This window comes from Streptomyces sp. NPDC050422 (assembly GCF_044458665.1).
GTDB lineage: Bacteria > Actinomycetota > Actinomycetes > Streptomycetales > Streptomycetaceae > Streptomyces.
On the sequence record NZ_JBITIE010000008.1, the window covers coordinates 221,998 to 277,674 of the forward strand.

A 55,677-nucleotide genomic window follows, 5' to 3' on the forward strand; every position below is an offset into this window, starting at 1 on the left:
GCGTACGTCCGGAAGCCCCGGACAGGACGGACGGTCCGGACAGGACGACCTGCCCCGGCAGCGCACGGGCCCCGTGGGCCAGGGACGACCCGTCCCAGGCGCGCTTCCCGTCGACCCGTACGACGCAGGCGGCCCCGTCGGGGACGGGTACCGCGATCTCGTCCACCACTGCGGCCGGTGCGCTGAGCGACAGGTCGAAGCCGCCGTGCGGCCGGGCCTTCCACGATGCGCGGATCACCCCGGCGGGCGTCGTCAACTGGCCCTCAGCGCGCCGCAGTCCGCCGGGTCGGGGGGCCACGGAGTAGCCCGCGCCGCCGTCCGACGCCGGTGCGATGCCGAGCAGGAAGTAGGTGAGCGCGGACGTCGGGCCGGTCGACCAGCCGTGCGCGGCGCTCATGTACGAGCCGCTGTAGTCGGAGCTGCCGTCGGTGCGGTACCCCTCCCAGAAGGTGCTCGCGGTTCCGTGCGGGGCGTTGAGCATGTAGCCCCATTCGCGCCGGATCAGTTCGAGCGCCGCGGCGTCGCGGCCCGCCGCGAAGTGGGCGTGCACCTCCATGCTGCCGGGAAAGGGATGGACGGAGTCGGGGCCCTTCTCCGGGGTGAGCGCTCCGACCGCCGTCCACCGCTTCGCCAGCGCCGCGCTCACGGTCCGGGCCCGCTCCGGGTCGGTCACCAGCCCGAACCACACGGCCAGCGCGTTGCCGTCCTGTGGGTACAGCGCGGCGCCCGCGCCGGTGGGCTTGTCCCGGTACAGGCCCGCCGCCGCGTCCCAGTAGCCCTGGGTGTCGACCGCCTGCCTGAGCTTCTGCGCGTGCTCCGCGCAGGCGGCGGCGGTCGCCGCGTCACCCATCGAGCGGGCGAGCGGGCCGGCCACGACCAGTGCCCGGTACATGATCGCGTTGGCTTCGAGGTTCTTGCCGTCGGCATCGGTGCGGGCCCAGTCGGCGGCGGCGGTCACGTTCAAAAGCCCGTCGGTGTCGAGCTTCGCGACCACGTGGGCGAGGGCCTTGAGATAGGCGTCGTAGACCGTACGGGTCCAGTCGAGATCGCCGCTGAGCTGGGCGTAGGAGGCGGTGCCGATGAGCGTCCACAGGTGGTACGCGTCGGAGTTGCCGATGAAGTTGACGGCCGGTCCCGCGTACGGGAGCGCGCCGCTCGCCGGGTCCTGGTGGTTGTACAGGGTCTGGAGGGCGCTGCGTACGGTGTCGAGGTCGCCCAGCGACACGTGGTCGGTCAGCACGGAGATGCCGAGGTCGCCGGGCCACACCGTGCGGTCGCGCTTGGCGCCGTCGACCAGGACGGTGCCGCCCAGCTCGCCGACCCGGGCGTCGTTGGCCCAGCCGACGTCCGGCGGGCCCCAGACGCGGCCCTCGTCGCTCGCGATGATGTTCGTCTGGACCGTGTAGGCACCGGCGTACCAGATCCGGTTCAGCAGATCGTCGTCGCAGTGGAAGTAGTTGGGGTACGCGCGCAGGTCGCGGGCGTTCGGCGCGAAGGTCACGCGCACCGTCGCACCGGTCAGCGCCACCGTCCCGGCGGTCTCGTTGACGACGGTCAGGTAACGGAAGCCGCCCCGTTGCTGGGACGCCGGAGTGGCCGTCTTCCCCGCACCGGCGACCGGTGTGTCCTTCGAGGTGTCCACCCGGCCCCCGGGCGGCGCCGCGTACTGCACGGCGGGCTCGTTGTTGCTGCCGCCGTTGGAACCGTCGCTCGCCGACGGGCCGGCGTAGGTGGACAGTTCGCTGTAGGTGAGCCCGACGATCTGGCTGTCGTCGCTGTCGCCGGCGAGGGTGAGCGAGACGAAGCCGCCTACCTCCCGGCCGAAGTCCAGTGTGACGGAGGAGCCCGCCCCGGTCAGGCGCGCTGTGCCGGAGCCGTGGCGGGACGTCAGGGACGCGGCGCCCTCGGCCGTTCCGGTGGTCGCGTACACGGCCACCGGACGCACCGTGCGGCTCGCGGGCGACAGGTTGTAAGCGTCCCACCGGCCGGCCGGTGCCTTGCGGTAGGCCGCCGGCGCGGTGGCAGGGCGGGCGGCGGCGGGGGCTCCGGCCGCACCGACGGGGGATGTGCCGGTCGCGCCGCCGGCGGGGGTGGCCGGTGCCGCGGCCGCCGCGGTGCCGGGCAGCGCACCTGCTGCCGCGGCCGCCGCGACCAGACCGCCGGCGAGGAAGGCGCGCCGACGCGGGCCGTCTCCCGATTCGTGGTTCATGACGATCCTTCTCTCGTGAGGGAAACGTTGTCATGGGGCGCGTGCGCGAGGCCGGGCGGCTGTGAGCGGGCATGGCGGAAGCGCTCGTCACGGCCGTGGTGGTGGCCGCAACGAGGTTGTGAATCGTTTCAATTCGTGGCCTCACGGCGAAGGTATACGGGCCTGCCCGGCCCGTACAGAGGTATGCCGCAGATCGTCCGAAGCCGCTCGGCGGGAATCGGCCACGCCGCCCGCCTCTTCCCCCGCTACACCGCGCCGCGCGCCGCTCGCGCCCGGCGGTGTCCCGCCGCTGCCGCGGCCAGCCGCCCCAGCGCCTCCTCCTTGCCGCAGGGGTGCGCCCCCAGTTGCGCCTGGCGCGCCACGATGCGGCGTTCGGCGCGCATCAGCCGCCAGCCCCGGCGCAGCAGGAACGGCACGGACTTGCGGCCTTCCCGCAGGTCCCGCAGCAGCCGGCGGCGGAACGTGGTCGACGGGCGGCCGCGCAGGCACAGGGCGTCCGCCAGGAGGCCCAGCGACCGGCACCGTTCGACGATGTCCGCGGCGAAGATCCCCTCGGCGACGAAGAGCGGCGTGCGCTCGATGTGGAACCCCTCGTGGCCCGTCCGGGAGCTGGTCGCGATGTCGTACACCGGTACGTCGGTGCGTCCGGTGCGGCACAGTTCGGCGATCGCGGCGACCGCCGCGTCGGCGTCCCAGGACAGCGCGGAGTCCCAGTCGATGTCCGTACTGCCGGTGACGAGCGGCAGCGTGGGGTCGCCTGCCTCCTTGTAGAAGTCGTCCAGCCGCAGCACCGGAAGACCGGTACGGGCGGCCAGGGAGGACTTGCCGGAGCCGGAGGGGCCCGCCAACAGGACGACGCGGGTCGAAATCGCTTGGGAACTCACAGAACACAAGTGTGAGGCATTGACCCGCACAGGGGATCCCCGGAGGTCCTGTTGGTATCCGGCATCACACCTCAACTACTCTGTGCACTCAACCGATTACTCGATTGATGGTTCGAATCGGCCCGATCAGGTGGGAACTTCATGGCACGTCACGCACTTTCCAAGTCCCGGCGCCGCACGCTGCTGCGGGCAGGTCTGACCGTCACCGCGGTGGGTGCCGCGCTCGGCGCGGGGGGTGCTGCGGCCCAGGCGGCCCCGCTGCCCCTCGTGCAGGCGTCGGGGACGGACACCAGCCTCGGCGAGGCGAGCGAGGCGGCCGGCGGCGCGGTCACCGGCGCGCTCGGCCACTCGCTCGACAACGGCATCGCGCCGGTGACGCACCTGCGCCTCGACCCGCTGGCCGGTACGGGCGTCGACCCGCTGGACAACGCGGTGGGGACGCAGGTCGCCGACTTCAAGCCGGTCTCCACCGCCGCCGTCACCGACCCGGTGACCAGCGGCGGCGCGCTCAAGGACCTGCCCGTGGTGGGGCAGGTCGCGGGCCTGCTGCACGGCTGACATGGACGCGGCCCGTGCCCCGGAAGAATTCCGGGGCACGGGCCGCTGCCCTGCCTGCGTCAGTACGAGGAGCCCGACACACCCAGCGCGCCCGTCGGGTGCCAGACCGTCTTGGTCTCCAGGAACGCCGTCAGCCGGCGGGTGCCCGGATCGGCCGACCAGCCGCTGCCGTTGCTGTCGCCGTCCACAGCCTGTGGGCGGGAGACCCGCTTCAGGTTGTCGGCCGCCGCGATCTCCAGCTCCTTCGCCAGATCCGCGTCGGCCCCCGTCAGGTCGATGCCGTTCACGTCCTGGTGGGAGGCGAGCGGCACGGCGATCTCCGCCGTCTTCCCCGACAGGATGTTGACCACGCCGCCCGGCAGGTCCGAGGTGGCCAGCACCTCGCCCAGCGACAGCGCGGGCAGCGGGGCCTCGGCCGAGGCGATGACGACCGCGGTGTTGCCGGCCGCGATCACCGGGGCGACCACCGAGATCAGGCCCAGGAACGAGGACTCCTGCGGGGCCAGGATCGTGACCACACCGGTCGGTTCGGGGGTCGAGAGGTTGAAGAACGGCCCCGCGACCGGGTTCGCCCCGCCCACGATCTGGGCAATCTTGTCCGTCCAGCCCGCGTACCAGACCCAGCGGTCGACCGCCGCGTCCACGACGGCGGCCGCCTTGGACTTCGACAGCCCCTCGGCCTCCGCCACCTCGCGGACGAACTGGTCCCGGCGGCCCTCCAGCATCTCCGCGATGCGGTAGAGGACCTGGCCACGGTTGTACGCGGTCGCGCCCGACCAGCCGCCGAACGCCTTGCGGGCGGCCACGACGGCGTCCCGGGCGTCCTTGCGGGAGGACTGGGGCGCGTTCGCCAGCCACTTGCCCTTGGAGTCGGTCACCTCGTACACCCGGCCGCTCTCGGAGCGGGGGAACTTGCCCCCGACGTACAGCTTGTAGGTCTTGAAGACGCTCAGTCGTCCGTCAGACATCGAGGTAGGCCTCCAGACCGTGACGGCCGCCTTCGCGGCCGAAGCCCGACTCCTTGTATCCGCCGAACGGCGAGGTCGGGTCGAACTTGTTGAACGTGTTGGCCCAGACGACGCCCGCCCGGAGCTTGTTCGCCACCGCGAGGATGCGGGAGCCCTTCTCCGTCCAGATGCCGGCCGAGAGGCCGTACTGGCTGTTGTTGGCCTTGGCGACCGCCTCGTCCGGCGTACGGAAGCTCAGCACGGACAGGACCGGGCCGAAGATCTCGTCCCGGGCGACGGTGTGCGCCTGGGTGACGCCGGTGAACAGCGTCGGCGCGAACCAGTAACCGGCCGACGGCAGCTCGCAGGGTGCCGACCAGCGGTCCGCGCCCTCGGCCTCGCCCGTCTCGACGAGTGCGGTGATCCGGGAGAGCTGCTCCGCGGAGTTGATCGCCCCGATGTCGGTGTTCTTGTCCAGCGGGTCGCCCAGGCGCAGCGTGGACAGCCGGCGCTTGAGCGCGTCCAGCAGCTCCTCCTCGATCGACTCCTGTACGAGGAGGCGTGAGCCGGCGCAGCAGACCTGGCCCTGGTTGAAGAAGATGCCGGTGACGATGCCCTCGACGGCCTGGTCGATGGGCGCGTCGTCGAAGACGATGTTGGCGCCCTTGCCGCCCAGTTCCAGCGTGGCCTTCTTGCCCGTGCCGGCGATCTGGCGGGCGATGGCCTTGCCGACCGCGGTCGACCCGGTGAAGGCGATCTTGTTGACGTCCTCGTGCTCGACGAGTGCCGAGCCCGCGTCCCCGTAGCCCGTCAGGATGTTGACGACGCCCTTGGGCAGCCCGGCCTGGCGGCAGATGTCCGCGAAGAAGAGCGCGGAGAGCGGGGTCGTCTCGGCGGGCTTGAGCACCACCGTGTTGCCGGTGGCGAGCGCCGGGGCGATCTTCCACGCGAGCATCAGGAGCGGGAAGTTCCACGGGATGATCTGGCCGGCGACGCCGAGCGGGCGCGGGTTCGCGCCGTAGCCCGCGTGGTCCAGCTTGTCGGCCCAGCCCGCGTAGTAGAAGAAGTGCGCGGCGACCAGCGGGAGGTCCGCGTCGCGGGTCTCCTTGATCGGCTTGCCGTTGTCCAGGGTCTCCAGGACGGCCAGCTCGCGCGAGCGCTCCTGGATGATGCGGGCGATCCGGAACAGGTACTTGGCGCGCTCGGAGCCGGGCAGCGCCGACCACTTCTCGAACGCCCGGCGGGCCGCCTTCACGGCCCGGTCCACGTCCGCGGCGCCTGCCCGCGCGACCTCGGCGAGCACCTCCTCGGACGACGGGCTGACCGTCTTGAAGACCTTGCCGTCGGCGGCGTCGGTGAACTCGCCGTCGATGAAGAGCCCGTACGAGGGGGCGATGTCGACGACGGAACGGGATTCCGGCGCCGGTGCGTACTCGAATGCAGATGCCATGGGAATCAGTCCACCGTCACGTAATCGGGGCCGGAGTAACGGCCGGTGCTGAGCTTCTGGCGCTGCATCAGCAGGTCGTTCAGCAGGCTGGACGCGCCGAAGCGGAACCAGTGGTTGTCCAGCCAGTCCTCGCCCGCCGTCTCGTTCACCAGGACGAGGAACTTGATGGCGTCCTTGGTCGTACGGATGCCGCCGGCCGGCTTCACGCCGATCTGGACGCCGGTCTGCGCACGGAAGTCGCGCACCGCCTCCAGCATCAGCAGGGTGTTGGCGGGGGTGGCGTTGACCCCGACCTTGCCGGTCGACGTCTTGATGAAGTCCGCGCCCGCCAGCATCCCGAGCCAGGAGGCCCGCCGGATGTTGTCGTACGTGGACAGCTCGCCGGTCTCGAAGATCACCTTCAGCCGTGCCCGGCCGCACTCGGCCTTCACGGCGAGGATCTCCTCGTACACCTTCAGGTAACGGCCGGAGAGGAAGGCGCCGCGGTCGATCACCATGTCGATCTCGTCGGCCCCGGCCGCGACGGCGTCGCGGACGTCCGCGAGCTTCACGTCGAGCGCGGCGCGCCCGGCGGGGAAGGCCGTCGCGACGGACGCCACCTTCACGCCGGAGCCGGCCAGCGCGGCGACCGCGGTCGCCGCCATGTCGGGGTAGACGCAGACGGCGGCGGTGTGCGGGGTCGTGCGGTCGGTGGGATCGGGATGGACGGCCTTGGTGGCGAGCGCGCGGACCTTGCCCGGGGTGTCCGAGCCTTCCAGCGTCGTCAGGTCGATCATCGAAATGGCGAGGTCGATGGCGTAAGCCTTGGCCGTCGTCTTGATCGAACGGGTTCCGAGCGAGGCGGCGCGCGCTTCGAGGCCGACGGCGTCGACGCCGGGCAGCCCGTGCAGGAAGCGGCGCAGCGCACTGTCGGACGCCGTCGCGTCGGCGAATGCGGGGGCAGTGGTGGGCATGGTCACCACATGAGCATATCTACGCGCGTAGCGGCCTGTACAGGGGCCCGTGCCGTTCGCGCATCGCGCGGCGCCGAGGCGTGAGGTGCGGGGCCGGGTGAACGCGCATCCGTACCCGCCCCGCCCGCCCCCGTACGCGTGTCCGGGCAGCCGCCCCCGCGTCCGGCGCGCACGTCAGGCAGAATCGGGCTCATGACGAGCCCCACGCCGCCCACCGAGCCCACCTACGCCGACCGGACGTTCCGGTCGCCCGCCGGGCTGGCCGGGGGAGTCCTGCTGCTCCTGCTCATCGGCTGGATCGGAGGGGACGCCGCCCTCCGGGGCGAGGACCGTGTGCCGTGGCTGGCGCTGGCCGGCCTGCTGACCGTCGTGCCGCTGGTGGTCGCCTTCACCCTGCGGCCGGTGGTCTTCGCCAACGACCGGCGCATCCGGATCCGCAACCCCTTCCGGACGATCACGCTGCCGTGGACCGACGTCGCGGACGTCCGGGCCGGGTACTCGAGCGAGATCTTCACCCGCGACGGCGAGAAGTACCAGCTCTGGGCGGTCCCGGTGTCGCTGCGGCAGCGCAAGAAGGCCGCCCGCCGTCAGTCCCAGCGGTCCATCGACGACCCGTACAGCCGGACGTCCGTCACCGCCGACGTGCGCGACACGAAGGCGCGGGCGGCGGACGCGGACCAGTCGGTCCGGGACCTGCAGGAGCTCGTTGAGCGAGCGAGCGACAAGCCCGCCGCCGAGGGCGTCACCAAGTCGGTCCGCTGGGCGTACGAGGTGATCGCACCGGCCGTCGTGGGCGCGGTGCTGCTGGTGGTGCTGGGCGCGATCGGCTAGGGCCTTTCGGTCAGTCCGGGGGTCGCGGCGAGGAACGGTTCCAGCAGACCGAGCAGCGCCTGCGGGCGGTGCAGCGGGATGATGTGGCCGCAGTCCTCGACGAGGTGGCCGACGAGGTCGTCGGCCACCGGCCGGAGCTGCTGTTCGAGGGCTCTGCCCACCGGATGGGAGCCGATGGCCATGACCGGGACGGTCAGCCGGCCCGCGAGGACGGCTTCCTGGATCTGCCGGGCGCTCGCCGGCAGCGACCGGTAGTACGAGAAGGCGCACCGCAGCGTCTCGGTTCCGGTGTACGCGCGGACGAAGGCGTCACGGACGTCGGGGGCCACGCCCTGCCCGAGCGTTCCCTCGGTGAGGAACCAGTCGATGTACCGGGCCTCGTTCCCGGTGAGCACCGATTCCGCGAGCCCGGGCTCGCGGTGGAAGCCGAACCACCAGGGCGCCCCGTGGGCGAGGAACTCCTCGGCGCCCGGCAGCCCGCCCAGGAGCGACTCCATGAGCACCAGCTGCCGGACCCGCCCGGGGCGGCGCATGGCGAGCAGGAACGCCGGTGGCGCGCCCGCGTCGATGCCGATCACGGCCGCGGAGCTCTCCCCGAGGGCGTCGAGCAGGGCCTCGGCATCGGCCGCGAGCGTACCGGCGTCGTATCCGCCGTCCGCCCGCGTGCTCAGCCCGGCTCCACGCAGGTCGGGTGCGATGACGCGGTAGTGCCCGGCCAGCTCGTCCATGACGGGGGTCCACAGCTGCCAGGTGTGGGGGAAGCCGTGCAGCAGCAGGACGGCGGGGCCGTCACCGGCGACCGCCACGTTGAGTTCGACGCCGTTGGCCGTGATCCGGCGGAGCTCGACGGGACGGTGACGGCTGTGTGGCGCGGGCATGCGGTTCTCCCAGACAGTTACCAATGGTGACAACACAACGGTAGGTAACTAGCCTGGGGGTGCCAAGACCGTACTTCTGCCACAGGTGGTGAGCTCCAGGTGACCTCCTCGACACCCCACTCCTCCGACTCGGCACCCCACTCCTCCGACTCGGCACCGCACTCCTCCGACGGGCGGCGCGGGGATCTCTTCGATCCGCAGTGTCCGACCCGCCGTCTGCTCGACCGGATCGGCACGAAGTGGATGTCGATGGCCGTCAAGGTGCTGGCGGAGGCATCTCCCGGGGAGGTGCGTTTCGGCGAGCTCCAGCGCGGGATGACGGGCATCTCGCAGAAGATGCTGTCGGTCACGCTCCGCGGGCTGACCCGCGACGGCCTGGTCGGCCGCCGGGTGGAACCGACGGTGCCGCCGCGCGTGTACTACCGGCTCACCCCGCTCGGCCTGACTCTGGTGGAACCACTGGCCGTGCTGCGCGCGTGGGCCGAGGCGCACATGGTCGAGGTCGACCTCGCGAACCGGCGCAGCGAGGAGGAGGCGGCGGTCGGCGCCTGACTCGTGGGCGCGGGGCCGGGTGTCCTGCACCGCGGTCCGCGACGGGCGCCACGGCCGGTTGAGATACCCGCCGGAACGTCCGCATGTATGCCCGGCGGCCTACGGGCAACTTCCTTGTGAAAGCCGGCCGGTTCGCCTGTTTCCGGGCCCGTCCGTCACGTCCGTCTCCTTACATTGCGTCTGCCGCCCCGGCGTCCGACCGGGCGGCAGGGGGTGGGCGTGATGACGGGTGGGACCGGATGACGGGCGACGGGTGCGGGGCCGGGCCCGCGGTCCGGGAGACGCCGGTGGCCGTACGGGAGCCGGTTCCGGCACCACCGGAGGGATCCGCGTACGCGAGCCCGCTCCCGGCCCGCGTGCCCCCGCCGTCCACGCCCGCGCGGACGACGGCTCCGGCGCCCCGCGCCTCCGCCGTACCGGGCCCCGGCCTCTCCCGCCGGAAGCCCGCCGCGACCCCGACCCCCACACCGTCACGACTCGCCGCGACCGACAGCACGCCCGCCCCCGAACAGGGGACCGTGCTGCGGATCGGCAGCTGGACGTCGTCGGTCGTGCGCGGCGGCCAGGAGGAGATCGACGCGTGCCAGGAGGCGGTCCAGTGGTCCGGTCCGGACTTCGGCAAGGAGGACGGGTACAAGATGCGTACGGCCGTGGTCGTCGGCCACGACTACTGCGGGTTCAGCCGGTTCGCGACGCTGCCCGTCGGAACACGCGTCACCGTCGGGACGCCGCGCGAGACCCTGACCTTCCGGGTGTACGCCCGCTACCTCACGCCCGGCCGCGGCACCCCCGCGCACGGGCTGTACTGGGGCGACCTGACGCTCCAGTCCTGCGTGGGACCGGACACCGGCTTCACGTACCTGATGCGTACGTGAGCCGGTGTCCGGCACCGGACCGTCAGATCCCGGCCGCGGCCGCCAGGTCCCGCTTGATGCCGGCCAGCAGCTCCGCACCCTTCGCGCGGGCCGCCGGCAGCTCGTCGGCCGAGGCGACCGGGACCACGACCTCCAGGTAGCACTTGAGCTTCGGCTCGGTGCCGCTCGGGCGGACGATCACCCGGGCGCCCTCCAGGTGGTAGCGCAGCCCGTCGGTGGGGGGCAGCAGCTCCGTGCCCCGGGACAGGTCCTCGGCCGAGGCGACGGCCAGGCCCGCGAGCGCGGTCGGCGGCTGCTCGCGCAGGCGGCGCATGGCGTCCGCGATGACGGACAGGTCCTCGACCCGGACCGACAACTGGTCGGTGGCGTGCAGCCCGTGCTCGACCGCGAGATCGTCCAGCAGGTCGAGCAGCGTGCGGCCCTGTTCCTTGAGTACGGAGGCGAGTTCGGCGACCAGGAGCGCGGCCGTGATGCCGTCCTTGTCGCGGACGCCGTCCGGGTCGACGCAGTACCCGAGCGCCTCCTCGTAGCCGTACCGCAGGCCGTCCACGCGGGCGATCCACTTGAAGCCGGTCAGCGTCTCCTCGTAGCCGAGGCCCGCCTTCTCGGCGATCCGGCCGAGGAGGGACGAGGACACGATCGACTCGGCGAACACACCGGTGACACCGCGTCCGACGAGGTGGGCGGCGAGCAGCGCGCCGACCTCGTCGCCGCGCAGCATCCGCCAGCCGCCGTCCACGGCGGCGTCCGGGACGGCGACGGCGCACCGGTCCGCGTCCGGGTCGTTGGCGATGACGATGTCGGGGTCCGAGCGGCGTGCGGTGGCGAACGCGAGATCCATCGCGCCGGGTTCCTCCGGGTTGGGGAAGGCCACGGTGGGGAACGCGGGGTCCGGATCGGCCTGTTCGGCGACGAGGACCGGGGCGGGGAAGCCGGCGCGGTCGAAGGCGGCGGTGAGCACGGACGTGCCGACGCCGTGCATGGCCGTGTGGACGACACGGGCCGTGCGGGGCGAACCTGCGGCCAGTACCGCGTCCGTACGCGCCAGATAGGCGTCCAGTACCTCGTCGCCGAGGGTCTCCCAGCCGCTGTCGGGGCGGGGGACGGTGTCCAGCGGGCCGACAGCCGCGATCGCGGCGGCGATCTCGCCGTCGGCCGGGGGCACGATCTGCGAGCCGTCGCCGAGGTAGACCTTGTAGCCGTTGTCGCGCGGCGGGTTGTGGCTGGCGGTGACCTCGACGCCGGCGACGGCACCCAGATGCCTTATGGCGTACGCCAGTACGGGGGTGGGGAGCGGGCGGGGGAGTACGGCTGCCCGCAGACCGGCCCCGATCATCACGGCGGCGGTGTCCCGGGCGAAGTCGGTGGACTTGTAGCGGGCGTCGTAGCCGATGACGACGAGGCCGCCGTCCTGACCCTGAGCCTTCAGGTACGCGGCGAGCCCGGCGGCTGCGCGGATGACGACGGCGCGGTTCATCCGCATGGGCCCGGCGCCGATCTCACCGCGGAGTCCGGCGGTGCCGAACTGGAGCGTGCCGGCGAACCGCGCGCCGAGCTCCTCGAGGTCCTCGGCGTCGATGAGCTTCGCGAGCTCGTCGCGGGTCTCGGGGTCGGGGTCCTCGGCGAGCCAGGTCCTGGCCCGGGCGATGAGGTTCTGCTCCTGCTGCACGGTGGTCCGCCTTCCTCTTGGTCTGGTGGGGTTGCTGTGCGGGGGGCGCCTGCGGCGGGCCTTGTCCCCTCCCCGCCCCTTCCCGTAACCGGGGGCTCCGCCCCCGGGCCCCCGCGCCTCAAGCGCCGGCGAGGCTGACTTTCAAGCCCCTCCGGCGATTGAGGAGCGGGGGGTACGGGGGCAGCGCCCCCGAAAGGCACCGCAGTGCGGTCAGATCCGGTCCAGGACCCGGGCCAGCAGCGACCCCATCCGGGTCGCCGAGTCGCGCCCCGCCTGCAGCACCTCTTCGTGGTTCAGCGGCTCCCCGCTCAGCCCCGCCGCCAGGTTCGTCACCAGGGAGATGCCCAGCACCTCCGCGCCCGCCTCGCGGGCCGCGATGGCCTCCAGCACCGTGGACATGCCGACGAGGTCGCCGCCCATCACACGGACCATGTTGATCTCGGCCGGGGTCTCGTAGTGCGGGCCGGGGAACTGCACGTACACGCCCTCTTCGAGGGTCTCGTCGATCTCCTTGCACAGCGCCCGCAGCCGCGGGGAGTACAGGTCGGTCAGGTCGACGAAGTTGGCGCCGATGATCGGCGACGCCGCCGTGAGGTTGATGTGGTCGCTGATCAGGACCGGCTGTCCGGGGCGCATGCCCTCGCGCAGACCGCCGCAGCCGTTCGTCAGGACGATGGTCTTGCAGCCCGCGGCGACCGCGGTGCGCACCCCGTGGGACACGGCGGCGACGCCGCGGCCCTCGTAGAAGTGCGTACGGCCCAGGAAGACCAGGACGCGCTTCGCGCCGATGCGGTACGAGCGGATCGTGCCGCCGTGCCCCTCGACGGCGGGGGCGGGGAATCCGGGCAGGTCCGTCACCGGGAACTCGGCCTCCGGTGTGCCGAGCGCATCGCCGGCGGGCGCCCAGCCGGAACCCATCACGAGGGCGACGTCATGGGTCTCGGCACCGGTCAGCTCGCGCAGGCGGGCGGCGGCGTCGGCAGCGGCGGCGTGCGGGTCGCCCTGGATGTGGTCCGGAATAACTGATGCGTTCACGCGGATGAGCGTAACCGCTGAATCCCTACGCGCGTAGATGCTCCCGTACAGAGACTGACCGTGTTCGTTCGTGCGTTCCCACAGTCATCCCGCCGGGATCATGCGAAAGGGCAGATCAGCGCGGGTTTCCGGCGCTCAGCAGGGGCGCTTGCGGAGTTCCATCACATAATCGTGCGGCGCGCCCGCGGAATCGGCCGCGTCGGCGATCTCGCCCAGGTAGCGGGCGGACGGCAGCCCGCCCTCGTACCCGTTCAGCACGTACATCCAGGCCGGCTCCTCGCCGTCCAGGGTGTGCACCCGGACCCGCATGCGGCGGTAGATGTCCAGGCCGACACCCTCCCAGCGGTCCATGGAGTCCTCGTCCATCGGCGCCAGGTCGTACAGCGCCACGAACACCTGGGAGCGCGGCGCCTCGACCACCGTGGCCAGCGCGCCCTCCCAGCCCATCTGCTCGCCGCCGAACGTCAGCCGCCAGCCGTTCAGCCAGCCGGTGCCGCGCAGCGGGGAGTGGGGTGCGCGGCGCGTCATCAGCCGCGCGTCGAGGTTGCCGGCGTACGCGGCGTAGAGCGACATGGGATCGAGGGTACGGGAGGTGACACCGGGAGCGTCGATTCCCGGGAGGAACAACCCTGCCCGGGGAGGCGGATTCACCGGCCGCATCCCGTGTCCGCGGCGCCCCGTCGCACGTATGGAGGGCCCCGGGGCGAAGCACCTTGGCGCGTGCGGGACAATGAAGTACGTACTGCATTCCCCCGGGGCGGCCCCCCGGACCCCCGGCCGGGACAGCAGACGGCCGTGGGACGAGAAACGCGAGGCGGACTTTTCGTGACCCGGATCGTGATCATCGGCGGCGGACCCGGCGGGTACGAGGCGGCATTGGTGGGCGCCCAGCTCGGCGCGGAGGTGACCGTCGTCGACTGTGACGGCCTCGGCGGCGCGTCCGTACTCACCGACTGCGTGCCCTCGAAGACCCTGATCGCGACGGCAGAGGTGATGACCACCTTCGACTCCTCGTACGAGGAGCTCGGCATCATCGTCGCGGACGACACTCCGCACATAGAGCAGGCGGCGCGCGTGGTCGGCGTCGACCTGGGCAAGGTCAACCGACGGGTGAAGCGCCTGGCGCTCGCCCAGTCGCATGACATCACCGCATCCGTCACCCGTGCGGGCGCCAGGGTGATGCGTGGACGCGGCCGTCTGGAGGGCCTCCAGGCCGCCGACGGCTCGCGCCAGGTCGTCGTCACCGCGGCCGACGGCACGGAGGAGACGCTCACCGCCGACGCCGTGCTGATCGCCACCGGCGGCCACCCCCGGGAGATCCCGGACGCGCTCCCCGACGGCGAGCGGATCCTGAACTGGACCCAGGTCTACGACCTCGACGAGCTCCCCGAGGAGCTCATCGTGGTCGGCTCGGGTGTGACGGGTGCGGAGTTCGCCGGTGCCTACCAGGCGCTCGGCTCCCGCGTCACCCTCGTCTCGTCCCGGGACCGCGTGCTGCCGGGCGAGGACCCCGACGCGGCGGCCGTCCTGGAGGACGTCTTCCGGCGCCGCGGCATGAACGTGATGGCCCGCTCCCGCGCCCAGTCCGCCAAGCGGGTCGGCGACCGGGTCGAGGTGACCCTCGCCGACGGCCGGGTCATCACCGGCTCGCACTGCCTGATGGCGGTCGGCGCCATCCCGAACAGCGCCGGCATGGGCCTGGAGGACGCCGGGGTCCGGCTGAAGGACTCGGGCCACATCTGGACCGACAAGGTCTCCCGCACCAGCGCGCCGGGCGTCTACGCGGCCGGTGACGTCACCGGGATCTTCGCGCTCGCCTCGGTCGCCGCCATGCAGGGCCGGATCGCGATGTACCACTTCCTCGGCGACGCGGTGGCCCCGCTGAACCTGAAGACGGTCTCCTCGAACGTCTTCACCGACCCCGAGATCGCCACGGTCGGCTACAGCCAGGCCGACGTCGACGCGGGCAAGATCGACGCCCGGGTCGTCAAGCTCCCGCTGCTGCGCAACCCGCGCGCCAAGATGCAGGGGATCCGGGACGGCTTCGTCAAGATCTTCTGCCGGCCCGGCACCGGCATCGTGGTCGGCGGCTGCGTCGTCGCGCCGAAGGCGAGCGAGCTGATCCACCCCATCTCGATCGCGGTCGACAACAATCTGACCGTGGAACAGATCGCAAACGCCTTCACTGTGTATCCGTCCCTGTCGGGATCGATCGCTGAAGTGGCCCGGCAGTTGCACACCCGGAAGCAGGCGGGCGAGGCGTAGCCGACTGCGGGGGAGCCCCGGGGAATCCGGCATTCCCCGGCAACTCCCGGCAACTCAGGCGGTCCGCCGACCGCCGTTCGATCAGTACGGAACAACAACGGGGCCGCCTATACCACTTGGTGGCCCCTTGTGTGTACAACTTCTGTTATTCGGCGCAAACAGCTGAAAACGCTCGGGCGGTCACGTTACTGTCAGTTTTGTGTTCGCTGCAGAACGTCGTCAGTTGATCCTCGAAATGGTGCGTGCCAACGGGGCGGTATCGCTCCGTGAGCTCGCCCGCGTCGTCCAGACCTCCGAAGTGACCGTACGGCGGGACGTGCGGGCACTGGAGGCAGAAGGACTCCTCGACCGCCGGCACGGCGGTGCGGTTTTGCCGGGCGGTTTTACGCGGGAGTCCGGCTTTCCGCAGAAATCCCATCTCGCCACCGCGGAGAAAACGGCCATCGCCGACCTGGCCGCCGGCCTCGTCGAAGAAGGCGAGGCCATTGTGGTCGGCGCCGGTACGACCACGCAGGAGCTGGCCCGCCGGCTCGCGCGGGTCCCCGGTCTGACCGTGGTCACCAACTCGCTGCTCGTCGCCCAGGCGTTGGCCCATGCCAACCGGGTGGAAGTGGTGATGACCGGGGGCACCCTGCGCGGTTCCAACTACGCCCTGGTGGGCAGTGGGGCCGAGCAGTCGCTCCAGGGGCTGCGGGTCTCGCGCGCCTTCCTGTCCGGGAGCGGGCTCACCGCCGAACGCGGACTCTCCACGTCCAACATGCTCTCCGCGAGCGTGGACCGGGCGCTGGTGCAGGCCGCGGGGGAGGTGGTGGTCCTCGCCGACCACACCAAGCTCGGTTCCGACACCATGTTCCAGACCGTGCCGACGGATCTCATCACCCGTCTGGTGACGGACGAACCGGCCGCGCACGACGACCGGGCGGCCGCGGAACTGCAGGCCCTGGCGGACCAGGGAGTGCAGATCGCGGTGGCGGGTGCCGCGGGGGGAGCATCGTCCGCGGACTCCCTCCCGCCCGGCCGGTCCGCCCGTCGTGACGCGCCGCTGCCGGGGCAGCGGCGCACGCATGCGCAGCAGTTGCGGGGGGCGGTGCTGGCGGAGCAGGGGGAGCGGGCGCGGGTGGCGGACCTGCGTCGGCGGTAGCGGGTTTCGGGGGCTCCGCCCCCGGGCCCCCGCTCCTCAGTCGCCGGAGGGGCTTGGTTTGCCGGGCCCCCGCTCCTCAAACGCCGGAGGGGCTGGGTGGGCCGGAAGGTCCCGAACTGCTCAACCCCCGCAGCGTCAGCGCCAGCAACCGCTCCGCCAGTTCCGGATCGTCCGGTGACTGCTCCGCGGCCAGCGCGATCGCGTTCGTCAGCTGCATCAGGTCGCCGATCGACACTTCGGACCGCACCGACCCGCTCGCCTGAGCCCGGGTCAGCAGCACCGAACCCGCCTCGCGCAACGGCACGTTGCACGGCGACAGGGCCGAGGTCTCGTCCCGGCACGTCGACATGAGTGCCTGCGCCAGCCCCCGGTACTCACCCGCATGAGTGATGAGCGCGCCCAGCCACTCCACCAGGCCGGTGCACGGCTGCTCCGCCGCGGCCAGTTCGCGGGAGCGGGTGATCAGGGAGGCCACCGCCTCCTGGAACACGGCGCTCATCAGCGCGTGCCGGGTCGGGAAGTGCCGGTACAGCGTGCCGATGCCCACGCCCGCCCGTCGCGCGACGTCCTCCAGGGACGCGTCGGTGCCGTGCTCGGCGAAGGAGTCCCGGGCCTCGGCCAGCAGCCGGTCGTAATTGCGGCGCGCGTCGGCGCGCATGGGCCGGTCCGGCGTGTGGACCGGTGTCCGTGCCGTACTCATCGCCATTGCGCAGTCCTCCCTGTGTCCGCCCCGGGGTCCAGGATGCCACCGCACAACCGGAGGTGTCCTCCGTAACGCCGGACGGCCGGACCGTCCCCGCCATGACCGGCGCCCCGGTCACGTCGTACGACATGAGCGGGGCGCCGGTGGAACAGGTGGGAACAGCTGCCGCGGGGATCAGTCCTTGATCTCGCAGATGACCGCACCGGAGGAGACCGAGCTGCCGACTTCGGCGGCCAGTCCCTTGATCGTGCCGGCGCGGTGGGCGTTGAGCGGCTGCTCCATCTTCATGGCCTCCAGGACGACGATCAGATCGCCTTCATTGACCTCCTGGCCCTCCTCCACCGCGATCTTCACGATCGTGCCCTGCATCGGGGAGGCGAGGGTGTCGCCGGAGACCGCCGAGCCGGACTTCTTCGCCGCACGGCGCTTGGGCTTGGCGCCCGCCGCGAGGCCCGTACGGGCCAGGCTCATGCCCAGCGACGAGGGCAGCGAGACCTCCAGGCGCTTGCCGCCGACCTCGACGACGACCGTCTCGCGGCCGGACTCCTCGTCCGCCTCCGCGTCGGCCGGAGCGGCGAACGGCTTGATCTCGTTGACGAACTCCGTCTCGATCCAGCGGGTGTGGATGCGGAACGGGTCGGAGGTGAACGCCGGGTCGACGACGACCGCACGGTGGAAGGTGAGGGCGGTGGCCATGCCCTCGACGTTGAACTCGGCCAGCGCGCGGGCCGCGCGCTGGAGCGCCTGCTCACGCGTCGCACCGGTCACGATCAGCTTGGCCAGCAGGGAGTCCCAGGCCGGGCCGATGACCGAGCCGGACTCGACGCCCGCGTCGAGGCGGACACCGGGGCCGCTCGGCGGCGCGAACACGGTGACGGTGCCGGGGGCGGGCAGGAAGCCGCGGCCCGGGTCCTCGCCGTTGATCCGGAACTCGAAGGAGTGACCCCGCACGGCCGGGTCGTCGTAACCGAGCTCCTCGCCGTCGGCGATGCGGAACATCTCGCGTACGAGGTCGAGGCCGGTGACCTCCTCGGTGACCGGGTGCTCCACCTGGAGGCGGGTGTTGACCTCCAGGAAGGAGATCGTGCCGTCCGTGCCGACCAGGAACTCGACCGTGCCGGCGCCGACGTAGCCGGCCTCCTTCAGGATCGCCTTGGACGCCGCGTACAGCTCCGCGTTCTGCGCCTCGGACAGGAAGGGCGCGGGCGCTTCCTCGACCAGCTTCTGGTGGCGGCGCTGGAGCGAGCAGTCACGGGTGGAGACGACGACCACGTTGCCGTGGGAGTCGGCCAGGCACTGGGTCTCCACGTGCCGCGGCTTGTCGAGGTAGCGCTCCACGAAGCACTCCCCGCGCCCGAACGCGGCGACGGCCTCACGGACGGCGGAGTCGTACAGCTCAGGGATCTCCTCCAGCGTGCGCGCGACCTTCAGTCCGCGCCCGCCACCGCCGAACGCGGCCTTGATCGCGATCGGCAGCCCGTGCTCCTCGGCGAAGGCGACCACCTCGGCGGAACCCTCGACCGGGTCCGGGGTGCCCGCGACGAGCGGGGCGCCGGCGCGCTGGGCGATATGGCGGGCGGCGACCTTGTCACCGAGGTCCCGGATCGCCTGCGGCGGCGGGCCGATCCACGTGAGACCGGCGTCGAGCACGGCCTGGGCGAACTCGGCGTTCTCCGACAGGAAGCCGTAACCCGGGTGGATCGCGTCCGCCCCGGAGTCCTTGGCCGCCTGGAGCACCTTGGCCATGTCCAGATAGCTGGTGGCCGGGGTGTCACCGCCCAGCGCGAATGCCTCGTCGGCCGCACGCACATGCAGAGCGTCGCGGTCCGGGTCTGCGTAGACGGCCACGCTCCCGATTCCCGCGTCCCGGCAAGCACGGGCAACACGGACAGCAATTTCGCCACGGTTGGCGATGAGCACCTTGCGCACGATGGCTCCCTCCTTGAAACAAGCTGAGTTTAGGGACAACCGACACGGTCCTACGACCCGTCCCCAATGGTGAGCTTGCCCACACGGAGTGTGATTCGAGGCTTGCTCGAGTCGCGAAATCCCTTGTGGCACCACGGTACGCCGGAGACCTTGACCGCACAGTAGCCACGAGGTGTGGTCCAGGTCTCTGTCGGCACGGGCAGCGACTCCCGGTGTTTCTTTGTGGGCTTCCTACTAAGCGGCGCGTAATTCTTTGCCCGACGCACGAGGGCCCGCACAAGTGGGGTGCGAGCCCGGAAGGGACGGGGGCGTGAAGGGGTTGCGGAACCCCTTGTCCGGAGCGTTACCGGTTAGTAGGGTCCGCGCTATCGCACGTACTGCAGGTAACAGGGGGTGAGCGCCGTGGTGCGCAGGCCGGTGGCTTTCATAGCCGCGCTCGTGCTGTTCGCGGAAGCCGTGGGCATCGTGATCATCAACGTGGTCCTGGGAACGGTCGTGAAGAACCAGGACATGTCCCTGGCGGGCACCGATCCCGCTCTCATGTCCAAGGGGACCTGGGTGCTGGGTGGCGTCTCGGGTCTGTTCCTCGTCCTGTGCGGCGTGCTGCTCCTGCTGGCCGGCATCCGCGACCGGGCCCCGGGCCGCGTCGCCCGGATCGTCCTCATCGGCTGCGCCGTCGTCCACGGCGTGCTGGGCGCGCTGACGGTCGGTCTGGTGGGCTGGTCGGCGTTCGCCCTCATGATGGTGGTGCTCGGCCTGATCGTGCTGACGCTGGTGGCGTACGGCCCCGACGACGAGAAGCCGGCCGCCGGTGCCGAGCCCGAGCAGCCGACGGCTCCGGCCCCCGCCCCCGCCTGACCCTGGCCCTGGCCCCGGCCCCGGCCCGACAGGCTCTCAGACCCAGAGGTCGGTGACCTGGATCCCGAGCTCGCCCAGCAGCCGTCGCAGCAACGGCAGCGAGAGCCCGATGACATTGCCCGGGTCGCCGTCGATGGAGTCCACGAACGGCGCCGAGCGCCCGTCGAGGGTGAAGGCGCCCGCGACGTGCAGCGGCTCGCCGGAGGCCACGTACGCGGCGATCTCGGCATCCGACGGCTCCCCGAAGCGGACCGTCGTGGACGCGGTCGCGGAGGCGGTGCGCCCACTCGCGGTGTCGGTCAGGCAGTGACCCGTCCGCAGGACCCCGGAGCGCCCCCGCATGGACTTCCAGCGGGTCGTGGCCTCCTCGGCGTCGGCCGGCTTGCCGAGGGCCTCGCCGTCGAGTTCGAGCACCGAGTCGCAGCCGATGACGAGCGCCCCCGCGGCCTCCGGCAGCCCGGCCACGACCGCGGCTTTGGCCCGGGCCAGGACGAGCGCGAGCTCGGCCGGTGTGGGGGCGCTCAGCGCGTCCTCGTCGACCCCGCTGACGATCACCTCGGGCGCGAAACCGGCCTGCCGCAGCAGGGCGAGACGGGCGGGTGACTTCGAGGCGAGTACGAGGCGGCGGGGCGCGGGGTCGGTCATGCGGGCCATCGTACAAATGAGCCGCACGGGCGTGCCGCACCCGGGGGCGCTGCCCCCGGAACCCCGCTCCTCAATCGCCGGAGGGGCTTCAAGGGCCGCACGGGCTTGAAGCCGGTCAGAGGGCGCCCAGGACGAACATCGCGATCACCATGGCCAGCGCGAGGACGAGTCCCGCGCGCCGGAGCATGTCCTGGGCGTCGCGCAGTTCCTTCGGCGGCTTGTTCTCGGGATCGGACCACAGCATGATCCGATCCTGCGGTGCGGACCGTGGCGGCGCCTGAGTACGCGTACTCAACCGCCGCCACACGCGTCACTACTAGGGCGTGTTTCGAAAGTCCCGCCTGCCGGGCGGCGTCTGGCACTTCCCGAGCTCTCGGCTTCGCTCGAGCAGGGGAGACCCCATTGCTCGCGGCGTTGCCGAAAAGCCCTGGTAGCTCCGCTACGAGGACTTCCTGGCGCCTTGCGATCGCACGCACCAGACGCCGCCCGGCCCGCCCTCCGGGCGGACGGCGCTACTTTCGAAACACGCCCTAGCCGGGCCAGTACGTACGCGCCCAGGCGCGCGGTCCCGGCAGGTGGCGGCCGCGCCGGGCCAGACCGGCCGGGTCGGACCACTGTGCGGGCAGCTCCGGCGCGCCGGACGACACGGCGGACGCCGCGGCGCGCGCCCGGACCACCGCCAGGGCGGCGGCGAGCTCCTCCGGGGTCGGGTTGCCCCGTACGACCTTGATCATGGCCAGGACCCTTTCTAGAGGGGGATGTTGCCGTGCTTCTTCGGGGGCAGCGACTCCCGCTTCGTCCGCAGCTGCCGCAGCCCCTTCACCACATGGGCCCGGGTCTCTGACGGCATGATCACCGCGTCGACGTAGCCGCGCTCCGCCGCCACGTACGGGTTGAGGAGCGCGTCCTCGTAGTCCGCCATCAGTGCGGCGCGGGTCGCCTCCTGATCCTCGGCGGCGGCGATCGTGCGGCGGTGCAGGATGTTGACCGCGCCCTGCGCGCCCATGACGGCGATCTGCGCGGTCGGCCAGGCGACGTTGATGTCGGCGCCCAGGTGCTTGGAGCCCATGACGTCGTACGCGCCGCCGAACGCCTTGCGGGTGATCACCGTGATCAGCGGGACGGTCGCCTCCGCGTACGCGTAGATCAGCTTGGCGCCGCGGCGGATGATGCCGCCGTACTCCTGGTCCACGCCCGGCAGGAAGCCCGGCACGTCGACGAAGGTCAGCACGGGCACGTTGAACGCGTCGCACGTGCGGACGAACCGTGCGGCCTTCTCGCTCGCGTTGATGTCCAGGCAACCGGCGAACTGCATCGGCTGGTTGGCGACGATGCCGACCGGGTAGCCCTCCACCCGGCCGAAGCCGGTGAGGATGTTCGGCGCGAACAGGGCCTGGGTCTCCAGGAACTCGCCGTCGTCCAGCACGTGCTCGATCGCGGTGTGCATGTCGTACGGCTGGTTCGCCGAGTCCGGGATGAGCGTGTCGAGCTCACGGTCCTCGTCGGTGGTCGCCAGGTCCGCCTCCTCCGGGAAGGCCGGGGCCTCGGAGAGGTTGTTCGACGGCAGGTACGACAGCAGCGACTTGACGTACTCGATGGCGTCCTTCTCGTCACCCGCCATGTGGTGCGCCACACCCGAGGTGGTGTTGTGCGTACGGGCGCCGCCGAGCTCCTCGAAGCCCACGTCCTCGCCGGTGACCGTCTTGATGACGTCGGGTCCGGTGATGAACATGTGCGAGGTCTGGTCGACCATGACCGTGAAGTCGGTGATCGCGGGGGAGTAGACCGCGCCGCCGGCGCACGGGCCGACGATCAGGGAGATCTGCGGGATCACACCCGAGGCGTGCACGTTGCGGCGGAAGATCTCCGCGAAGAGGCCCAGCGCCGCGACACCCTCCTGGATGCGGGCACCGCCGCCGTCGTTGATGCCGATGACCGGACAGCCGGTCTTCAGCGCGAAGTCCATCACCTTGACGATTTTCTCACCGTAGACCTCGCCGAGCGAGCCGCCGAAGATGGTGAAGTCCTGCGAGTACACGCAGACGGGGCGGCCGTCGACCGTGCCGTACCCGGTGACGACACCGTCCCCGTACGGCCGGTTCTTCTCGATGCCGAAGTTCGTCGAGCGGTGCCGGGCGAATTCGTCCAGCTCCACGAAGGAACCCTCGTCGAGCAGGAGATCGACGCGCTCGCGCGCGGTCAACTTGCCCTTCGCGTGCTGCTTTTCCACCGCGCGCGCGGAGCCCGCGTGGGTCGCCTCGTCGATACGGCGCTGCAGGTCCGCGAGCTTGCCCGCGGTGGTGTGGATGTCGATCTCTTCCGGCTCGGACATCGGGTGGCGGCTCCCTGCCTGGTCACGGGGGACGACTGTGCTGCTGATCAGCGGATGAACGGCTGACGGCCCGCAGCGCTGACGGCTACTGATCCGTAGCGTATCGGCGCGGATACCGTTCGGCAGTGCGTCGTTTGACACACCTAGGGTGGCTTGCATGACACCCTCGGATGCGCCACAGAGCCGTTGGTCGGACCTGGACCGGCCGCCCCTGAACGTTCCCGCGCTGCGCCGTGATCTGCTGCGGCCGGGCGGGCTGTGGACCGCCCTCGACGTCGTCGACAGCACCGGTTCCACCAACTCCGACCTCGCCGGGCGCGCGGCCTCCCTCACCGAAGGCACCGTCCTGGTCGCCGAGGAGCAGACCGCCGGCCGCGGCCGCCTGGACCGCACCTGGACCGCGCCGGCCCGCTCCGGCCTGTTCTTCTCCGTCTACCTGACGCCGGGCGCCGTGCCGGTGCAGCGGTGGGGCTGGCTGCCGCTCCTGGCGGGCGTCGCCGCGGCGACCGGTCTGGCGCGGTCGGCGGGCGTCGACACGGCGCTGAAGTGGCCCAACGACCTCCTGGTCACGGTCGACGGCCAGGAGCGCAAGACGGGCGGCATCCTCGCCGAGCGGGCCGGCGACGGCGTCGTCATCGGCATCGGCCTCAACGTCTCCCTGCGGGCGGACGAGCTGCCCGCCCCCACCGCCGCCTCGCTCGCCCTCGCCGGCGCGGTCTCCACCGACCGCGAAACGCTGCTCCGGGGCGTACTGCGCTCCCTGGAGCAGTGGTACGGGCAGTGGCGCGCGGCCGACGGCGACGCGGCGGCGAGCGGCCTCCAGGAGGCCTACGCGGCGGGCTGCGCCACGCTCGGCCGGACGGTACGGGCCCAGCTGCCCGGCGACCGCACGCTCACCGGCGAGGCGGTGGCGATCGACGGGGACGGCCGGCTGGTCCTCTCGGCCGGCGACGGCCTGCGGGAACCCGTCTCGGCCGGCGACATCGTGCACCTGCGCGGCGCGGAGGGTGGACTGACCTGAGGATCACTTCCGAGCGGCACGCACGCCCCGACCCGTCGGGTAACGCCTCGACGACGTGAGGTAGGGCACACCTGCCGTATCGTTGAGGCGATCCACCGACAGATCGGCAGGGCAGTGCGTAGGGAACGGGCAGGAGGCGGCTGGTGACCGTCGACGACACGAACTCCGACGCGGGCGCGGAGCCCCCGCCGGACCCCTCGGTCCACGCGACACCGCATCACGAAGTCGACCACACGGCCGAACCGACCGACGATCCCCTGGCGATCCGGCTGGAACAGCTGATCCTGGGGGCCGACCGGCGCTACACCCCGTTCCAGGCTGCCCGGACCGCGGGCGTCTCCATGGACCTGGCGTCCCGGTTCTGGCGGGCCATGGGGTTCGCCGACATCGGCCAGGCCAAGGCGCTGACCGAGGCCGACGTGCTGGCGCTGCGGCGGCTGTCCGGTCTGGTCGAGGCCGGGCTGCTCAGCGAGCCGATGGCGATCCAGGTGGCCCGGTCGACCGGGCAGACCACCGCCCGGCTGGCGGAATGGCAGATCGATTCCTTCCTGGAGGACCTCACCGAGCCGCCCGAGCCGGGCATGACCCGCACCGAGGTCACGTACCCCCTGATCGAACTGCTCCTGCCCGAGCTGGAGGAGTTCCTGGTGTACGTGTGGCGGCGCCAGCTCGCCGCCGCCACCGGCCGGGTCGTGCAGGCCGCGGACGACGAGGAGATGGTCGACCGTCGCCTGGCCGTCGGCTTCGCCGACCTCGTCGGGTTCACCCGGCTGACCCGCCGCCTGGAGGAGGAGGAGCTCGGTGAACTCGTCGAGTCCTTCGAGACCACCTGCGCCGACCTCGTTGCCGCACACGGCGGCCGGCTCATCAAGACTCTCGGCGACGAGGTCCTCTTCGCCGCAGACGACGCCGGTACCGCGTCCGAGATCGCGCTGCGCCTCATCGAGGCGATGACCCTGGACGAGACGATGCCGGCGCTGCGCGTCGGCATCGCGTTCGGCACCGTCACCACCCGCATGGGCGATGTCTTCGGCACCACGGTGAACCTGGCCAGCCGGCTGACCTCGATAGCGCCGAAGGACGCCGTCCTGGTGGACGGGGCGTTCGCCAAGGAGCTGACCCGTACCGGCGACGCCCCCGTCTCCGAGGCCCAGGCCGCGGAGGAGGCGGCGGCCGCCGCGAAGGAGGCCGCGGACGGCCAGGAGCCGGCTGCCGCGCCCAAGTACCGCTACGGGCTGCAGCCGATGTGGCAGCGCCCGGTGCGTGGACTCGGCATCGTCGAGCCGTGGCTGCTGGCCCGTCGCGGCACGTCCTGACCGCCCCCTGATCCCCCTCCGTGGGAGAGCTCTAGGATCCCTCCGGTAACGCTCGTTAACCGACAGGGGTGCAATCATGACCGTCACGTCCGAGCAGCGGTTCGGGGAGTTCGTCGTCGTGCGGGGCCACGAGGGCCTGGAGCACGTTGCCGAGCTGGTCCTCGACCGGCCCAAGGCCATGAACGCGGTGTCCACGGACATGGCCCGCTCGATCGGGGCGGCCTGCGCCGCGCTGGCCGCCGACCCGGACGTCCGGGTCACCGTCCTCACCTCCAGCCATGAGCGGGCCTTCTGCGTCGGCGCGGACCTCAAGGAGCGCAACTCCTTCACGGACGCCGACCTGGTGCGCCAGCGGCCCACCGCGCGCGCCGCCTACACCGGAGTGCTCGAACTGCCGATGCCGACGATCGCCGCGGTCCACGGCTTCGCACTGGGCGGCGGGTTCGAGCTGGCCCTGTCCTGCGATCTGATCGTCGCCGACCGGACCGCCCTGGTGGGGCTGCCCGAGGTGTCGGTCGGCGTCATTCCGGGCGGCGGCGGCACCCAGCTGCTGCCGCGCCGGGTCGGGGCGGCGCGGGCCGCCGAGCTGATCTTCACCGCCCGCCGGGTGGAAGCGGCCGAGGCGCGGGAGCTGGGTCTGGTCGACGAGCTGGTCGCGGACGGTCAGGACCGGACCGAGGCGCTGGCGCTCGCCGGCCGGATCGCGGCGAACTCCCCGGTGGGGCTGCGGGCGGCCAAGCGGGCACTGCGGCTCGGCCACGGGCTCGATCTGCGGGCCGGTCTGGAGGTCGAGGACTCCGCGTGGCGTTCGGTGGCCTTCTCCGGCGACCGGGCGGAGGGCGTGGCCGCGTTCAACGAGAAGCGGAAGGCGAACTGGCCGGGGGAGTGATGCGATTCGTTACCCAGCGTGGCGCCTTCGCGACGCACCGCGCATAAATAGTGCCGCAAATTGATCAAATCATCGCAAATCTACATAAGCTGGTGCGATGGGTGGTGACGATGCGCGGCTGCGGGCCGTGGTTTCGCTTGCGCAGGCGATGGCGGCGGCGCACACCCCGCGGGGGTGCTGGCGAGCGGCCGCGCTGGGGGCGTGCGAGGCGCTGGGCGGCAGCTTTGCCGCGTTGTCGGTCTGGGAGCGCGGGCGCGGGCGGCTGCGGGTACTGGTCAACGCGGGCGAGCGGGCCGTGGGGGAGGAGGAGTTCCCCGACGAGGAGGCGTACCCGGTGCACCAGTTCCCGGAGATCACCGAGTTCCTGCACGAACGGTGGGCCGGGGGCGGTGAGCCGGACGCCTGGGTGGAGACCGCCGACGGCCCGGTGGAGCCCGAGCCCGGGGGTGCGGGCACGGGCGCGGGTGGCGCGGATGTGGCCGGTGCGCACGGCTACTGCCATCAGCGGGTGACGGCCCTGCGCCGGCGCGGGCGTGGCTGCTGCGTGGTCGCGCCGATCGTTCTGCACGGGCGGGCCTGGGGTGAGCTCTATGTGGCGCGGCGGGTGGGGGAGCCGGTGTTCGGCCGCCGGGACGCGGACTTCGCCACGGTGCTGGCCGCCGTCGTGGCTGCGGGGATCTCCCAGACGGAGCGCCTGGAGGAGGTGCGCAAGCTCGCGTTCACCGATCCGCTGACCGGCCTCGCCAACCGGCGGGCCGTCGACATGCGGCTGGACGAGGCGGTGGAGCGGCACCGGGAGGACGGTTCGGTGGTGAGCCTCGTCGTCTGCGATCTCAATGGCCTCAAATGGGTCAACGACACGCATGGGCATGCCGTCGGTGACCGGCTGCTGGAACGTTTCGGCTCCGTGCTGTCCCGGTGCGGCGCCATGTTGCCCGGTGCGCTGGCGGCCCGGCTCGGCGGGGACGAGTTCTGTCTGCTGGCCCTGGGGCCCGGGGCGGACGAGGTGATCGCGGTGGCCACGGAGCTCTGTGAGCGCGCCGCCGAGCTGGAGTTCGGCAACGGGGTCGCCTGCGGGATCGCGTCCACGGGGGACCCGATCGGCCCGGTGGTCTCCGCGCGGCGGCTCTTCCGGCTCGCGGACGCGGCCCAGTACCGGGCGAAGGCGGCCCGCTCCAGGAAGCCGGTGGTGGCCGGGCGGGACGGCGAGGTCATCCGGCTGGCCGACTCCCCGCCCAAATCCGCCCACGACCGTCGCCGGCTGCGGGGAGCGGTCCCCGAGGTGACGGACGAGGTAAGGGGTCAACCCGACGACCACTAGTGACATGAAGGGTTTCAGTCCGTACGCTTCTGAATATGGATATGCATACAGTCGTGGTGGGGACGTCCGGTACCACCGCTCAGGACGTCGTCGCCGTGGCCCGGGGCAACGCCCGTGTCGAGCTCTCCGCCGCCGCGGTGAGCGCCCTGGCCGCCGCCCGCGAGATCGTGGACGCGCTCGCCGCCAAACCCGAGCCGGTCTACGGCGTCTCCACCGGATTCGGCGCACTGGCCAGCCGCCACATCAGCCCGGAGCTCCGCGCTCAGCTCCAGCGCAACATCGTCCGCTCGCACGCCGCCGGCATGGGCCCGCGGGTCGAGCGCGAGGTCGTCAGGGCGCTGATGTTCCTCCGGCTGAAGACGGTCGCCTCCGGTCACACGGGGGTGCGGCCCGAGGTCGCCCAGACCATGGCGGACGTACTCAACGCCGGGATCACGCCCGTCGTTCACGAGTACGGATCCCTCGGCTGCTCCGGCGACCTGGCGCCGCTCTCGCACTGCGCCCTGACCCTGATGGGCGAGGGCGACGCAGAGGGCCCCGACGGGACCGTGCGCCCCGCGGGCGAGCTCCTCGCCGCCCACGGCATCACCCCGGTCGAGCTGCGCGAGAAGGAGGGCCTCGCCCTCCTCAACGGCACCGACGGCATGCTCGGCATGCTCGTGATGGCCCTCGCCGACCTGCGCAGCCTCTACACCTCGGCCGACATCACCGCGGCCCTCTCCCTGGAGGCCCTGCTCGGCACGGACAAGGTCCTCGCCCCCGAGCTGCACGCCATCCGCCCGCACCCCGGCCAGGGCGCCAGCGCGGACAACATGCTGCGGATGCTCGCCGGTTCCGGCCTCACCGGCCACCATCAGGACGACGCGCCGCGCGTCCAGGACGCCTACTCCGTGCGCTGCGCGCCGCAGGTCAACGGTGCGGGCCGCGACACCCTCGCATACGCCGCGACCGTCGCCGACCGCGAGCTGGCCTCCTCCGTCGACAACCCCGTCGTGCTTCCCGACGGCAGGGTCGAGTCCAACGGCAACTTCCACGGGGCGCCGGTCGCGTACGTCCTGGACTTCCTGGCGATCGTCGCCGCCGACCTCGGCTCGATCGCCGAGCGACGTACCGACCGGCTGCTGGACAAGAACCGTTCGCACGGCCTGCCGCCGTTCCTCGCCGACGACCCGGGTGTCGACTCGGGCCTGATGATCGCCCAGTACACCCAGGCCGCCCTGGTCAGCGAGATGAAGCGGCTCGCCGTGCCCGCCTCCGCAGACTCGATCCCGTCCTCCGCGATGCAGGAGGACCACGTCTCGATGGGCTGGTCGGCCGCGCGCAAGCTCCGTACCGCCGTCGACAACCTCGCCCGGATCGTCGCCGTCGAGCTGTACGCGGCGACCCGCGCCGTCGAACTGCGCGCCGCGCAGGGCCTGACCCCGGCCCCCGCCTCGCTCGCCGCCATCGAGGCGCTGCGGGCGGCGGGCGTCGAGGGCCCCGGCCCGGACCGCTTCCTGTCGCCGGACCTGGCCGCGGCGGACGCGTTCGTCCGGGCGGGCAGGCTCGTCTCCGCGGTCGAGCCGGTCACGGGGCCGCTGGCCTGACCACCGTCGTACACGCGGGAGCGGCCACCGGGCGGACCCGGTGGCCGCTCCCGCGTATGCGGCTCGGTCACAAGGCCGGCTGCGGACCTCCGCGACGGCTCGAATGGGCGACGAAACCGGCGCCGACGCCCAGGAACGTCATGCCGCCGAGGAGGTACGGCGTCGTGTCGATCCCGGTGTCGGCGAGCGTGGTGGACTCCGTGTCCGAACCGCCGGTGGCGGCGCTGTGGCCGGCTGTGCCCGGCGCGGTGGCCGCATCGCCCGCGTTGGCGGACGGGACGAACCACAGGGCACACAGCAGTGTTCCCGCAGCGGTGGCGGTCAGGAGCGGGCGGTGGGTGATGGCCACGGAATCGATCCCCCTTGGGACAGCCGTAAGGGAGAGGGCTCCCCGAATGCCGGGTCCCCTCGGGCCTGTTGCACCGATGCTAATGAACGCAGCGGGTCGTGGGAAAGCCATGGCGGCCGGTCGCCTTACGCTCCACCTCATGAGCACTTCTGAGTCATCACGATTCGTTCGCCTTCGTGTCGAAATGGTGTTGGAGATCACGGATGCCGACGCCCTGAGCGGGACCGCGCTGGAAAGCCTCGCGGCGGAGTACGGAGAGCCCGGCGGTGAGTCCGCCGAGGAACGCACGCATGCCGAGACCGCGGTACGGGAAGACGGTGCGGAGGCTCTCGCCTCCCTGATCGACCCGTTCGACCTGGTCAGCGAGGTGCCCGGGGTCGAGCTGACCCAGGCGTCCTGGAGCAGCGAGACCATCGACTACGACCCGGAGGACCCGGACGGATGGGACCTCGATGACGGCCAGGACGAGGACGGTGAAGCGGACGACGAAGAGGACGACGGCGACGAGAGCGCTTTTGGCGTCCCGCACAATGGGGAGAAGAGCGACAGGAACGGCAGCACGGAGCGGCGGGCCTGACCACGGGAAAACACCGGCCCCGGCCCGCTCCCGGCGGGCCGGGGCCGGTGCGCGCGAGCGGCCGGTGGATCCGGACCGCGGGTGTGCTGTACAACCGGGTCGTGTGCCGGCGGACACACAGGTGATGAACAGCGGGAACCATGGCTGTCACCACCGCGTCGATGAGTGTTGTTCCCCACATCTGAGGCAGATGTGGAACGGGGCACCCATTCAGGGTGTTCTTGGAACATTGACGGGTATCGCCGGTCAACGGCCTGCCTCGGGGTTTTTGGGGATTTCGGCAACGATGGAGAAGCGTGTGATGACGGACAGCAAACGGCGCAAGGGCCTTATGGCCGCGTCCGCACTGCTCGGCGGCGTGCTGGTGCTTACGGCCTGCAGCGACGGCGGAGCCAGCGGCGCAAGCCCGGACAGCTCGAAGAAGTCACAGGCGGCCGAGGTCGACAAGGCGGCGGCCGAGGAGGCCTCCGAGGCGCAGATAGCGATCTCGCCGAAGAACGGCTCGACCAACGCGAGCATCAACAACGCCGCCAAGGTCACCGTGACCAAGGGCAAGCTGACCGTCGTCACGATGACCACGGCGGCCGGTGCGAGCGTCAAGGGCACCCTGTCCGCCGACGGCACGACCTGGAAGCCGGACGCCCAGCTGGAGCGCTCGACCACATACAAGATCAACGCGACGGCGCAGGACTCGAAGGGCCGCGAGGCTCACGAGAACTCCTCCTTCACCACCGTCTCGCCCGCCAACAGCTTCATCGGGAACTTCACCCCCGAGGACGGCTCCACCGTCGGTGTCGGCATGCCCGTCTCGATCAACTTCAACAAGCCGATCACGGACCAGAAGGCCGTCCAGGCCGGCATCACCGTGACGTCCAGCAGCGGCCAGGAGGTCGCCGGCCACTGGTTCAACGCCCAGCGCCTGGACCTGCGCCCCGAGGACTACTGGACGGGCGGCTCCACCGTCACGCTGAAGCTGGCCCTGGACGGCGTCGAGGGCGCGGACGGCGTCTACGGCGTGCAGCAGAAGACGGTCACCTTCAAGATCGGACGCAACCAGGTCTCGACCGTGGACGTCAAGACGCGCACGATGACCGTCACCCAGAACGGCAAGACGATCAAGTCCATCCCGATCTCGGCCGGTTCGGCGGACAACCCGACGTACAACGGTCAGATGGTGATCTCCGAGAAGTTCAAGGAGACCCGGATGGACGGCTCGACGGTCGGCTTCACCGACGACGACGGCAAGGGCGAGTACGACATCAAGGACGTGCCGCACGCCATGCGGCTGTCCACGTCGGGCACCTTCATCCACGGCAACTACTGGGGCGCCAAGTCGATGTTCGGCAGCGCCAACACCAGCCACGGCTGCGTCGGTCTCGCCGACGTCAAGGGGGCCGGTGACCCCAACGCCCCCGCCGCCTGGTTCTACAACAACTCCATGATCGGCGACGTGGTCATCGTCAAGAACTCCCCGGACGCGACCATCAAGCCCGACAACGGCCTCAACGGCTGGAACATGAGCTGGGCCCAGTGGACGGCGGGCTCCACCGCCTGAGCCGGCCGACCCCGCGCAGCCCCGTACGCCGAAGGCGGCGGCACCGGAATCCCGGTGCCGCCGCCTTCGGCGTACGGGGCTGTTCTCATCCCGCTCTCATCGTGGCCTTAACCCACCATCACAAGCGGTCCCTAGCCTCACGCCATGTTCTTCACCTACCTCCGGCGCGAGCTGCGCCGCCGCAGAAAGGCGGCGCTCGTCGTCGCCTCGGGGCTCGCCCTCGGCATTGCGCTGGTCATCATCGTCAGCTCGGTCTCCTCGGGCATGAGCAAGGCCCAGGACAAGGTCCTGGAATCGCTGTACGGCCTCGGTACGGACATGACCGTCACCAAGGCCGCCGCAGCTCCGGGTTCCACCACGGAACGCCCCAAGTTCGAGTTCGACGCCAAGGACAGCGGCGACGACGCGACGCAGAGCACGGACCGCGTCATGGTCCAGGGCTTCCAGACGCTCGCCTCCACCACGGTCGGCAAGGTGGACGGGCAGACCGGCGTCGCCGACGCCGTCGGCGGGCTGAGCATGACCGTCATGAAGGTCGACGGCCAGTTCAAGCGCGGTGAGTTCAAGCAGGAGGGCGGCACGACCCAGGGCAGCGGCCGCGGCGGCCCCGGCGGCGGCAGCAGTCAGCCGCAGGGCGAGGTCCAGGGCGGCGGCGCCTCCTTCGACGTCAACTCCTACACGGTGTACGGCACCGACGTCACCAAGCAGGACCTCGGCCCGCTCACCTCGTCGAAGATCACCGCCGGACGTACGTTCAGGACGACCGAGACCAACGCGAAGGTGGCCGTCGTCGACGCCGCCTACGCCAAGGAGAAGAAGCTCTCGGCCGGCAAGACGGTGACCATCCACGGCACCAAGTTCACGATCGTCGGCGTCTCCACGGCCGACAGCGGTGACGCGGCCGCCAACCTCTACATCCCGCTCCAGCAGGCCCAGACCCTCGCCGACGCGAAGGACAAGGTCACCACGGTCTACGTCAAGGCCGCGGACTCGCAGGCGATCGACAGCGTCAAGGCCGCGATCCAGAAGAACATCTCCGGCACCACGGTCACCACCTCCGCCGACCTCGCGGACACTGTGTCCGGCTCCCTGTCCACCGCGTCCGACCTCGCCTCCAGCGTCGGCAAGTGGCTCTCCATCGCCGTGCTCATCGCCGCCTTCCTGGTGGCAGGGCTGCTCACCTCCTCCGCGGTCAGCCGCCGCGTACGGGAGTTCGGCACGCTCAAGGCGCTCGGCTGGAAGAGCGGCCGGGTCACCCGCCAGGTCATCGGCGAAGCGCTCGTCAACGGCCTGATGGGCGGCGTCCTCGGCATCGCGATCGGCCTCGCCGGCGCGTACGCCGTCACCGCCGTCAGCCCCACCCTCACCGCCCAACTCGGCTCCACGGGCGGCGGCGCGGGGCGCGGCGGCATGATGGGCGGCGGCCGTCAGACCGCGTCCAAGGCGCTCGACATCGCGCTGACCGCACCCGTCTCCCTCTCGATCATCCTCATCGCCGTCGGCCTGGCCGTCGCGGGCGGGCTGATCGCGGGCGCCTTCGGCGGCTGGCGCGCCTCGCGGCTGCGCCCCGCGGACGCGCTGCGCCGCGTCGAGTAGCCCGCACGGGACGGCCCGGCGACCGGGCCTCCCGTACCCCCTCCCCAGCGATCCGCGATCCCCGCAGCGATACCCGGAGCGGTCGCCCGGGACCCGCGATCACCGTCCAGCAGGAGTTGGCCCATGTACACGCTTCAAGGCGTCACCAAGCGCTACACGCGCGGCAAGTCCACCGTCCACGCCCTCGCCGGCGTCGACCTGACCATCGAGGACGGCGGCCGCCTCGTCATCCAGGGCCCCACCGGCGGCGGCAAGTCCACGCTGCTCCAGATGCTCGGCGGCCTGGACCGCCCCACGGCCGGCAGCGTCGAACTCGACGGGGTGGACCTCGCGAAGCTCAGCGAGGCCAAGCTCACCAAGGTGCGCGCCGAGAACATCGGCTTCGTCTTCCAGAGCTTCAACCTCATCCCGACGCTCACCGCACAGGAGAACGTCGAGACCGCCCTCGTCCCGCTCGGCGGCAAGGCGTCCGAACGGCGCAGAAGAGCGGCCGAGGCGCTCGACTCGGTCGGCCTCGGCGAACGCCTGGGCCATCTGCCCGGCGAGATGTCCGGCGGCCAGCAGCAGCGCGTGGCGATAGCCAGGGCCCTGGTCAAGCAGCCCAAGGTGCTGCTCGCCGACGAGCCCACCGGCAACCTCGACGAGTCCATGCGCGACGAGATCATGGAGGTGCTGGAGGCCATGTGGAAGGAGCACGGACTCACCTTCATCATGGTCACCCACGACAGCGCGATCGCCCGCAGGGCCCCGCGCCTGGCGACCATCCGCAAGGGCAAGGTCACCATCACGGAGAACGCCGCGGCCTGACCCGGCGACACTCCGGTCCTCCCGGGCCGGCGGATCCGTACGGCGGATCCGCCGGCTCAGCCCGCCCGGCCGGCGGCGGCCCGGCGGTGCGCCGCCAGGTCGGTGCGGCGGACCTGGCGCAGTCCGTACGGGTCGCCGTACGTGGCTCCCTCCTCGCAGCCCGTCCGAGGCCCCTGGACGCCCGCCTCACCGGACCCGGCCGGACGGGGGCGCAGCCCGTACCAGGGCCGCAGCGGCAGCCAGCACAGCCCGTACAGCCAGCGCCGCACCAGCCGCCCGGGGCCGGGGCGCCCCACGTCCGGCAGGCTCACCACCCGTATCCCCATGATCAGCTTCCCCGCGGCCGCGCCGACGACCGCGGTGAGCACCACCTGATTGAGGAACGAGAGGACGAGCACCGGCCCGAGCAGCAGTCCGACGACCCCGGGAACGGTCGTCGAGTCCGCGTACGGCCGGACCAGTAAGCCGCTTGCGACCAGGCAGAGGTAGCAGTCGAGCCCCACCGCGAGGTAGCGGCGCATCTCGCCTGCCCGGGGCGGTGTGCCGGACGCGGGCCGCTCCGGGCGGCCGGGCACGTAGGAGGGCCCCGGCTGCCCGTATCCGAGCAGGGGGCCTGCAGCCAACGGCGGTGGTCTGTAAGGAGGATGAGGATCGCGGTCGCTGCGGTTCCCCCGTGATGTCGTCATGACGGAATCATGTCTGATAGCCCGTCACCGCGGGCCCGGACGGCACACCTTCGTGGATCGGGCCGGGCCGGCCCATGGTGTAGCCCGCTACACCATGGGTCCGGGAGGCCGTGCCCTCGTACCGGAGCCCGTCCGCTGGGAGGGTGAAGGAAGCCGCCGGACAGGGGTCCGGCTCTCCCGCCCCCACCTCGGAGGAACCCCGTGAAGCCGCTGCTCCGGACCGCGCTCCTCGTCGCGCTCGTCGCGAACGTCTCGCTGAACTTCCTGGTGGACCGGGGAGGGCTGAACATCGCTCTGAGCGTCGTGGCGGGCGTGGTCGTCCTCGCGTCGGCGGCGGGTCTGTGGATGCTGCGCAGCCCGCGCGAGAACTGAGGACCGACCTCACAGCCACCCGCACGCCCTTGTGAGCTTCACCACTTCGGATGATGTACGACCCCGCCGCAACCCGGCCAATTCTGCCCGGAACCGGCCTGGTGCCGGGCGCTCGCGGCCTTCCCGCGCAAGGTGTGAGGGGATCACCATGTGGATGCCCGTGGAGCATTCCGTCGTCCCACTGGGACACTCGATGCGCCACAACGGTCCTGTACGTCGCTTTCGTGAGCACGGTATGCGTGATGTCGGGCGACGCCCTCAACGGCGAGGGGGGACCTGGTGCCCCTCGGGACGGGGGCGCCTTCGCGCATGAGCCGATCCATGGAAGGTCTTGATCAGATGCCGGCCACCCCTGACTCCGTAACGCCGCACGTCGCCGACCGCGTCATCGAGCCGCTGTACGCGGAGATCCTCCGCCGCAACCGGGGCGAGCAGGAGTTCCACCAGGCCGTCCGGGAAGTCCTGGAGACGCTCGGCCCGGTGCTGGCCCAGCGGCCGGAGTTCGTGGACGCCCGGATCATCGAGCGCATATGCGAGCCGGAGCGCCAGCTCATCTTCCGTGTGCCGTGGTCGGACGACTCCGGCGACATCCACGTCAACCGCGGATTCCGGGTCGAGTTCTCCAGCTCGCTCGGCCCGTACAAGGGCGGGCTGCGCTTCCACCCCTCGGTCAACCTCGGCATCGTGAAGTTCCTCGGCTTCGAGCAGATCTTCAAGAACGCCCTCACCGGCATGCCCATCGGAGGCGGCAAGGGCGGCTCCGACTTCGACCCGAAGGGCCGCTCGGACGCCGAGATCATGCGGTTCTGCCAGTCGTTCATGACCGAGCTCCACCGCCACCTCGGCGAGTACACCGACGTCCCCGCCGGTGACATCGGCGTGGGCGGCCGCGAGATCGGCTACCTCTTCGGCCAGTACAAGCGCATCACCAACCGCTACGAGTCCGGAGTCCTCACGGGCAAGGGTCTCGGCTGGGGCGGCGCCCTGGTGCGTACGGAGGCGACCGGTTACGGCTGCGTCCTGTTCACCGCCGAAATGCTCCGCAGCCGCGGCGAATCCCTGGACGGTCAGCGCATCGTCGTCTCCGGCTCGGGCAACGTCGCGATCTACGCGATCGAGAAGGCCCAGCAGCTCGGCGCCACGGTGGTGACCTGCTCCGACTCCGACGGCTACGTCGTGGACGAGAAGGGCATCGACCTCGCCCTGCTCAAGGAGATCAAGGAGGCCGGACGCGGCCGCGTCTCCGAGTACGCGGAGCGCCGGCCCGAGGCCGTCTTCGTGCCCGGCACCGGTGTCTGGAACGTTCCCTGCGACGTGGCCCTGCCCTGCGCCACGCAGAACGAACTCCACGAGGCCGACGCGCTCGCCCTCGTCCGCAACGGCGTGAAGGCGGTCGCCGAGGGCGCCAACATGCCCACCACCCCCGAGGCCGTCCGCGTCTTCCAGGACGCCGGTGTGGCCTTCGCCCCCGGCAAGGCGGCCAACGCGGGCGGGGTGGCCACCAGCGCCCTGGAGATGCAGCAGAACGCCTCGCGCGACTCCTGGACGTTCGCCCACACCGAGGAGCGGCTCGCGGAGATCATGCGCCACATCCACGACTCCTGCTTCACCACGGCGGAGCGCTACGGCAGCCCCGGCAACTACGTGGTCGGCGCGAACATCGCCGGCTTCGAACTGGTCGCGGACGCGATGCTGGCGCAGGGCCTGATCTGACCGGCCTCCAGGCGTACTGACACGGGCCCGGGACGCATCGGCGTCCCGGGCCCGCGCCTACTCCGCCTACTCCGCCGGCTTCGGCCCGCGCCGGAACGTCTCGGCCAGGCCCGTGTTCACCACCACCACGACCGCCAGGACCGCGGCCGCCACCGGGTGGCCCACCGCGTACAGCGCGAAGGCACCGCCACCGAGCACCACGGCCTTGACCACGAGTACGCCGGCGAGTGGCAGCCTGATCCGGGCGCGGGGCGCGGCGAACAGCCCCCACAGGGCGATGGCGACCGCCAGTACGCAGGTCCCCAGCAGCAGTTGGACGGCCAGGCCGTCGCCGAGACCGAACCCCCAGCGGAACAGGCAGGCCAGCGCCGCCAGTTCCACGAGGAACGCCAGAACCTCGTTGGCCGCCCACCAGGGGCGGCCGCTCCACGATGGGATCGCCGGTCCGTCCGTACGGTCGTCGTGCATGGTGCCCCCACCCCTCGCCGATCACGTCGCAGCGAGGGTAGCGGCTCAGCGGCGGGGCGTGCCCGTGTCGGACTCGGCGTCCTCGACGTAGGCGGCGGCTCGCTTGCGGGCCTTGAACCAGAAGTAGAGGCCGAGGCCGATCATGATCAGGGGTATCAGGCGTGCCACGGGAACACCGGTCCTTGTCGTGGGAGTGGTTCGTGGGAGTGGTCAGTGGTTTGTGGAGACAGTCGGGGAAACGGGGGGTACGCAGCCCCACGGTCGCACAGTGGCGGCCGCGGGAGCCCCCGGCTACCGCAGCAGCGTCGCCGGGTCGCCGCCGTTCGCCTCGTAGCCGGCCACCGCCAGGGCCCGGTACACGGTGTACTCGGCGGCCGGGTCGGAGTTCTCCGTCCACGGCAGCGCGCCCACGAACCCGTCGATGTGGACCAACTGGTTCATCGCCTCGGACCAGCGCTCCATCCGGACCAGGAACAGCACCAGGAGGTGGCGGACGTGCGCGAGCATCGGATCGTCGGCGCGGGCCGCGTGGACCGCGAACATCGCCCCCTCGACCGCCTTCGTCACCACCAGACTCCGGTAGAACCCCTGCACCAGATTGACCTCGGGCAGGTGCTCGTACACCGCGAACAGCGGCAGCGCGGCCAGCAGTGAACCCTGCGGGGCGCGGGCCGCGGCCGCCGTCGCGAAGCGGTCGGCCTCCTCGCGCGAGCCGTGCCACTTCTCGCACCAGAAGTGCAGCGCCGCGATGTGCGCGCCCATGTGAGCCGGCGCCCGGTCGATGATCTTCACCCAGAGCTGGTCGAACTCCTCGGCGGAGTATCCGAGTCCACGGGCGACAGCCAGCTCCACGATGTACGGCACGGGGTCGCCCGGCGCCAGCAGGGCCGCCTCGCCGACCACCGTACGGGCCTCCTCCAGAATGATCCGGAAGTCGTCCGTACCGGCCGTCGACGAACGCCAGGCCTGCTGGACCAGGAACTCCGCGTGCACGGCCGCACCGCCCGCGTCCTTCGGCGACTCGGCCCGCCACTTGCGCAGCCACGCCCCGCCCTCGCCCGGCCGCCGCATCAGCTCCAGCGACGCGGCCCCGGCGAACGCCTGCACCCGCTGCCACCGCACCTCGCCGTCCTTCGGCGTCCCGGACAGCAGCTGGGAAGCGGCCCGCCACTCCTGGGTGTGCTGGACGACCTCCAGCACGTCGAGGAGATCCTGGTCCGGGCCCGGCGTCCGGATGTCCAGCTCCTCCTGGAGCGCGAAGCCGTAGTTCTGCGGATCGGCGGCGTCGGGGGAGCCGGGCGCCGCCAACTGGATGCCGTTGCGGCGCCGGCGCAGGTAGGGGCCGAGGACCGCGGCGAGAACGCACAGCGCGAGCAGGAACAACAGAATCTCCATGCCTCCATTGTCACCGGACGGCCCGGTGCTCCGTGAGCGCCCTCGGCAGCGGACTACGCTCGGGTCCCATGAGCGACCAGCACAGCTTCGAGACTCTCGCGATCCATGCGGGAAACACCGCCGATCCCCTCACCGGCGCCGTTGTTCCGCCCATTTACCAGGTGTCCACGTACAAGCAGGACGGCGTGGGCGGACTGCGCGGCGGCTACGAGTACAGCCGCAGCGCCAACCCCACGCGCACTGCGCTGGAGGAGAACCTCGCGGCCCTGGAGGGCGGCCGCCGCGGGCTCGCCTTCGCGTCCGGCCTCGCCGCCGAGGACTGCCTGCTCCGTACGCTGCTGACGCCGGGGGACCACGTGGTCATCCCGAACGACGCCTACGGCGGCACGTTCCGGCTGTTCGCGAAGGTCGCCTCGCGCTGGGGCGTGGAGTTCTCGGTCGCCGACACCTCGGACGTGGCGGCGGTACGGGCGGCGATCACCCCGCGTACCAAGGCGATCTGGGTGGAGACCCCCTCCAACCCGCTGCTCGGCATCACCGACATCGCGGCCGTCGCCGGTGTCGCCCGCGCCGCCGGTGCACGGCTGGTCGTCGACAACACCTTCGCCAGCCCCTACCTCCAGCAGCCCCTCGCCCTGGGCGCCGATGTCGTGGTCCACTCCACCACCAAGTACATGGGCGGCCACTCGGACGTCGTCGGCGGCGCCCTGATCGCCAACGACCCCGACCTGTCGGAGGAGTTGGCGTACCACCAGAACGCGATGGGCGCCGTCGCCGGTCCGTTCGACGCCTGGCTGGTGCTGCGCGGCATCAAGACCCTCGCCGTCCGGATGGACCGGCACAGCGAGAACGCCACCAAGGTCACCGACCTGCTGACCCGCCACCCCAAGGTCACCCAGGTCCTCTACCCCGGGCTGCCCGACCACCAGGGGCACGAGATCGCCGCCAAGCAGATGAAGGCGTTCGGCGGGATGGTGTCCTTCCGGGTCCAGGGCGGCGAGGAGGCGGCCGTCGAGGTCTGCAACCGCGCGAAGCTCTTCACGCTCGGTGAGTCGCTCGGCGGCGTCGAGTCGCTGCTGGAGCACCCGGGCAGGATGACGCACGCCTCCACGGCCGGATCCCCGCTGGAGGTCCCGGCCGACCTGGTCCGGCTCTCCGTCGGCATCGAGAACGGCGACGACCTGGTGGCCGACCTGACACAGGCGCTCGGCTGATGCGCGTACGCGATCACAGCAGCTGACTCCCGTACGCGATCACAGCAGCTGACTCCCGTACGCGAGCGGCTGACTCCCGTACGTGATCACATCAGGGGCGGGGCCGGAGGAACCGGTCCCGCCCTCGTTCTTCCCGCCCTCGGGCGGAGACCTTCCCGTCCTCAGACCGAGACGGGCGGAGACCTTCCCGTCCTCAGACCGAGGCCTTCTCGTCCTCCAGCGAGGCCCTGACCTGCTCCCGCAGCTCAGGACTGTCGGTGTGCTCATGGACGGAGACCGCGTGCTCGGTCGCGGCCCGCACGACTTCTTCCTCCTCGCCGGAAATGGTCAGCGAGCAGTTCGACACACTCGGATACTTGCGGCAGTCGGCGATCTTCCTGGTCATCACAGCCTCCTCGGCCGATGCCCCTCCAGGATAGAACGGGCGGTCCCGCGCGACCCGTCAGCGATCCCTCAGCGACCGCGGCGTGCGTTGAGCCGGGCGGCCTGGCGCGTCAGGTGATCCCGCTCCGCGAGGTTGGGGGCCCGGTGGGCCGCCTCCGCGTACAGCCGTGCCGCCGTCCCCGGATCGCCGTCGCGCTCGTGGAGGTACGCCGCCACCGCGGTGTGGCGCGGCAGCGAGGCGTCCAGCTCCGCGAGCGCCGCCAGGCCGGCGCGCGGCCCGTCGGCCTCCCCGACGGCCACCGCGCGGTTGAGCAGGACGACCGGGCTGTCCGTCAGGCGCGCGAGCTCGTCGTACCACTCGACGATCTGCACCCAGTCGGTCTCCTCGGCGGCGGGCGCGTCGGCGTGGAGCGCCGCGACGGCGGCCTGGGCCTGGAACTCGCCCAGCCGGTCGCGGGCGAGCGCCGCCTGCAGGATCCCGACGCCCTCGGCGATCGACGCGGTGTCCCACCGGCCCCGGTCCTGCTCGGCGAGCGGCACCAGGCTGCCGTCGGACGCGGTCCGGGCGGCACGCCGGGCGTGGTGGAGCAGCATGAGGGCGAGCAGCCCCGCCACCTCGGGGTGGTCGACGGCGGCCGCGAGCTGCCGGGTGAGCCGGATGGCCTCGGCGGCCAGGTCGACGTCACCGGAGTAGCCCTCGTTGAAGACCAGATAGAGGACCCGCAGCACGGTGGCGACGTCGCCGGGCCGTTCGAAGCGCTCGCCGGAGACGGTGCGCTTCGCCCGGCTGATGCGCTGCGCCATGGTCGCCTCGGGCACCAGGTAGGCCGCGGCGATCTGGCGCGTGGTCAGCCCGCCGACCGCGCGCAGCGTGAGAGCGACCGCCGATGCCGGGGTCAGCGACGGGTGGGCGCAGAGGAAGTAGAGCTGGAGCGTGTCGTCCCCCGCGGGCGCCGGCCCGGGCACCGGCTCCTCCTCGACCCGGTCCTCGCGGCGGCGGCGCGCGGTGTCGGCGCGCGTCGCGTCGAGGAACCTGCGCCAGGCCACGGTGACCAGCCAGCCCTTGGCATCCCGCGGGGGGTCGGCCTCCCACACCCGGAGCGCCTCGACCAGGGCGTCCTGCACGGCGTCCTCGGCCGCCGCGAAGTCGGCTCCGCGGCGGACGAGGACGGCGAGCACGCCCGGCGTGAGGCTCCTGAGCAGGACCTCGTCCACCGGTGGCGTCACTCGGAGATGGTGGGCGGCTCGGTCAGGAACGGGCGCAGCTCCAGCCACTCGTGGATCGGCCTGCCGCCCGCGCCCGGTGCGGCGGACAGTTCCCCGGTCAGCTCGACGGCGCGCTCGTAGCTGTCGACGTCGATGATCATCCAGCCGGCGATGAGGTCCTTCGTCTCAGCGAACGGTCCGTCGGTGACCGGCGGGCGCCCCTCGCCGTCGTAGCGGACCCACGCCCCTTCGGGGGCGAGCGCCTGGCCGTCGACGAACTCGCCCGTCTTCTCCAGCCGGGCCGCGAAGTCGTTCATGTACTGCATGTGGGCCGAGATCTCCTCCGGCGTCCACTGGTCCATGCGCACGTCGTTGACCGGGGCCGGGGCGCCGCGGTAGTGCTTCAGCAGCAGGTACTTGGCCATGATGGTTCTCCTTGGTGTTCGTGCGACCCGTTGTGGTCGCGTTCACCCCGGGGACGGAGCCGGTCACCGGTTCTCGACATCGCCGTCCGAACTATTTTTCCGAGTTCGTGGACGAGCGTAGGGGAGTCGTCCCGTGAAGTCCGGGTCCGCCGCCCTACCAGCCGTCCAGCGGCGGCGTCGTCTCGGCGGGCGGCACCTGCCAGGGCTGGACCACCACCGCCCACACCGTGAACGCCACGACCGCTGCGGCAGCCGTCACCAGCCACAACCGGTGCAGCACCCGCCGGCGACGCAGCAGCCGGGCCCCGCGCTCCGCCGCCCGCGCCGCCAGCCCGGCGGGCACCTGTGGACGGGGGCAGGTCTCCAGCATCCGCCGGACCTCGTCCTCCTTGCGCCCGATACCGCTCACTGCGCGGCCCCCAGCGGCGGAGCGGGCCCCCGGCGCACCGTCGGACTCCTGGTCCCGCGCATCGTGGCCACCGAGCGGTTGCACACCGCGCGGATCCGGTCCACCGGCACCCCGAGCAGCGCCGCCGTCTGCTCCTCCGGGACACCCTCGTACAGCCGCAGCACCAGGACGAGGCGTTCCTGCGGCGTCAGCCGGTCCAGCAGCCCGCCGCACGGACGGTGATGGCGCCATGCCTCCCGGGCGAACCGGGTGGCCAGGTCCTGCCGGGTGCGGTCGTACGGATCCTCGCCGTGCAGCCTGTCCCAGTCCGCGTACGTCCCGGACAGCGCGGCCGTCAGCAGCCGCTGCGCACGCACGTTGGCCCCGGGCGGATCAGCGGGCTCGGCCGTGAGCAGGGTGGCGGCATGCAGCAGCCGGCCCGCCGCGCCCGCCACGAAGGCATCGAACTCCTGGGCACGGCGCCGCAGTCGGACCTCATGGCGCTCTCGCACGAGGTCCATCGGAGCGCTCGGCGGGCCCCGGGTCAACCCCCAGGGGCCGGTGGGGCAGCGCTTATCCCGCAGACGGCGTCTGGTGCGCGGCCTGCCGCGCGGCCAGGGCACCGTTGAAGCGGGTGAGCAGTGCGCAGAACGTGTCCCGTTCGTCCTCGGACCACTCGTCCGTCACCTGGGACATCAACTCGCGCCGCGACGCCCGGACCTCCTCCAGCCGCGCCTGGCCGCGCGGGGACAGCTGGAGCACGACCGCACGGCCGTCCTCCGGATGCGAAGTGCGCTTGACGAGACCGGTGTCCACGAGCGGTGCGACCTGTCGGGTCACCGTCGAGGAGTCGATCCCCATTCCGGCGGCCAGTGCCTTGACGCCCATGGGGCCTTCCCGGTCCAGCCGGTTGAGCAGCAGGTACGCGGCCCGGTCCATGGAATTGCGCACCTGGCCGACGCCGCCGAGGCGGGTCTGCTCGGCACGCCGGGCGAAGACCGCCACCTGGTGCTGCAGAGCGTCGAGAAGGTGGTCGTGACCCCGGTTCTCCGGGGTGGCGCCCCCGGAAGGAGACGCGGCAGTCGTCATGTCCTGAGGGGGCATGGCCGGGAGCTCTCTTCGTGCGGTGTCGGATGGGTGGGGGACAGAGTACGCGGCCCCGGGGCAACGCGTACCAGTGCCGCACAAACCTGCGGACATCGGCGCATGAGGGGACCGTCAGCAGCGGGCGCAAGCCTTTTCACCTGCAAGACTTGCGGTATGAACTTCCCGCCGCCCGGCCGTTTTCCCCCGCTGATCCTCGATGACGTCCGGGGGGCGCAGAAGATGCTCTCCGGGGTCGCCAAGGTCACCCCGCTGGAGGGCAGCCGCCATCTGTCGGCGCTGGTCGGCGCTCCCGTCCGGTTCAAGTGCGAGAACCTGCAGCGGACCGGTTCCTTCAAACTGCGGGGCGCGTACGTACGTATCTCGGGCCTCTCCCCGGTCGAACGGGCCGCCGGAGTCGTCGCCGCGAGCGCCGGAAACCATGCGCAGGGTGTAGCGCTCGCGTCTGCGCTGCTCGGCGTACGCTCCACGGTCTTCATGCCGGTCGGGGCGCCGCTGCCCAAGGTCGCCGCGACCCGTGAGTACGGGGCGCAGGTGCGGCTGCACGGCCACGTCGTCGACGAGACGCTCGCAGCGGCGCAGGAGTACGCGCACGAGACCGGCGCGGTCTTCATCCACCCCTTCGACCACCCGGACATCATCGCGGGACAGGGCACGGTCGGCCTGGAGATCCTGGACCAGTGCCCGGAGGTGCGCACCATCGTCGTGGGCATCGGCGGCGGCGGTCTCGCGGCGGGGGTCGCCGTGGCGGTGAAGGCGGTCCGGCCCGACGTGCGGATCATCGGTGTGCAGGCGGCCGGCGCCGCCTGTTACCCGCCGTCGCTGGCCGCCGGCCACCCCGTGTCGATCGACACGCTCCAGACGATGGCGGACGGCATCAAGGTGGGACGCCCCGGCGACGTGCCGTTCGGCCTGGTCCAGGAGCTGGTCGACGAGGTCCGTACGGTCTCCGAGGACGAGCTGTCCAGCGCCCTGCTGCTCTGCCTGGAGCGGGCGAAGATGGTGGTGGAGCCGGCCGGGGCGAGCCCGGTGGCCGCACTGCTCAGCGACCCGAAGTCGTTCCGCGGACCGGTGGTGGCGCTGCTGTCCGGCGGCAACGTGGACCCGCTGCTGATGCAGCGCATCCTGACCCACGGAATGTCGGCGGCCGGCCGATATCTGAGCCTGCGGCTGCGTCTGACGGACCGCCCCGGCGCGCTGGCGGCCATGCTGGGCGTGCTTTCGGTGGCCGACGCCAACGTCCTGGACGTCAGCCATGTGCGCACCGACCCCCGGCTCGGCCTCACCGAGGCAGAGGTGGAACTGCACCTGGAGACCAAGGGCCCGGAGCACTGCGAGGAGGTCGCGGCGGCGCTGCGCGGGGCGGGCTATCTCGTGGTGGGCTGACCTCTTGTAGGTCGCGATGTATCGCGATACTGTGCCTGCGCCCTGCCGGTGGCGTACAGGCGTTCCACGCGTGTGTTCACCGGGCGCGGAAACCCGGGCAAATCTAGGATCTGTGAGGAAGTCACCCGAACGCACTGGGGGAATCCCGTATGCCAGGTGCCATCTACGCCGAAGGTCTGGTGAAGACGTTCGGCGACGTCACTGCACTCGGCGGCGTCGACCTCGACGTGCCGCAAGGCACCGTCCTCGGACTTCTCGGCCCCAACGGGGCCGGCAAGACGACCGCCGTACGCGTCCTGACGACGCTGCTCAGACCCGACAGCGGCAGCGCCTTCGTCGCGGGCATCGACGTACTGAAGAAACCCAACGAGGTGCGGCGCTCGATCGGGCTCTCCGGCCAGTTCGCCGCCGTCGACGAATACCTGACCGGCCGCGAGAACCTGCGGATGGTCGGCCAGCTCTACCAGATGTCGTCCCGCGATGCGAAGGCCCGGGCGACGGAACTCCTGGAGCGCTTCAACCTCGCCGACGCGGCCGACCGCACCGCCAAGACCTACTCCGGCGGCATGCGCCGCCGCCTCGACCTCGCGGCGGCGCTCGTCGTCTCCCCGCCGGTCATGTTCATGGACGAGCCGACCACCGGCCTCGACCCCCGCAACCGGCAGCAGCTCTGGGACGTCATCGAGGAACTCGTCGCCGGCGGCACGACCCTGCTGCTCACCACGCAGTACCTGGAGGAGGCCGACCGCCTCGCCCACGACATCTGCGTGATCGACCACGGCCTCGTCATCGCCCGCGGCACCTCCGACCAGCTCAAGGCCCGCACCGGCGGCGAACGCGTCGAGGTCGTCGTCCAGCAGCGCGACCAGATCGACCCGGCCCGCGAGGTCCTCGCCCACCTGGGCAAGGGCGAGGTCGCCGTCGTACCGCACATGCGCAAACTGACCGTTCCGGTCAACGGCGGCGCCAAGCTGCTCGCCGAGGTCATCCGCGACCTCGACGCCCGCGGCGTGGAGATCGACGACATCGGGCTGCGCCGCCCCACCCTCGACGACGTGTTCATCTCCCTCACCGGCCACGCGGCCGAGCAGGAGAAGACCGACGAGAACGGGACGGACGCGGCGACCGCCGCCAGGACGGAGGCAGAGAAGTGAGTGCCGTTGCCGGGACGACCGCACCGCCCGCGCCCCGCGGCGCCGGCGGCATCGGTCAGTCCGCCCGCGATTCGCTTGTCATGGCCCGTCGGAACCTGATCCGCATGACCAGGATTCCCGAAGTGGTCCTTTTCGGGCTCATTCAGCCCATCATGTTCGTGGTGCTGTTCAGTTACGTCTTCGGCGGCTCCATGAACATCGGCGGATCGACGGACCCCGTCGTCTACCGGAACTTCCTGATGGCCGGGATCTTCGCGCAGACCGTCACCTTTGCCACGGCCGGGGCGGGCGCCGGGATCGCCGACGACATGCACAAGGGGCTCGTCGACCGGTTCCGCTCGCTGCCCATGGCGCGCGGTGCGGTGCTCACCGGCCGCACGCTGGCCGACCTCGTCCAGACCACGTTCACCGTGCTGGTGCTCACGATCGTCGCCCTGCTCGTCGGCTGGCGCATCCACGAGGGCGTTCCCAAGGCACTGGGCGCCTTCGGACTGCTCCTGCTGCTCGGATACGCCTTCTCCTGGATCGGCGCGCTGATCGGCCTGTCCGTCCGCACCCCCGAGGCGGCCACCTCGGGCGGGCTGATCTGGCTGTTCCCGGTGACGTTCATCTCCAACGCCTTCGTGGACTCCAGCCAGATGGCGGGCTGGCTCCAGCCGATCGCCGACTGGAACCCGTTCAGCGCGACCGTCCAGGCGTGCCGGGTGCTCTTCGGGAACCCGGGCGTCTCGACGTCCGACGCCTGGCCGATGCAGCATCCCGTCTGGGCCTCGCTGATCTGGTCCGTACTGATCGTCGTGGTCTTCCGGACCCTGGCGGTCCGCAAGTACCGCTCGGTCACCGTCTGAGCACAGCACTGAGCCCCGGCCGCATGCGGCCGGGGCTCTCTCATGGAGTGTGCGGGATCAGCCGGAGTACGGCTTCGCCGAAAGGATCTTGACCGTGGCGGTCTTGCCGTTCGGCAGCTCGTAGTCCGCGCTCTCGCCCATCCGCTTGCCGTTCACTCCCACGCCCAGCGGGGACTGCGGCGAGTAGGTCTCGATGTCCGCGCTCGCATACTCGCGGGAGGCCAGGAGGAAGGTCGTCGTGTCGTCGTCATCGCCGTCGAAGGCGATCGTCACGACCATGCCGGGCTCGACCACGCCGTCGTCGGCCGGTGCCTCGCCGACCTTCGCGTGCTCCAGGAGCTGGGTCAGCTGGCGCACCCGGAGCTCCATCTTGCCCTGCTCCTCCTTGGCCGCGTGGTACCCGCCGTTCTCGCGCAGGTCGCCTTCCTCACGGGCCGCCGCGATCTTGACGGCGATCTCCGTGCGCGCGGGACCAGACAGGTGCTCCAGCTCGGCCTTGAGCTGGCTGTACGCCTCCGGCGTGAGCCAGGTGACGTTTTCGCTGGTCTGGGTCACAGGGTGCTCCTCGTCGGTACTGGGAATACAAAGCATCGCCCTACCCCGAAGCATGCGCTTCCACGGGTGGGCGAAACCACGAGCCTAACAATTCGCCGGAGAAAGGGGGAGGAGGTAAACGGTCGAGAGTGTCGAACCGCAGGTCAGAGCCGCTAGGAGTCGCTCACGTCACCCGTGCGGCGGTCAACGCTACGCCCCGTCGTCGCCCGTGCACCCCAGCAACTCGACGGCGGTCGCCCTGGACGTCGTACGCAGCGTGAGGACCTGGTCGATCCGGTCGGTGTCCTCGTCGAAGCGGAAGTCCTTGCGGGCCACCTCCGAACTGTCCTCGCTCAGCGAGCGGAGCGTGCAGTAGCCCTTGGCGTCCCGGTCCTTGCGGACCTCCAGGTGCACCTCTACGCGGTCGTCCGAGACGACCTTGAACTTGATCATCTCGGCGCTGAGGCCCTGGCCGCTCACATAGCCGAAACCGATCCAGCCGATAACGCCCAGCAGGACGACGCCGAGGACCGAGCCGATGATCTTGAGCTTGCGGTCCGCGCGTTGGTCCGCCGAGCGGCCGTAACGGTTCTCGGGAAGCGCCTCGCGCACCGCCGTCATGATCGTTCCTCCCGTACCGGAGATCGAGGAATTTTCCACCCCCCGGTTCGGTCACTATAGAAGTTGCACTTCGCGACCAATCACTGAGGATCGAGTCTTGACTGAGCAGCTTCGACTGATGGCCGTACACGCCCACCCCGACGACGAGTCGAGCAAGGGCGCGGCCACCATGGCCAAGTATGTGTCCGAGGGGGTGGACGTGCTGGTCGTGACCTGCACGGGAGGCGAGCGCGGCTCCATCCTCAACCCGAAACTCCAGGGCGACGCGTACATCGAGGAGAACATCCACGAGGTGCGCAAGAAGGAGATGGACGAGGCCCGGGCGATCCTGGGCGTCAAGCAGGAGTGGCTCGGCTTCGTCGACTCGGGTCTGCCCGAGGGCGACCCGCTGCCGCCGCTGCCCGAGGGCTGCTTCGCGCTGGAGGACGAGACCGTCGCCGCCGGGCGCCTCGTCGCGAAGATCCGCGCGTTCCGGCCGCAGGTCATCACCACGTACGACGAGAACGGGGGCTACCCGCACCCCGACCACATCATGACCCACACGATCTCGATGATCGCCTTCGAGGGGGCGGCGGACACCGAGAAGTTCCCCGAGGCGGAGTTCGGTCCCGCCTGGACGCCGCAGAAGCTCTACTACAACCAGGGCTTCAACAAGCCGCGCACGGTCGCCCTGCACGAGGCGCTGCTGGCTCGCGGCCTGGAGTCGCCGTACGGGGACTGGCTGGAGCGCTGGAAGGAGTTCGAGCGCGCCGAACGCACGCTGACCACGCATGTTCCGTGCGCGGACTTCTATGAGATCCGCGACAAGGCGCTGATCGCGCACGCGACGCAGATCGACCCGGAGGGCGGCTGGTTCCGGGTTCCGATGGACATCCAGCGGGAGGTCTGGCCGACCGAGGAGTACGAGCTGGCGAAGTCTCTCGTCGATACCTCCCTCCCCGAGAGCGACCTCTTCGCGGGCATCCGCGACAATGCCTGATATGTACGCGACTCAGGCACTGACGCACCTCGTCCCGCTCGCCGAGGAACTGGACAAGAACAAGGTGACCCCCGGGGTCCTCGGCTTCATCGTCTTCGCAGCGCTCGCCGTGGGCGTGTGGCTGCTGATGAAGTCCATGAACCGGCACATGGGCAAGGTCGACTTCGAGGAGGCACCCGATCCGGCCGCCACCGCAGAAGGCGTGGCGCAGCCTGCGGGTTCCGCGAAGCGGAAGTAGCAGGAGGCGGGGCGGGGTGGTACCGGGCACCCGGCACCACCCCGCCCCGAAACGCGGCCGTCGAGGCTCGGACGGCCGTCGCGCTCAGGCGCCCGTGGCCACCGGCCGGGCCGGGTCGGCGACCCACTCGCTCCACGAGCCGGCGTACAGCGCCGCGTCGAAGCCCGCCAGCCGCAGGGCCAGGACCTGGTGCGCGGCGGTCACCCCCGACCCGCAGTAGGCGGCCACCGGCCGGTCGTGGGTGAGGCCGAGGCCGGCGAAGCGGTTGCGCAGCTCCTCAGGGGTGCGCAGCCGTCCGTCCGGGGCGCTGTTGTCGAAGGTGGGCGCGGAGAGCGCGCCGGGGATGTGACCTGCGACGGGGTCCAGGGGCTCGACCTCGCCGCGGAAGCGCTCCGGGAGCCGCGAGTCGAGCAGAAAGCCCTTGGCGGCCGCGTCCGGGACCTCGTCTACCGCCAGCACCGGCATGCCGCCGGGCACGCCGGCGAACCCGCCCGGGGCGACGGGTGCGCCCGGCCCGGTCTCCACCGGCGCTCCGGCCCGCACCCACGCCTCGTAGCCGCCGTCCAGGACGCGAACCGCGGGGTGGCCGTAGTGGCGCAGCATCCACCACAGGCGGGCGGAGATGGTCGCGTCCCGCTGGTCGTAGACCACCACGGGCCGGTCCTGGTCGATGCCCAGCCGCCGTGCCGCCGCCAGGAACGCCTCGGTGTCCGGCAGGGGGTGGCGCCCCCGGGGGCCGGGCGGTGCGGCCAGGTCGGCGTCCAGGTCGGCGCGGACGGCTCCGGGGAGGTGGCCGGCCAGGTAGCGCTGCTCGGGCGTCGGGCCCTGCCCGCCCCAGCGGAGGTCGACCACGGTGGGCGGCGCCGCGTCCGCGAGGAGTGCGCGCAGTTCGTCGACCTGGATCAGCGGGTCCGTCCGGGACATCTCGCTCCTCTGGCTCTCTGGCTCGGGCACGGCGGGTACCACTCCCGCCCACGTCATCATGGCAGCGACAGGGGCGTCCGGCGGCCCGGGGGAGACGAACGAGGGCACGGCCCCCGCGGCCCCCGGTGCCGTCCGTCGTCCCGCTCTCACGGCCTCGCCGGTACCGGTACGCCCATGATTTCCCGGGCCTGCCGGGTCGGGGTCAGGCCCAGGCGCCATGCCTGCCAGCCGTACTCCAGTTCCACACCCCGGTTCAGGACCACCCGGAACGCCTCCGCGCAGTCCTCCAGCTTCGCGTCCCGTGTCGGATGGCCGGCCTCGACCAGGTCGGCCAGCTCCTGCTGGGCCACCACCGTGCCCACCTCGACGCCGCCCGGCGAGGCGTACGGCAGCAGCGTGCAGCGCAGGAACCGGGCCCAGTCCGCACCCCGCGCATCGCCGTACGAGTCGAACAGCACGGCCGCCTCACCGCACAGCTCCAGGGCCTGCGGCGCACGCTGGTTCCCCGCGTCGATCAGGGCCAGCTCCAGAGCCGTCCAGGCCTCCCCGTGAGCGACCCCGATGCGCCGGAAGTCGGCCCGCGCGTCGACCAGCAGCTGGCGCGCGAACCCCGAATTGCGCAGGTTGCCCGTCTGCGCGGCCCGCTGGTCGCGGGTGACGCGCCCCGAGTGGTGGCGGGCGCAGGCCAGCCCGTACACGTCCCGCATCCGCGAGAACATCGTGCGGGCCCGCTCCAGCTGACGTACCGCCTGATCGGTGTCGCCGGCCTCCTCCAGCGCCTGGCCCAGGTAGTAGAGCGTCCACGCCTCGCCCCGCGCGTCCTCGCTGTCGCGGTGACGGGCCAGGGCCGCGTTCAGCTGCTCGACCGCGGGGGCCGGATCGCCGTCCAGCAGCCGGGCCCGGGCCAGCTGGGTCAGCGCCCACGCCTCGCCCCGCTCGTCCCGGGTCCGCCCGTACAGATCCAGGGCGGTGCGCAGCGCGGTCTCGGCCCGCTCCACATCGCCCATCCGCAGGAGCACCTGACCCAGCTGGAACTGCGTCCACGCCTCCCCGTGCAGCGACTCGCCCTCGCGGTGCAGGACCAGCGCCGTGTCCAGCAGCTCCAGCGCCTCGGCCAGGTGGGCCCGGTCGCGCTCCACCGCGGCCAGCGCGTGCAGCGACCAGGCCCGGTCCTCCGCCTGGGCCGCCGAGGACTGCAGCTCGATCGCCTCGCGCAGCCGCGCCGCCGCCTCCGTCAGGTTGCCCTGGTGGTGCAGGGTGATGCCGAGCGAGCACAGCGCCAGCGCCGTACCGGAGTCGTTCTGCGCCTCGCGGTACAGGCCGACGACGGACGACAGCGTGGTGCGGGCCTTGTCGAGCTCGCCGAGCTGACGGGCCGCGATACCGGTCCGCCACTGCACCGACCGCTCCAGCAGCCCCTGGTCGATCGCCTGCGTCAACTCACTGATCTCGCCCAGCCGGTAGAGGTCGCCGCGCAGCAGGCAGTAGTCGCAGAGCGCGCCCAGCAGATCGAGCACCGCGCCCTGGTCGACGCCCTCGCTGTGCCGCAGCGCGGACGTGATGAAGCTCGACTCGTCGTCCAGCCAGCGCAGCGCCGCGTCGAGCGAGCCGAACCCGTGCGGCCCGAACTGGCCGGCCCGGGTGGACATCTTGCCGTCGACCATGCGGATCACCGAGCCCGCCAGTTCGGCGTAGTTCGCGATGAGCCGTTCCTGTGCGGCCGTGCGGTCCGCGGCCACCTCCTCGTCGTTCAGCCGGGCCAGGGCGAAGCCCCGTACGAGATCGTGCAGGCGGTAGCGCGAGCCGCGCACGTGGTCCAGCAGACCGGCCCCGGACAGGGCGGTCAGCAGCCGCCCGGCCTCCTGCTCGTCGGCCGACAGGAGCGCTGCGGCAGCGGCGGCGCCCAGGCTGGCACGACCGGCCAGCGCGAGCCTGCGCAGCAGCCGCCGGGCCTGCTCGGACTGGTCGGTGTAGCGCAGCCACAGGGCCCGCTCGACCGGTGGGACCGGCCCGTACGCGGCCAGGTCGGCGGCCAGCGTGCTCGGGGTGCGCTCCCCGAGCGAGGAGCCCGCGATCCGCAGGGCCAGCGGCAGGCCGCCGCACAGCTCGGTGATCGCCTCGCTCGACGGGTAGTCGTACGGGCCCTGCCCGTCCTCCTGGGACGCCTCGCGCAGTAGCTCCTCCGCGCCCGCCGCGTCCAGCGCCCCGACCTCCAGCTGATGCACCCGGGCCGGCAGGGACTCCGGCAGGTCGAGCGGCTCGCGGGCGGTGACCAGCACCAGGCTGTCCGAGCGCTCCGGGATCAGGGTGCGGACCTGCTCGGCGTCGCTCGCGTCGTCGAGGACGACCGTCACCGGGGTGCCGGTCAGGTGCTGGTGGTACAGCTCGCTGAGCCGGCGCACCTGCTGCTCGGCGGACGAGCTGTCGCGGAACAGCAGCTGTTCGCGGGGGGCGCCGAGCCGGTTCAGCAGATGCAGCAGCGCGTCCCGGGTCGGCAGCGGCGGCTCGTCGTCCGCGCCGCCGCGCAGATCGACCACGCACGCGCCCCGGAACTGGTCCTTCAGGCTGTGCGCCGCCCGCACGGCCAGGGTGGTGCGCCCGGCGCCCGGAGGTCCGTGCAGTACGACGACCGTCGGCTTCGTCTCCGTCGACGCGCGGGCCGCCTGCACCCACTGGGCGATCCTGGCCAGCTCGGCCCGGCGTCCCGCGAACTCACCCTCAACGGTGGGCAGATGGCTGAACGACTGCTCCAGGAGCGAGCGCATACGGGCCGCCGCGCTGCGGTCCGCGCCGCGCAACTGCGGTGCGGACCGGTCCGCGGCGGCCTTCTTCTTCGCCGGGGTGCGGGACGAGGCGGTCAGCATGCGCTGCTGGTCGACGAACGGGCGGATGCCCCGTACCTCCAGAGCCGTCAGCCACTGGAGGCGCAGCTGCTCCGTGCCGCCCGGCTGCCCGAGAGCTCCGGCCCGGCGGTGCGCGGCCGGCCAGTGCGAGGCGGTGACCTTGACGACGGTGGCGGTGGTGCCCGCGACCGCGACGACGGCGCCGGCGCCGAGCGCCAGGCCGGATGCCGTGCCGAGCGCCACGTCCGCGCCGAAGGCCGCCGCTGCGGCAACTCCCGTAACGAGTAACGGTGTTGTCAGCGTTGCCCGGCTGAACCGCTGGGCCAGTGACTGCTGCCCGGCATCCGCGGCGTCGAGTGCCTGGGTGTACGCGGCGTACTCCTCGCCCGCCCCGGCCGCCAGCGAGTCGAGCGCGGCGCGGCCGCGTGCCAGCAGCGTGCCGGGGTCGGTGCGGCCGCCCGAGCGGCGCACCTCTTCCTCCACGGCCCGTGCCAACAGCCGTTCGGCTTCCGCCCGATGGCTGTCCCGCATCCGCATAGATCCCCCTCGGTTCCTGCCTTCTCGGCCGGTTCGCGTCCGGCCGCACGAACCACCAGTCTCCTGCCTGGGACCGGTGCGCAACAGGGAGTCTGCGAGACTGCGCCGACAGTCCCATGGAGGAAGCGGAGCGCAGGATCATGACCGACCGCGGCAACGGCGAACCGGCCGACGGGTTCGCCGCCGCCGAATCCGACGGGCCCCGGCACGCGGCGGGCGGCGGACACGGTGAGCGGTCCGGGCCCCGGCACGCGGCGGGCGGCGGACACGGTGAGCGGTCCGAGCCCCGGTATCCGGCGGGCGGCGGACACGGCGAGCGGTCCGACGCTGCTCTGACGGCCGCGATACGCGCGGGCGGCGACGCCGGGGCGACGGCCGAGCTCTACCGGCGCCACGCTCCCGCCGTCCTGATGTACGCCCGCGCCTGCTGCCGCGACCCGCACACTGCGGAGGACCTCGCCTCGGAGGCGTTCGCGCGCACCGTCCAGACGGTCCTCGACGGCAAGGGCCCTGTCGACGCGTGGCGCCCCTACCTCCTGACCGTCGTACGCCGCACCGCAGCCGACTGGGCCGAAGGCGCCCGCCGGGTCGATCTCACCCCTGGTTTCGGGTCGTGGCTGGACGCGGCGGCGCAGCGCGGCGGTCCGGACCGGGCGAGCCGTGAGGAGACCGGTGAGGAGCGGGTGGTGCGGGCGGAGAACGGCGGCGTCGTGGCCCATGCCTTCCGGTCGCTGCCCGAGCGCTGGAAGGCGGTGCTCTGGCACTCCGTGGTGGAGGAGGAACCCGCGGCGAAGGTGGGAGTCATGCTGGGGCTCACCCCCAGCGGGGTGGCCTCCCTGACTGCCCGCGCCCGGGAGGGGCTGCGGGAGGCGTATCTCGCCGCCCATGCCGGGCAGGGCGCGGCCGACGAGGAGTGCCGGCGGTGCAGTGCCCGGCTGGCCGCCTCGGTGCGGCGTGTCCGCCCGCGCAGGGACACCTACCTCGACCGGCACCTGGAGCACTGCGGCCGCTGCCGTGCGGCGGCCCGGGAGCTGATGGACCTCAACCAGCGGCTGCGCGCGGTGCTTCCGGCAGCGGTCCTGCTGTTCGGCGCTCCGGCCTACATCGAGGCGCGTGCGGCCGCGGCGACGGTGACGGCCGGCACCGCGCCGGCCGGGGGAGCGGGCGCGGGGGCCGTCGGCGCGAAGGCCGCCGTGCTCGCCGTGGCCGCGTCGGCCGCCCTGCTCGGGGGATGGCTGCTGTGGCCGGGCGGTGGTGAGCCGGAGGCGCGGCCGCCCGCCGCGCGCGACACGCCCGCCGCGGCCCCTGCGGCGCCCTCCTCCACCGTGAGCCCGTCGCCGGCCCCGTCCATGGTCCCGCCTGTCACCCGGGGTCCGTCCGCGGCCCCCTCCTCCGCGGCCCCCTCCTCCGCGGCTGCCGGGACCACCAGGGCGGCGGCGCCCGCCGCGGACGCCGTCGGCGGGCCCAGCAGGCTGCGCTTCGTGTCGACCGGTGCCTGCATGGAGATCCCCGGTGGTACCACCCGGACCGGTGCGCGGCCGGTGGAGGCCGCGTGCGACGGCGGGTCGTACCAGCGGTGGGTGCTCCTGGAGCCGTTCCGGGGCGACCGGGCGCGCGCCCAGGTGCGCAACGAGGCGACCGGGCTGTGCCTGACGCGCTCCGGTAGTACGGAGGACCACGCGGAGGTGACCCAGTCGGGGTGCGAGGCCTCCCGGGAGACCCAGCTGTGGAACCTGTGGACGGACTCCGCCACGGGCGAGGCCGCCCTGCGTGACGGCGGTGGTACGCGGTATCTGGGCCTGGTCGAGTGGGCGAAGGCGGACAAGGGCCAGGCGCACGGGCCGGCGCTCGGGACCACGCGCTACTACTACGGCTCCGACTCCATGAGGTTCCGCTTCGAGCCCGCGTTCCTGGGGGAGCAGTAGGACCTGCCGCACCCCAGGTAAAGGATCGGCAAAGTCGCGGGATGCCGGACGGACGGCTTCCTCTTTTCCTTCGGAAGCACTTCCGAAGGAAAAAGGACCTCATGAAGACATCCGCTCTTGGCCGCATCGCTCTGGTCTGCGGCGTTGCCGCGCTCGCCGGGGGCATCGTCCCCGCCACGGCGCACGCGGACGATGCCCCGGTGAAGAAGAAGATCCTCCCCGTCCTGGTCGAGTTCAGCGACAGCACCTTCCAGCACCCGGACCAGGTGAAGGCGAGCACGCCGGACACGTACTTCGGGACGAAGACGGACTCGGTCGCCTCGTTCTTCAAGGAGATGTCGCGCGGGAAGTTCGCCTACGTACCGGCCGTCAAGGGGCAGATGGCCGGGCCCGTCACGCTGCCGCTGACCGCCGCGGGCTGCAACCACGGCAAGATCAACACGCTGACCCAGGAAGCCCTCGCCAAGCAGGGTCTGGTGCGGGGCGAGGACTACGACAGCCTGTCGATGGTCTTCCCCGCGCAGAAGACCGGCTGCGCCTGGGCCGGCCTGGCCACGGTCCCCGGCCCGTACAGCTGGATCAACCTGTACGGCACCGCCAGC

At 71.8% G+C, this 55,677-nt stretch carries 56 protein-coding genes (2 of these 56 cut by a window edge); 26 read left to right on the plus strand and 30 right to left on the minus strand.

The genetic code is table 11. The features are described from left to right. Nucleotides 1-2,209 carry the 5' portion of an alpha-L-rhamnosidase C-terminal domain-containing protein gene (locus ACIBJG_RS14525; protein ID WP_399307823.1) on the minus strand. It extends 26 nt beyond the left edge of the window, so only the first 2,209 of its 2,235 coding nucleotides appear in the window; its start codon is at nt 2,207-2,209; the stop codon falls past the left edge of the window. A gap of 245 nt (nt 2,210-2,454) precedes the next feature. After that, entirely contained in the window at nt 2,455-3,093 is a 639-nt protein-coding gene (locus tag ACIBJG_RS14530; protein WP_399307824.1) for a uridine kinase, read from the minus strand. A gap of 141 nt (nt 3,094-3,234) precedes the next feature. Between ACIBJG_RS14530 and ACIBJG_RS14535 the strand changes: the two genes are divergently transcribed. After that, entirely contained in the window at nt 3,235-3,651 is a 417-nt protein-coding gene (locus tag ACIBJG_RS14535; protein WP_399307825.1) for a hypothetical protein, read from the plus strand. Nucleotides 3,652-3,710: 59 nt separating this feature from the next. Here the strand turns inward: ACIBJG_RS14535 and ACIBJG_RS14540 are convergent, their stop codons facing one another. Genes ACIBJG_RS14540 through deoC form a run of 3 tightly spaced genes read right to left on the minus strand, consistent with a single transcriptional unit; the run spans nt 3,711 to nt 7,001 of the window. After that, nucleotides 3,711-4,619, minus strand: coding sequence for an aldehyde dehydrogenase family protein (locus ACIBJG_RS14540; RefSeq protein WP_399307826.1), 909 nt, complete (start codon nt 4,617-4,619; stop codon nt 3,711-3,713). Then, entirely contained in the window at nt 4,612-6,048 is a 1,437-nt protein-coding gene (locus ACIBJG_RS14545; protein WP_399307827.1) for an aldehyde dehydrogenase family protein, read from the minus strand. The genes ACIBJG_RS14540 and ACIBJG_RS14545 overlap by 8 nt, the downstream gene beginning before the upstream one ends. Before the next feature lie 5 nt (nt 6,049-6,053). Further along, nucleotides 6,054-7,001, minus strand: coding sequence for a deoxyribose-phosphate aldolase (deoC, locus tag ACIBJG_RS14550; protein ID WP_399307828.1), 948 nt, complete (start codon nt 6,999-7,001; stop codon nt 6,054-6,056). A gap of 192 nt (nt 7,002-7,193) precedes the next feature. Here deoC and ACIBJG_RS14555 point away from each other — a divergent pair, with 192 nt between their 5' ends. Continuing rightward, on the plus strand, nt 7,194-7,832 hold the full coding sequence (locus tag ACIBJG_RS14555; protein ID WP_399307829.1) for a PH domain-containing protein: 639 nt from the start codon (nt 7,194-7,196) through the stop codon (nt 7,830-7,832). Here the strand turns inward: ACIBJG_RS14555 and ACIBJG_RS14560 are convergent. Next, on the minus strand, nt 7,829-8,710 hold the full coding sequence (locus ACIBJG_RS14560; protein WP_399307830.1) for an alpha/beta fold hydrolase: 882 nt from the start codon (nt 8,708-8,710) through the stop codon (nt 7,829-7,831). The genes ACIBJG_RS14555 and ACIBJG_RS14560 overlap by 4 nt on opposite strands. 216 nt (nt 8,711-8,926) lie before the next feature. Between ACIBJG_RS14560 and ACIBJG_RS14565 the strand changes: the two genes are divergently transcribed. Both ACIBJG_RS14565 and ACIBJG_RS14570 read left to right on the plus strand, forming a co-directional pair. Next, complete coding sequence (locus ACIBJG_RS14565; RefSeq protein WP_399307962.1) at nt 8,927-9,262, plus strand: winged helix-turn-helix transcriptional regulator; 336 nt, start codon at nt 8,927-8,929, stop codon at nt 9,260-9,262. Between the two features lie 239 nt (nt 9,263-9,501). After that, complete coding sequence (locus ACIBJG_RS14570; RefSeq protein WP_399307831.1) at nt 9,502-10,137, plus strand: hypothetical protein; 636 nt, start codon at nt 9,502-9,504, stop codon at nt 10,135-10,137. A 22-nt stretch (nt 10,138-10,159) separates the two neighbouring features. On the opposite strand, the gene ACIBJG_RS14575 is transcribed toward ACIBJG_RS14570, so the two are convergent. From ACIBJG_RS14575 to ACIBJG_RS14585, 3 genes are all read right to left on the minus strand, one after another. Beyond that, nucleotides 10,160-11,806: a phospho-sugar mutase gene (locus ACIBJG_RS14575; RefSeq protein ID WP_399307832.1), complete on the minus strand. Its 1,647-nt coding sequence runs from the start codon at nt 11,804-11,806 to the stop codon at nt 10,160-10,162. A 210-nt stretch (nt 11,807-12,016) separates the two neighbouring features. Next, nucleotides 12,017-12,841: a purine-nucleoside phosphorylase gene (locus ACIBJG_RS14580; protein ID WP_399307833.1), complete on the minus strand. Its 825-nt coding sequence runs from the start codon at nt 12,839-12,841 to the stop codon at nt 12,017-12,019. 135 nt (nt 12,842-12,976) lie between these two features. Continuing rightward, nucleotides 12,977-13,414 (minus strand): gamma-glutamylcyclotransferase, encoded by a 438-nt coding sequence (locus ACIBJG_RS14585; protein WP_024490113.1) that lies wholly within the window; start codon nt 13,412-13,414, stop codon nt 12,977-12,979. 252 nt (nt 13,415-13,666) lie between these two features. Here ACIBJG_RS14585 and ACIBJG_RS14590 point away from each other — a divergent pair, with 252 nt between their 5' ends. Both ACIBJG_RS14590 and ACIBJG_RS14595 read left to right on the plus strand, forming a co-directional pair. Then, the gene (locus ACIBJG_RS14590; protein WP_399307834.1) at nt 13,667-15,106 is read left to right on the plus strand and encodes an NAD(P)H-quinone dehydrogenase; all 1,440 of its coding nucleotides are present in this window, start codon (nt 13,667-13,669) and stop codon (nt 15,104-15,106) included. Between the two features lie 199 nt (nt 15,107-15,305). Beyond that, nucleotides 15,306-16,247, plus strand: a complete 942-nt coding sequence (locus tag ACIBJG_RS14595) for a DeoR/GlpR family DNA-binding transcription regulator (protein ID WP_399307835.1) — start codon at nt 15,306-15,308, stop codon at nt 16,245-16,247. A gap of 76 nt (nt 16,248-16,323) precedes the next feature. On the opposite strand, the gene ACIBJG_RS14600 is transcribed toward ACIBJG_RS14595, so the two are convergent. Together ACIBJG_RS14600 and ACIBJG_RS14605 are read right to left on the minus strand one after the other, a co-directional pair. Then, nucleotides 16,324-16,953, minus strand: coding sequence for a TetR/AcrR family transcriptional regulator (locus ACIBJG_RS14600; protein WP_399307836.1), 630 nt, complete (start codon nt 16,951-16,953; stop codon nt 16,324-16,326). 171 nt (nt 16,954-17,124) lie between these two features. Next, nucleotides 17,125-18,879 (minus strand): acetyl/propionyl/methylcrotonyl-CoA carboxylase subunit alpha, encoded by a 1,755-nt coding sequence (locus tag ACIBJG_RS14605; RefSeq protein ID WP_399307837.1) that lies wholly within the window; start codon nt 18,877-18,879, stop codon nt 17,125-17,127. 393 nt (nt 18,880-19,272) lie between these two features. Between ACIBJG_RS14605 and ACIBJG_RS14610 the strand changes: the two genes are divergently transcribed. Then, complete coding sequence (locus ACIBJG_RS14610; RefSeq protein ID WP_399307838.1) at nt 19,273-19,737, plus strand: hypothetical protein; 465 nt, start codon at nt 19,273-19,275, stop codon at nt 19,735-19,737. A gap of 36 nt (nt 19,738-19,773) precedes the next feature. Here ACIBJG_RS14610 and ACIBJG_RS14615 read toward each other — a convergent pair whose 3' ends face one another. From ACIBJG_RS14615 to ACIBJG_RS14630, 4 genes are all read right to left on the minus strand, one after another. Then, nucleotides 19,774-20,391 carry a Maf family protein gene (locus ACIBJG_RS14615; protein ID WP_399307839.1) on the minus strand — a complete coding sequence of 206 codons (618 nt, stop codon included), beginning with the start codon at nt 20,389-20,391 and terminating at the stop codon, nt 19,774-19,776. A gap of 106 nt (nt 20,392-20,497) precedes the next feature. After that, a complete protein-coding gene (mmpB, locus tag ACIBJG_RS14620; RefSeq protein ID WP_399307840.1) occupies nt 20,498-20,626 on the minus strand; it encodes a morphogenic membrane protein MmpB in 129 nt (42 codons plus the stop codon). 286 nt (nt 20,627-20,912) lie between these two features. Then, nucleotides 20,913-21,116: an acyl-CoA carboxylase epsilon subunit gene (locus tag ACIBJG_RS14625; RefSeq protein WP_399307841.1), complete on the minus strand. Its 204-nt coding sequence runs from the start codon at nt 21,114-21,116 to the stop codon at nt 20,913-20,915. 14 nt (nt 21,117-21,130) lie between these two features. Then, nucleotides 21,131-22,714: an acyl-CoA carboxylase subunit beta gene (locus tag ACIBJG_RS14630; RefSeq protein WP_399307842.1), complete on the minus strand. Its 1,584-nt coding sequence runs from the start codon at nt 22,712-22,714 to the stop codon at nt 21,131-21,133. Between the two features lie 157 nt (nt 22,715-22,871). On the opposite strand from ACIBJG_RS14630, the gene ACIBJG_RS14635 reads away from it, so the two are divergent. From ACIBJG_RS14635 to hutH, 5 genes are all read left to right on the plus strand, one after another. Then, nucleotides 22,872-23,735 carry a biotin--[acetyl-CoA-carboxylase] ligase gene (locus ACIBJG_RS14635; RefSeq protein ID WP_399307843.1) on the plus strand — a complete coding sequence of 288 codons (864 nt, stop codon included), beginning with the start codon at nt 22,872-22,874 and terminating at the stop codon, nt 23,733-23,735. A gap of 143 nt (nt 23,736-23,878) precedes the next feature. After that, complete coding sequence (locus tag ACIBJG_RS14640) at nt 23,879-25,051, plus strand: adenylate/guanylate cyclase domain-containing protein (protein ID WP_399307844.1); 1,173 nt, start codon at nt 23,879-23,881, stop codon at nt 25,049-25,051. A 76-nt stretch (nt 25,052-25,127) separates the two neighbouring features. Then, entirely contained in the window at nt 25,128-25,940 is an 813-nt protein-coding gene (locus ACIBJG_RS14645) for an enoyl-CoA hydratase/isomerase family protein (protein ID WP_399307845.1), read from the plus strand. A gap of 97 nt (nt 25,941-26,037) precedes the next feature. Then, nucleotides 26,038-27,261, plus strand: coding sequence for a diguanylate cyclase domain-containing protein (locus ACIBJG_RS14650; RefSeq protein ID WP_399307846.1), 1,224 nt, complete (start codon nt 26,038-26,040; stop codon nt 27,259-27,261). 35 nt (nt 27,262-27,296) lie between these two features. Beyond that, nucleotides 27,297-28,847 (plus strand): histidine ammonia-lyase, encoded by a 1,551-nt coding sequence (hutH, locus tag ACIBJG_RS14655; protein ID WP_399307847.1) that lies wholly within the window; start codon nt 27,297-27,299, stop codon nt 28,845-28,847. 67 nt (nt 28,848-28,914) lie between these two features. Here hutH and ACIBJG_RS14660 read toward each other — a convergent pair whose 3' ends face one another. Next, nucleotides 28,915-29,196: a hypothetical protein gene (locus ACIBJG_RS14660; protein WP_399307848.1), complete on the minus strand. Its 282-nt coding sequence runs from the start codon at nt 29,194-29,196 to the stop codon at nt 28,915-28,917. Between the two features lie 184 nt (nt 29,197-29,380). Between ACIBJG_RS14660 and ACIBJG_RS14665 the strand changes: the two genes are divergently transcribed. The 4 genes from ACIBJG_RS14665 to ACIBJG_RS14680 all read left to right on the plus strand — a co-directional run bounded on the left by ACIBJG_RS14665 (nt 29,381) and on the right by ACIBJG_RS14680 (nt 33,731). Next, nucleotides 29,381-29,773, plus strand: coding sequence for a hypothetical protein (locus ACIBJG_RS14665; protein WP_399307849.1), 393 nt, complete (start codon nt 29,381-29,383; stop codon nt 29,771-29,773). A 286-nt stretch (nt 29,774-30,059) separates the two neighbouring features. After that, nucleotides 30,060-31,328, plus strand: coding sequence for an Ig-like domain-containing protein (locus ACIBJG_RS14670; RefSeq protein ID WP_399307850.1), 1,269 nt, complete (start codon nt 30,060-30,062; stop codon nt 31,326-31,328). A 144-nt stretch (nt 31,329-31,472) separates the two neighbouring features. Beyond that, nucleotides 31,473-32,924 (plus strand): ABC transporter permease, encoded by a 1,452-nt coding sequence (locus ACIBJG_RS14675; protein ID WP_399307851.1) that lies wholly within the window; start codon nt 31,473-31,475, stop codon nt 32,922-32,924. 123 nt (nt 32,925-33,047) lie between these two features. Beyond that, nucleotides 33,048-33,731, plus strand: a complete 684-nt coding sequence (locus ACIBJG_RS14680; RefSeq protein WP_399307852.1) for an ABC transporter ATP-binding protein — start codon at nt 33,048-33,050, stop codon at nt 33,729-33,731. Between the two features lie 56 nt (nt 33,732-33,787). On the opposite strand, the gene ACIBJG_RS14685 is transcribed toward ACIBJG_RS14680, so the two are convergent. Beyond that, nucleotides 33,788-34,252 (minus strand): RDD family protein, encoded by a 465-nt coding sequence (locus ACIBJG_RS14685; RefSeq protein ID WP_399307963.1) that lies wholly within the window; start codon nt 34,250-34,252, stop codon nt 33,788-33,790. A 366-nt stretch (nt 34,253-34,618) separates the two neighbouring features. On the opposite strand from ACIBJG_RS14685, the gene ACIBJG_RS14690 reads away from it, so the two are divergent. Both ACIBJG_RS14690 and gdhA read left to right on the plus strand, forming a co-directional pair. Continuing rightward, nucleotides 34,619-34,789 (plus strand): hypothetical protein, encoded by a 171-nt coding sequence (locus ACIBJG_RS14690; RefSeq protein ID WP_399307853.1) that lies wholly within the window; start codon nt 34,619-34,621, stop codon nt 34,787-34,789. 339 nt (nt 34,790-35,128) lie between these two features. After that, nucleotides 35,129-36,502 (plus strand): NADP-specific glutamate dehydrogenase, encoded by a 1,374-nt coding sequence (gene gdhA / locus ACIBJG_RS14695; protein WP_399307854.1) that lies wholly within the window; start codon nt 35,129-35,131, stop codon nt 36,500-36,502. A 66-nt stretch (nt 36,503-36,568) separates the two neighbouring features. Here the strand turns inward: gdhA and ACIBJG_RS14700 are convergent, their stop codons facing one another. From ACIBJG_RS14700 to ACIBJG_RS14710, 3 genes are all read right to left on the minus strand, one after another. Then, complete coding sequence (locus ACIBJG_RS14700) at nt 36,569-36,970, minus strand: YrdB family protein (protein ID WP_399307855.1); 402 nt, start codon at nt 36,968-36,970, stop codon at nt 36,569-36,571. A gap of 45 nt (nt 36,971-37,015) precedes the next feature. Next, nucleotides 37,016-37,138 carry a hypothetical protein gene (locus tag ACIBJG_RS14705; protein ID WP_399307856.1) on the minus strand — a complete coding sequence of 41 codons (123 nt, stop codon included), beginning with the start codon at nt 37,136-37,138 and terminating at the stop codon, nt 37,016-37,018. A 123-nt stretch (nt 37,139-37,261) separates the two neighbouring features. After that, nucleotides 37,262-38,365 (minus strand): hypothetical protein, encoded by a 1,104-nt coding sequence (locus ACIBJG_RS14710; protein ID WP_399307857.1) that lies wholly within the window; start codon nt 38,363-38,365, stop codon nt 37,262-37,264. Nucleotides 38,366-38,433: 68 nt separating this feature from the next. Here ACIBJG_RS14710 and ACIBJG_RS14715 point away from each other — a divergent pair, with 68 nt between their 5' ends. Further along, complete coding sequence (locus ACIBJG_RS14715; protein WP_399307858.1) at nt 38,434-39,579, plus strand: cystathionine gamma-synthase; 1,146 nt, start codon at nt 38,434-38,436, stop codon at nt 39,577-39,579. A 193-nt stretch (nt 39,580-39,772) separates the two neighbouring features. On the opposite strand, the gene ACIBJG_RS14720 is transcribed toward ACIBJG_RS14715, so the two are convergent. From ACIBJG_RS14720 to ACIBJG_RS14745, 6 genes are all read right to left on the minus strand, one after another. Continuing rightward, nucleotides 39,773-39,964: a DUF1059 domain-containing protein gene (locus tag ACIBJG_RS14720; RefSeq protein ID WP_356325505.1), complete on the minus strand. Its 192-nt coding sequence runs from the start codon at nt 39,962-39,964 to the stop codon at nt 39,773-39,775. Nucleotides 39,965-40,032: 68 nt separating this feature from the next. Beyond that, entirely contained in the window at nt 40,033-41,178 is a 1,146-nt protein-coding gene (locus ACIBJG_RS14725; RefSeq protein ID WP_399307964.1) for an RNA polymerase sigma factor, read from the minus strand. Nucleotides 41,179-41,186: 8 nt separating this feature from the next. Further along, complete coding sequence (locus tag ACIBJG_RS14730; RefSeq protein ID WP_399307859.1) at nt 41,187-41,594, minus strand: YciI family protein; 408 nt, start codon at nt 41,592-41,594, stop codon at nt 41,187-41,189. 154 nt (nt 41,595-41,748) lie between these two features. Then, nucleotides 41,749-42,003, minus strand: coding sequence for a hypothetical protein (locus tag ACIBJG_RS14735; RefSeq protein ID WP_399307860.1), 255 nt, complete (start codon nt 42,001-42,003; stop codon nt 41,749-41,751). Further along, the gene (locus tag ACIBJG_RS14740; RefSeq protein WP_399307965.1) at nt 42,000-42,494 is read right to left on the minus strand and encodes a sigma factor-like helix-turn-helix DNA-binding protein; all 495 of its coding nucleotides are present in this window, start codon (nt 42,492-42,494) and stop codon (nt 42,000-42,002) included. The genes ACIBJG_RS14735 and ACIBJG_RS14740 overlap by 4 nt, the downstream gene beginning before the upstream one ends. A 61-nt stretch (nt 42,495-42,555) precedes the next feature. Continuing rightward, nucleotides 42,556-43,086 carry a MarR family winged helix-turn-helix transcriptional regulator gene (locus tag ACIBJG_RS14745; protein ID WP_399307861.1) on the minus strand — a complete coding sequence of 177 codons (531 nt, stop codon included), beginning with the start codon at nt 43,084-43,086 and terminating at the stop codon, nt 42,556-42,558. Between the two features lie 156 nt (nt 43,087-43,242). Between ACIBJG_RS14745 and ilvA the strand changes: the two genes are divergently transcribed. From ilvA to ACIBJG_RS14760, 3 genes are all read left to right on the plus strand, one after another. After that, nucleotides 43,243-44,472 carry a threonine ammonia-lyase gene (ilvA, locus tag ACIBJG_RS14750; RefSeq protein WP_399307862.1) on the plus strand — a complete coding sequence of 410 codons (1,230 nt, stop codon included), beginning with the start codon at nt 43,243-43,245 and terminating at the stop codon, nt 44,470-44,472. Nucleotides 44,473-44,621: 149 nt separating this feature from the next. After that, nucleotides 44,622-45,626: an ATP-binding cassette domain-containing protein gene (locus tag ACIBJG_RS14755; RefSeq protein WP_399307863.1), complete on the plus strand. Its 1,005-nt coding sequence runs from the start codon at nt 44,622-44,624 to the stop codon at nt 45,624-45,626. Between the two features lie 80 nt (nt 45,627-45,706). After that, entirely contained in the window at nt 45,707-46,474 is a 768-nt protein-coding gene (locus tag ACIBJG_RS14760; protein WP_399307966.1) for an ABC transporter permease, read from the plus strand. Between the two features lie 57 nt (nt 46,475-46,531). Here the strand turns inward: ACIBJG_RS14760 and greA are convergent, their stop codons facing one another. After that, nucleotides 46,532-47,029, minus strand: coding sequence for a transcription elongation factor GreA (gene greA, locus ACIBJG_RS14765; RefSeq protein ID WP_399307864.1), 498 nt, complete (start codon nt 47,027-47,029; stop codon nt 46,532-46,534). A gap of 189 nt (nt 47,030-47,218) precedes the next feature. Further along, nucleotides 47,219-47,629, minus strand: a complete 411-nt coding sequence (locus tag ACIBJG_RS14770) for a DUF4307 domain-containing protein (protein ID WP_399307865.1) — start codon at nt 47,627-47,629, stop codon at nt 47,219-47,221. Between the two features lie 97 nt (nt 47,630-47,726). Between ACIBJG_RS14770 and mca the strand changes: the two genes are divergently transcribed. Together mca and ACIBJG_RS14780 are read left to right on the plus strand one after the other, a co-directional pair. Next, nucleotides 47,727-48,608, plus strand: coding sequence for a mycothiol conjugate amidase Mca (gene mca / locus ACIBJG_RS14775; protein WP_399307866.1), 882 nt, complete (start codon nt 47,727-47,729; stop codon nt 48,606-48,608). Between the two features lies 1 nt (nt 48,609). Then, on the plus strand, nt 48,610-48,846 hold the full coding sequence (locus tag ACIBJG_RS14780) for a hypothetical protein (protein WP_399307867.1): 237 nt from the start codon (nt 48,610-48,612) through the stop codon (nt 48,844-48,846). Between the two features lie 84 nt (nt 48,847-48,930). On the opposite strand, the gene ACIBJG_RS14785 is transcribed toward ACIBJG_RS14780, so the two are convergent. Further along, entirely contained in the window at nt 48,931-49,770 is an 840-nt protein-coding gene (locus ACIBJG_RS14785; RefSeq protein ID WP_399307868.1) for a sulfurtransferase, read from the minus strand. 146 nt (nt 49,771-49,916) lie between these two features. After that, on the minus strand, nt 49,917-53,144 hold the full coding sequence (locus tag ACIBJG_RS14790) for a tetratricopeptide repeat protein (RefSeq protein ID WP_399307869.1): 3,228 nt from the start codon (nt 53,142-53,144) through the stop codon (nt 49,917-49,919). A gap of 146 nt (nt 53,145-53,290) precedes the next feature. Here ACIBJG_RS14790 and ACIBJG_RS14795 point away from each other — a divergent pair, with 146 nt between their 5' ends. Both ACIBJG_RS14795 and ACIBJG_RS14800 read left to right on the plus strand, forming a co-directional pair. Then, nucleotides 53,291-55,075: a sigma-70 family RNA polymerase sigma factor gene (locus ACIBJG_RS14795; RefSeq protein ID WP_399307870.1), complete on the plus strand. Its 1,785-nt coding sequence runs from the start codon at nt 53,291-53,293 to the stop codon at nt 55,073-55,075. A 101-nt stretch (nt 55,076-55,176) separates the two neighbouring features. Continuing rightward, nucleotides 55,177-55,677: the start of a hypothetical protein gene (locus tag ACIBJG_RS14800; protein WP_399307871.1), read on the plus strand. Its footprint extends 843 nt past the window's final position; 501 of the gene's 1,344 nt are visible here — the first part of the coding sequence; the start codon lies at nt 55,177-55,179; its stop codon lies off the right edge, out of view.

Coding starts and splice junctions, on each gene's coding strand:
- ACIBJG_RS14555 (WP_399307829.1), top strand. CDS start 7,194: ATGACGAGCCCCACGCCGCCCACCGAGCCCACCTACGCCGACCGGACG.
- ACIBJG_RS14670 (WP_399307850.1), top strand. CDS start 30,060: ATGGAGAAGCGTGTGATGACGGACAGCAAACGGCGCAAGGGCCTTATG.
- ACIBJG_RS14760 (WP_399307966.1), top strand. CDS start 45,707: ATGGCCCGTCGGAACCTGATCCGCATGACCAGGATTCCCGAAGTGGTC.
- ACIBJG_RS14585 (WP_024490113.1), bottom strand. CDS start 13,414: ATGTCGCTCTACGCCGCGTACGCCGGCAACCTCGACGCGCGGCTGATG.
- ACIBJG_RS14715 (WP_399307858.1), top strand. CDS start 38,434: ATGAGCGACCAGCACAGCTTCGAGACTCTCGCGATCCATGCGGGAAAC.
- ACIBJG_RS14700 (WP_399307855.1), bottom strand. CDS start 36,970: ATGCACGACGACCGTACGGACGGACCGGCGATCCCATCGTGGAGCGGC.
- deoC (WP_399307828.1), bottom strand. CDS start 7,001: ATGCCCACCACTGCCCCCGCATTCGCCGACGCGACGGCGTCCGACAGT.
- ACIBJG_RS14630 (WP_399307842.1), bottom strand. CDS start 22,714: ATGTCCGAGCCGGAAGAGATCGACATCCACACCACCGCGGGCAAGCTC.
- ACIBJG_RS14540 (WP_399307826.1), bottom strand. CDS start 4,619: ATGTCTGACGGACGACTGAGCGTCTTCAAGACCTACAAGCTGTACGTC.
- ACIBJG_RS14650 (WP_399307846.1), top strand. CDS start 26,038: ATGGGTGGTGACGATGCGCGGCTGCGGGCCGTGGTTTCGCTTGCGCAG.
- ACIBJG_RS14675 (WP_399307851.1), top strand. CDS start 31,473: ATGTTCTTCACCTACCTCCGGCGCGAGCTGCGCCGCCGCAGAAAGGCG.
- ACIBJG_RS14795 (WP_399307870.1), top strand. CDS start 53,291: ATGACCGACCGCGGCAACGGCGAACCGGCCGACGGGTTCGCCGCCGCC.
- ACIBJG_RS14635 (WP_399307843.1), top strand. CDS start 22,872: ATGACACCCTCGGATGCGCCACAGAGCCGTTGGTCGGACCTGGACCGG.
- mmpB (WP_399307840.1), bottom strand. CDS start 20,626: ATGCTGTGGTCCGATCCCGAGAACAAGCCGCCGAAGGAACTGCGCGAC.
- ACIBJG_RS14625 (WP_399307841.1), bottom strand. CDS start 21,116: ATGATCAAGGTCGTACGGGGCAACCCGACCCCGGAGGAGCTCGCCGCC.
- ACIBJG_RS14545 (WP_399307827.1), bottom strand. CDS start 6,048: ATGGCATCTGCATTCGAGTACGCACCGGCGCCGGAATCCCGTTCCGTC.
- ACIBJG_RS14790 (WP_399307869.1), bottom strand. CDS start 53,144: ATGCGGGACAGCCATCGGGCGGAAGCCGAACGGCTGTTGGCACGGGCC.
- ACIBJG_RS14685 (WP_399307963.1), bottom strand. CDS start 34,252: ATGCGCCGCTACCTCGCGGTGGGGCTCGACTGCTACCTCTGCCTGGTC.
- ACIBJG_RS14710 (WP_399307857.1), bottom strand. CDS start 38,365: ATGGAGATTCTGTTGTTCCTGCTCGCGCTGTGCGTTCTCGCCGCGGTC.
- ACIBJG_RS14535 (WP_399307825.1), top strand. CDS start 3,235: ATGGCACGTCACGCACTTTCCAAGTCCCGGCGCCGCACGCTGCTGCGG.
- ACIBJG_RS14665 (WP_399307849.1), top strand. CDS start 29,381: ATGGTGTTGGAGATCACGGATGCCGACGCCCTGAGCGGGACCGCGCTG.
- ACIBJG_RS14645 (WP_399307845.1), top strand. CDS start 25,128: ATGACCGTCACGTCCGAGCAGCGGTTCGGGGAGTTCGTCGTCGTGCGG.
- ACIBJG_RS14755 (WP_399307863.1), top strand. CDS start 44,622: ATGCCAGGTGCCATCTACGCCGAAGGTCTGGTGAAGACGTTCGGCGAC.
- ACIBJG_RS14730 (WP_399307859.1), bottom strand. CDS start 41,594: ATGGCCAAGTACCTGCTGCTGAAGCACTACCGCGGCGCCCCGGCCCCG.
- ACIBJG_RS14720 (WP_356325505.1), bottom strand. CDS start 39,964: ATGACCAGGAAGATCGCCGACTGCCGCAAGTATCCGAGTGTGTCGAAC.
- ACIBJG_RS14785 (WP_399307868.1), bottom strand. CDS start 49,770: ATGTCCCGGACGGACCCGCTGATCCAGGTCGACGAACTGCGCGCACTC.
- ACIBJG_RS14615 (WP_399307839.1), bottom strand. CDS start 20,391: ATGGCCCGCATGACCGACCCCGCGCCCCGCCGCCTCGTACTCGCCTCG.
- ACIBJG_RS14780 (WP_399307867.1), top strand. CDS start 48,610: ATGTACGCGACTCAGGCACTGACGCACCTCGTCCCGCTCGCCGAGGAA.
- hutH (WP_399307847.1), top strand. CDS start 27,297: ATGGATATGCATACAGTCGTGGTGGGGACGTCCGGTACCACCGCTCAG.
- ACIBJG_RS14770 (WP_399307865.1), bottom strand. CDS start 47,629: ATGACGGCGGTGCGCGAGGCGCTTCCCGAGAACCGTTACGGCCGCTCG.
- ACIBJG_RS14745 (WP_399307861.1), bottom strand. CDS start 43,086: ATGCCCCCTCAGGACATGACGACTGCCGCGTCTCCTTCCGGGGGCGCC.
- ACIBJG_RS14570 (WP_399307831.1), top strand. CDS start 9,502: ATGACGGGCGACGGGTGCGGGGCCGGGCCCGCGGTCCGGGAGACGCCG.
- gdhA (WP_399307854.1), top strand. CDS start 35,129: ATGCCGGCCACCCCTGACTCCGTAACGCCGCACGTCGCCGACCGCGTC.
- ACIBJG_RS14600 (WP_399307836.1), bottom strand. CDS start 16,953: ATGGCGATGAGTACGGCACGGACACCGGTCCACACGCCGGACCGGCCC.
- ACIBJG_RS14560 (WP_399307830.1), bottom strand. CDS start 8,710: ATGCCCGCGCCACACAGCCGTCACCGTCCCGTCGAGCTCCGCCGGATC.
- ACIBJG_RS14680 (WP_399307852.1), top strand. CDS start 33,048: ATGTACACGCTTCAAGGCGTCACCAAGCGCTACACGCGCGGCAAGTCC.
- ilvA (WP_399307862.1), top strand. CDS start 43,243: ATGAACTTCCCGCCGCCCGGCCGTTTTCCCCCGCTGATCCTCGATGAC.